Origin of the sequence: Microbacterium helvum (genome assembly GCF_014779795.1) — a bacterium.
In the GTDB taxonomy this organism is placed as follows: domain Bacteria; phylum Actinomycetota; class Actinomycetes; order Actinomycetales; family Microbacteriaceae; genus Microbacterium; species Microbacterium helvum.
Window position 1 is genome coordinate 56565 of sequence record NZ_JACXZS010000004.1, and the last position, 56678, is coordinate 113242.

A 56678-nucleotide genomic window follows, 5' to 3' on the forward strand; every position below is an offset into this window, starting at 1 on the left:
CACCCATGGGAGCCACAGCAGTGCCTGGAGAGAACCTCACCCGCATCGAGGCGCAGGAGCGCCGCGCGATCGTCGACACCCAGTCGTACGAGGTCGCACTCGACCTGATGAAGGGCGCCGAGGTCTTCGGATCCCGGACCGTCGTGCGTTTCACGGCGACGCCCGGCGCCTCGACGTTCATCGACCTGATCGCGCGCGAGGTGCGCGAGATCACGCTCAACGGCCGGTCCATCGACCCGACGACCGCGTTCGCCGACTCGCGCATCGCGCTGGACGACCTCGCCGCCGACAACGAGCTCGTCATCGACGCGGACTGCCTGTACACGAACACCGGCGAGGGTCTCCACCGTTTCGTCGATCCGGTCGACGGCGAGGTGTACCTCTACTCGCAGTTCGAGGTGCCCGACTCGCGCCGCGTGTTCGCGGTGTTCGAGCAGCCCGACCTCAAGGCGACGTTCCAGTTCACCGTCACGGCCCCCGAGCCGTGGAAGGTCGTGTCCAACTCCCCCACGCCCGATCCGAAGAAGCACGGTGATGGCAGCGCGACGTGGATCTTCGAGGCGACGCCGCGCATCTCGTCGTACATCACGGCGCTCATCGCCGGTCCCTACGAGGCCACCTTCTCGGAGCTCACCAGCGCCTCGGGCCGCGTGATCCCGCTCGGCGTGTACGGTCGCAAGAGCCTGTGGCAGTTCCTCGACGCCGACTACATCTTCGACAAGACGCGCCAGGGCTTCGCCTACTTCGAGGAGAAGTTCGACTTCCCCTACCCCTTCGCCAAGTACGACCAGCTCTTCGTGCCCGAGTTCAACGCGGGCGCCATGGAGAACGCGGGCGCGGTGACCTTCACCGAGACCTATGTGTTCCGTTCGAAGGTGACCGACGCGGTCAAGGAGCGCCGCGTCGTCACGATCCTGCACGAGCTCGCCCACATGTGGTTCGGCGATCTCGTGACCATGAAGTGGTGGAACGACCTGTGGCTCAACGAGTCGTTCGCCGAGTGGGCGTCGACGATCGCCACGGCCGAGGCCACCGAGTGGACCGAGGCCTGGACGACCTTCAACGCGATGGAGAAGAGCTGGGCCTACCGTCAGGACCAGCTCCCCTCGACCCACCCGGTCGTGGCGCAGATCAACGACCTGGAGGACGTGCAGGTCAACTTCGACGGCATCACCTACGCCAAGGGCGGGTCGGTGCTCAAGCAGCTCGCGGCCTGGGTCGGCATCGAGGCGTTCTTCGGCGGCGTGGCCGCGTACTTCAAGAAGCACCAGTGGTCGAACACCGAGCTCTCGGACCTGCTGTCCGAGCTCGAGGTCACCAGCGGCCGCGAGCTGTCGACCTGGTCGAAGAAGTGGCTCGAGACGGCGGGCGTGAACACCCTCGCCCCCGAGATCGTCACCGACGTCGACGGCAGGATCACGCGCTTCGCGATCGTGCAGACGGCCCCCGCCGACTACCCGACGATCCGCCCGCACCGCCTGGGCGTCGGCTTCTACGAGCTGCAGGGCGACGCGCTGGTGCGCGTCCACCACCTCGAGCTCGACGTCGACGGCGATCTCACCGAGGTGCCGCAGCTGAAGGGCCTCTCCCGCCCGGCCCTCGTCCTGCTCAACGACGAGGATCTCGCGTACGCCAAGATCCGCCTGGACGCGCAATCGCTGCAGACGGCGATCGACCACCTGGGCAAGATCAGCGACCCGCTCGCACGCTCCCTCGTGTGGGGTGCCGCCTGGGACCAGACGCGCGACGCCGAGGCATCCGCGTCGGACTACGTCGACCTCGTGCTGCGCAACATCGGCGCCGAGACCGAGTCGACCACGGTGCGCACGACGCTCGGCCAGCTGCAGCTCGCCGCGAGCTCGTACGTCGCCCCTGAGAAGCGGGATGCGACGCGCGCCAAGGTCGCCGACGCGCTGTGGGAGCTCGCCCAGGCCGCCGAGGCCGGCAGCGACAGCCAGCTGCAGTTCGTGACCGCGTTCGCGTCCGCGGCGGCGACCGCCGAGCAGTGGGAGCAGGTCCGCGCCGTCCGCGAGGGCGATGCGACGTTCGACGGTCTCGAGATCGACACCGACCTGTCGTGGCAGCTGCTCGTGTCGCTGGCCGCCGGCGGCGTCGTCACCGCCGCCGACATCGACGCGGCCCTCGAGGCCGACAACACCGCCAAGGGCGGCGAGTTCGCCGCGCAGGCCAAGGCGGCGCTGCCGTCGGCCGAGGCGAAGGACGCCGCCTGGGCGTCGCTCGTCGACCGCGACGACCAGCCGAACACCATCGTGCGCTCCGCGGCGCTCGGCTTCGTGCACCCGGCGAGCCGCGAGCTGCTGGACGGCTACGTCGCCCGGTACTTCGACGCGCTCGTGCCGATCTGGAACTCGCGCACCTACCAGATCGCGCAGTACCTCATCGTCGGGCTCTACCCGGCGCCGCTCGCCGACGTCGCTCTGCGCAACGCGACGCGCGCGTGGCTCGAGGCCAACGGCGATGCCGCTCCCGCGCTGCGCCGCCTCGTCGCCGAGAACCTCGCCGGCGTCGAGCGGGCCCTCGCCGTCCAGGACCGCGACGCCCAGTAACCCGCGCTCCTGATCGAGCGGATGCCTCGGTCCCGTGCTCGCACGGGGCCGAGGCATCCGGTGTCTCTTCCGACCGGAATCATCCCGCGGTACCGGTCGCAGGCCGCACGACGGCACCGCGGGCGGACGCGGGGCGGCCCTCGTTGTCCGTAGCGTCGGATGCATGATCGTTGCAGAACAGCTCACGAAGCGATTCGGAGACAAGACCGCCGTCTCGCAGGTGTCGTTCACCGTGCAGCCGGGGAAGGTCACCGGATTCCTCGGCCCGAACGGCGCCGGCAAATCCACCACCATGCGCATGATCGTCGGGCTCGACAGCCCGACCTCGGGCCGCGTCACCGTGAACGGCACGCCGTACCGTCAGATGCGGGCGCCGCTCGCGGAGGTGGGGGTGCTGCTGGACGCCAAGGCGGTGCACACCGGCCGATCCGCTCGCAACCACCTGCGCGCCATGGCCGCCACACACGGCATCGGACGCGCCCGGGTGGACGAGGTGATCGAACTCACCGGCATCGGGTCGGTCGCAGACAAGCGGGCAGGCAAGTTCTCGCTGGGCATGGGCCAGCGGCTCGGGATCGCCGCCGCGCTGCTCGGCGACCCGCACACCCTCATCCTCGATGAGCCGGTCAACGGCCTCGATCCCGAAGGTGTGCGCTGGGTGCGCCAGTTCGTGCGCTACCTCGCCGCCGAAGGTCGCACGGTGCTGCTGTCGAGCCACCTCATGAGCGAGATGGCGCAGACCGCCGACCACGTGATCGTGCTGGGGCGCGGTCAGGTGCTGGCGGACGCCGAGCTGTCGGCGCTCGTCCGCGCCTGGACCAGCAACACGGTCCTGGTCCGTTCGCCCCGGCTGACCGAGCTGGCGGCGGCCGTGTCCGGACCTGACGTCACCGTCGCCGCCACCGAGCCGGGCGCCGCCGAGATCACCGGCGTCACCGCGGCATCGCTCGGCGACCTCGCCGCGTCTCTCGGCATCCCGGTGCACGAGCTCACGTCCCGTACCGGCTCGCTGGAGGACGCCTACCTCGCCCTCACCGGCGAAGCCGTCGAGTACAAGTCCAAGGAGATCTGATGACCACCATCGCCACTGAGCAGGTCACGCGCTCGCGCACGACCTCGCCGTACCGCCTCAGCTTCGGCCACCTGCTGCGAAGCGAGTGGATCAAGGTCATGTCCGTCCGATCGACCTGGTGGTCGCTCGGCGTCGCCGCACCGCTCTCGATCGGCATCTCGATGATGATCGCAGCGGCCTCGTCGAGCTTCGGCCCCGGGTTCCCCGCCGTCAGCGCCATTCTCTCGCCGACGCAGTTCACGATGCTCGTGGCGGGGATCCTCGGCGCCATCGTGATCACCGGCGAGTACTCGACCGGCATGATCCGCTCGACCCTCACCGCCGAACCGCAACGCGGCGCCGTCGTGCTGGCCAAGGCCGTCGTCGTCGCAGCGCTGATGGCCGTCGTCACCGTCATCACCTACGCCGTGGCGATCCTCGCCACCGCTCCCCTTCTGACGGGCGGCATCGACTGGTCCGAGCCGTCCCAGTCGATCGTTCCGCTGGTCTACGGCGTCCTGTCGATGGTGGCGTTCACCCTGATCGGACTGGGCTTCGGCTTCATCGTGCGCAACGGCGCCGGTGCCATCGCGGCGACGGTCGGCGTGCTGTTCGTGCTGCCCATCGTCGTCCAGATGTTCGCCATGGCCGGCGAGGGATGGCGCTGGATCGTCGATCTCGGCCAGTACCTGCCGATGAACGCGGCGTCGGCACTCACGACGCCGGGAGGCGGAGACCTCCTGCCGTCGCTCCTCGCCCTGGCCGGCTGGACCATCGTTCCCCTGCTGATCGGCTGGGGCGTCCTGCGCACGCGTGACGCGTAGAGTCGAGCACATGGCTCGCAGCGGCAGCTCCGCATCCGCTCCGGCGGATGCGGAGCTGCTGCTCCCCCGTCCGCCCGGCGTGATCCGCCGGTTCTGGGCGCGGCATCCCCTCTTCACCGACATCGTCGTGGCCCTCATCGGCCTTGCGATCGCCCTGACCACGGCGGGGCCGGTCGGCACCGACAACGCCGATCCGGGGGCACCGTTCCACATCGTCTCGATGGTGATCGCCATCGCGGCCGCCGCATCGCTCATGCTGCGCCGCCGGTGGCCTCTGCTGCCCTACGCGCTGGCCATCCTGCTGCAGCTCGTCATGCTCGCCTATCCGTCGGCCGCGGGATCGCCGCTGCTGATCCTCTCCACCTACGCCGTCGCGGTGTACGCGTCGAGCCGCCTGTGCTGGATCGCGTACGGCGCCGGGATGGGAGCCATCGCACTCGTCGGCGGATTCGAGGTGCTGCTGGGGGCCGTGGACTTCCTCGGAGCGCTCAACGCGCTGCTGTCGGCGGCAGTGGTCGCCCTCGTGGGCGCGCTCGTCGGCATCAACATCGGCAACCGCAAGCGCTATCTCGAAGCGGTCATCGACCGGTCTCGGCAGCTCGTCGTCGAGCGCGACCAGCAGGCTCAGCTCGCGGCCGCAGCCGAGCGGGCGCGGATCGCCCGCGAGATGCACGACGTCGTGTCGCACTCGCTCACCGTCATCGTGGCGCTCTCCGAAGGCGCCGCAGCGACGGCCGACCCGGAGAGGGCGCGCGGGGCGATGGAGGCCGCCGCGACCACGGCGCGCGAGGCGCTCACCGAGATGCGCACGATGCTCGGCGTGCTGCGGGACGGCGACGCCGAGGCCCCGCTCGCGCCGCTCGCGCCGGTGTCGCCGTACGACGTGGTCGCGTCCGCGCAGCGTGCCGGATACCCCGCGACGCTGGTCGTGACGGGGTCTGCCGATCTGCCCGACACCGCGCAGTACGCGGTCGGGCGCATCGTGCAGGAGGGGGTGACCAACGCCATGCGGCATGCGCCGTCGGCGACCGTCATCCGGGTCCGGATCGACCACGGCGAGGATGCCTCGACGGTCACGATCCGCAACGACCGCGCGACGCCGTCGACCGCGCCGGGCGGCTTCGGTCTGCGCGGCATCGCCGAACGCGTCGCCCACATCGGCGGCACGCTGTCGGCCGGCCCGGACGGCGCAGGAGGCTGGGAGCTCACCGCGACGATCCCGAGCGGCACGACCGAGACCCGGCTGAACCCGGACAGCGAGGAGACCACATGAGCGGGACCGGACCGATCCGCGTCCTCATCGCCGACGACCAGGCGCTCATCCGCATCGGCTTCCGCATGGTGCTCGAGGCCGAGGACGACCTGGTCGTCGTGGGCGAGGCCGCAGACGGCGAGCAGGCCGCGGATCTCGCCGCGCGCCTGCGGCCCGACGTGGTGCTGATGGACGTGCGGATGCCGGTGCTCGATGGGATCGCGGCGACCGCACAGCTGGCGCGCGTCGCGCCCGATGCCCGCGTCCTCGTCCTGACCACGTTCGACCTCGACGAGTACGCCTTCGGGGCGCTCGAGGCCGGTGCCAGCGGCTTCCTGCTGAAGGACGCCCAGCGCGCGGAGCTGACGTCGGCGATCCGCGCGGTGCACCGCGGTGACACCCCGCTGTCTCCCCGGATCACGCGCGTCCTGCTCGATCGCCTCGGTGCCCAGCCGCCCGCGCAGCCTGCGATCCCCGATCCGACCGGCGAGCTCACCGAACGCGAGCGCGAGGTGTTCCTGGCGATGGGGCGCGGCTACACCAACGCCGAGATCTCGCAGCAGCTGTTCCTCAGCGAATCGACAGTCAAGACGCACGTGGGCCGGGTGCTCGCGAAGGTCGGTGCGCGTGACCGCGTGCACGCCGTGATCCTCGCGCACCGGCTGCGGCTGCTCGACGATGACGAGCCGATGCCGCCCGTGCGCTGAGGTCTTTCCAAGGCCGCGCTCGTTAGGCTGGTGCCGATGAGTTCCGTGTTCCTCGAAGATCCTCCCCCCGTCACCACGGCAGCGTTCTGGCAGAGCGTCGGTCAGTTCTTCGTGGATGCCGGGTGGAACGTCTTGACAGTGGTCTGCATCATCGTCGGCGCATTCCTTCTGGTGTGGATCCTGCGATTCGTCATCCGCCGCGTCGTGAACCGCATCGTGAACGGCGCGAAGAACAAGGCCAACGTCGACGACACGCAGGCGCTCGAACGCTCGCCGCTCGCCTCGGTGCGGCTCGTGCAGCGCACCCGCACGCTGGGCTCGATCCTCAGCAACATCGTGAACGTCACGGTCGTCGTGATCGCGCTGCTGCTCATCATCAACGTGCTCGCACCCACGGCCCTGGGTTCCCTCACGCTGCTCACGGCCGCTGTCGGCGCCGGCCTCGGCTTCGGCGCGCAGAACATCGTCAAGGACGTGCTCAACGGCATCTTCATCGTCGCCGAGGATCAGGTCGGCATCGGCGACGTGGTCGACCTCGGCCTCGCCACCGGCATCGTCGAGTACGTGAGCGTACGCGTCACCCACGTCCGCGACGTGAACGGCACCCTCTGGTATGTCCGCAACGGCGAGATCACGCGGATCGGCAACCTGTCACAGGGCTGGTCGCGGGTGATCCTCGATCTGTCGGTCGCCGTCGACTCCGACATCGACGAGGTCGAGAGGGTCATGCTCGACACCGCGAAGAGCCTCGCGAAAGACCCGAAGTGGCGCACCCGCATCATCGAGCAGCCCGAGGTGTGGGGTCTCGAGTCCATCTCGGGCGACGCGCTCGTCATCCGGCTGGTCATGAAGACACGTGCGAACGCGAAGGACGACGTCGCCCGCGAGCTGCGCATGCGGCTCAAGCACGCGATCGACGAGATGGGGATCTCGCTCCCCTCGCTCACCGCGGTGATGCCGTCGGGTCTGGAGGGCGCGCAGCGGGTGCGGGGCGCGAACCCGCCCAAGACGCGCCCCAACCCCGTCGCTCCGGCTGCGGAGGGCGCCGTCTGGAAGCCCAAGCGCACGAGCAAGAAGAAGCCGCCTTCGCCCGACGAGGACCCCAGCGCGACCCCCGGAGGACAGCCATGACGGATCAGACTCCCATCACGTTCTACGAAGAGGTGGGCGGCCATGACACGTTCGTGCGTCTCGTCGACACCTTCTACCGCGGGGTCGCGGACGACGAAGTGCTGCGCCCGATGTACCCCGAGGAGGATCTCGGGCCCGCCAAGCACCGTTTGACCACGTTCCTGGAGCAGTACTGGGGCGGCCCGACCACCTACGGGCAGGAGCGCGGCCACCCGCGTCTGCGCATGCGTCACGCCGCGTTCCACGTCGATCCGGACGCGCGCGACCGTTGGCTCGCCCACATGCGCGCCGCGGTCGACGAGCTCGAGCTGCCCCCGCTGCACGAGGCGACGCTGTGGGATTACCTGCATCGCGCCGCGTATGCCATGGTGAACACGTTCGAGCCCTCGGGCATCGGACCCACCGCAGGGCCGCGGGCGGCGGCATCCTTCCCGGTCACCTCCGCACCACCCTCACAACCTGACACCACCCGCTGAATCCCCCGGCCGACGAAGGAGTCGACATGCCCACAGCCACCCATCGCACCGACGTGCTCGTGATCGGATGGGGGTTGGCTGGTCTCGTCGCTGCCGCCGAGGCCGTCGCCGCCGGCAAGCGCGTCACGATCGTCGATCAGGAGCCGCGCACCAACCTGGGCGGACAGGCGTGGTGGTCGTTCGGCGGGCTGTTCTTCATCGACTCCCCCGAGCAGCGGCGCCTCGGCATCCATGACTCGATCGAGCTGGCGCGGCAGGACTGGTTAGGGAACGCCGCCTTCGACCGCGAAGAGGACCTGTGGCCGCGGCGCTGGGCAGAGGCCTACCTGCAGTTCGCGCAGCAGGAGAAGCGCGACTGGCTGCGCAGCAAGGGCGTGGGCTTCTTCCCGATCGTCGGATGGGCCGAGCGCGGCGGCTACACCGCCATCGGTCCGGGCAACTCGGTGCCGCGCTTCCACATCACGTGGGGCACAGGCCCCGGGCTCGTCGCACCGTTCCAGGCCGAGGTGGAAGCAGCGGAGGCGGACGGCCGGGTGACGATCCTGCCGCGGCACCGCGTCACCTCTCTGACCGTAGAGGGCGGCGTCGTCACGGGCGCGGCGGGCGACGTGCTCGAGCCCTCGGGCGCCGCACGCGGCGTCGCAAGCTCGCGGAACGTCGTCGACGGGTTCGCGGTCACCGCCGACGCGACCATCGTGGCCTCCGGCGGCATCGGCGGCAACCACGAGCTCGTGCGCCAGTGGTGGCCCGAGCGCCTCGGCACTCCACCCGAGACGATGATCACCGGAGTGCCCGCGTACGTCGACGGCTCGATGCAGCCGGTGAGCGCCGCCGCCGGGGCGCGTCTCATCAACGGCGACCGCATGTGGCACTACGTCGAGGGCATCCAGAACTGGGATCCGGTGTGGCCGGATCACGGCATCCGGATCCTGCCCGGCCCGTCCTCGGTGTGGCTCGACGCGACGGGCGCCCGCCTGCCCGTGCCGCTGTTCCCCGGTTTCGACACGCTCGGAACGCTCGCTCACCTGCGGGCGACCGGCTACGACCACTCGTGGTTCGTGCTGTCGCAGAAGATCATCGAGAAGGAGTTCACCCTCTCGGGCAGCGAGCAGAACCCCGACCTGACCGGCAAGGACGTCCGGCTGCTGGCGAAGTCGCGCCTGGGCAAGGGCGCGTCAGGGCCCGTGCAGGCGTTCATGGACAAGGGCGCGGACTTCGTCGTCCGCGAGAAGCTCGATGACCTCATCGCCGGGATGCAGGCGCTTCCGGGCGGCGAGGTCCTCGACCCGGAACGTGTCCGCCTGGAGGTCGAGGCCCGCGACCGCGAGGTCGACAACGACTTCACCAAGGACGCGCAGATCGCCATGCTGCGCTCGGCGCGCGCCTTCCGCGGTGACAGGCTGATCCGCACGGCGACGCCGCACCGCATCCTCGCGCGGGACTCCGGGCCGCTGATCGCCGTCAAGCTGCATGTGCTCACCCGAAAGTCGCTGGGCGGCATCGAGACCGATCTGTCGGGCCGGGCGCTGGGCGCCGACGGCGCGCCGATCCCCGGCCTGTACGCGGCGGGCGAGGCGAGCGGATTCGGCGGCGGCGGCGTGCACGGCTACCGCGCGCTGGAAGGCACCTTCGTCGGCGGGTGCCTGTTCTCGGGCCGCATCGCCGGCCGCGCGGCCGCAGCGGCGGTGTGAGCCGCCTGCCGCCCCGGCCCGTGCTCGTCAGGCGGGTGCGGAGCCTGTTCGGCGCACCGGAGTCAGACCCGACACCAGCGGACCGCGCACCACGACGTGCCCGCGTTCGAGGCTGACGCGGCGCCAGGGGCCGTTCGCGTAGACGCGGGCGGTCTCGGCGCCGTTGATGAACCCCATGCTGAGCGCCGCGAACGCGACGCCGAGCGGCAGGCCGCCGAGGTCGTCCTCCGGTGCGCCCCACACCGCTGCCCGCACGGCGCGCACGACGTCCTCTCCGGCGTCCGTGGGCACCGACTCCGAGACGCGGGCGATGCCGCCCTGCGCCCTGGCCGCGAGAGTGGATGCCTCGACCCCGGGCTGCGGCTCCCACCCCGCGCGTGGCGGCGAGATCCCCGCCCACGCGGCGGACACCGCCGTGTCGGGCAGGGTGAGCGCCAGCGGGTCGTCGGCGGCGGAGAGCGCGGATGCCTCGACCACGACGTCGCAGACCAGCTCGGGGTCGGCCGCCAGCGTCCGCATCGCGAGCACGGTCGGCGTGGAATCGCCGAGGCCCCGTGGCGCGAGGGGTGCGGCGGTCATCGCGAGGACCCCTCCGGATGCCTGCAGTCGCAAGCCTTCGATCGTGAACCGTGCCGCTCGACCGGCGAAGGTCAGGGCGTCGGCGGCGGAGGCGGGATCGGCGAACAGCAGGCGCGGAGACATCGCCCCTAAGCTACCAAGCGGAGCGAGCGGCGCCGGCCGCCGCTCTCCACGCATCGACGACGAGGAGACCCGTGAACACCGAGCACCACGCCGACCCATCCACCGACGCGGTCGCGTCGATGCTCGCGGTGCTCGACCTCAGCGGCTCCGACGCCCGCACGACCGAAGACATCTTCACCGGTCGTTCCCAGTCGATGCCCCTCGGCCGCGTTTACGGCGGCCAGGTGCTCGCGCAGTCGATCGTCGCGGCATCCCGGACCCTCCCCGATGACCGCAAGGTGCACTCGATGCACGGCTACTTCCTGCGACCGGGCGATTCGACCAAGGGGATCACCTTCTCGGTCGATCGGATCCACGACGGGCGATCGTTCTCGACCCGCCGGACACAGGCTTACCAGGACGGTGTGCCGATCTTCTCGATGATCGCCTCGTTCCAGGACGAGGATCCCGGGCTGGAACATCAGGCGCCCATGCCCGCAGGCGTGCCGCATCCCGATGACCTGCCGGACATCGAGGCCCGGCTAGACGGACTGCACCCGATGACGAAGAGGTTCTTCACCGACCGCCCCGTCGAACTGCGTCACATCCCGTCACCGATCTACACCTCGGTCGAGGGGCCGCGTCGCCCCGACCAGATGGTGTGGATGCGCGTGCGCCGCCCGATCCCCGACGACCCGGCCATCCACCGCGCCGCGCTCGCGTACCTCACCGACCTCACGATCCAGGAGTCGATCCTGCGCGCTCACGGCATCGCCTGGACGACGCCGGGGCTCAAGGTCGCGAGCCTCGATCACGCGATGTGGTGGCACCGCTTCGGACGCGTGGACGAATGGATGCTGTATGTCCAGGAGTCCCCGAGCGCCCGGGGTGGCCGGGGACTCGCGACCGGACGCATCTACAGTGCGGACGGCGCACTGCTGGCGAGCGTCGCGCAGGAGATCATGGTGCGCGTCCCCGAGGAGCACCGGCTCTACTGAAGACGCCCGGCTCTCGGGCCGCGACGTCAGCGACGGTAGCCGTACGAGATGGGCTCGCCGACATACGGCGCCCATGATGCGCGCTCATCACTCGTGAGGCGCAGCGGGCGTCCGGTGGCGGCATCCACCTTCACGATCACGGTGGTCGCGCGGGCGTACAGCTGTCGGCCGAGGTCGGCGGTCTCGACGGGACTGTAGACCTCGTAGCAGACCTCGATGCTCGACCCGCCGATCTTGCCGAACCACATCTGCACGTCCAGCGGATCCCGCTGATACGGCACCGGCGCGAGGTACTCGATCTCTTGCCGGGCGATGAGCGTCAGGACTCCGCTGAAGATGCTGGATTCCAGCACCGCGGTCGGCGGCGCTGTCTCGCCCGGTGCCGGCACCCAGAAAGCACGGACACGCGCCTCTTCGAGGAGCTTCAGCATCGACGTGTTGTTGACGTGGTTGAACGCGTCGAGGTCGCCCCATCTCAGGTGGATGGGGATGTGCAGGCGGCCGCTCCCGCTGGGAGCGACCGCCGCGCCATCGGTGTCAGTCACGCGTGAGCCTCACTCCGTTCGTCAACACGCCTCAGCGTCCGAGCAAGCTCGCTGCCTTCGACTCAATCGCGGGTCAGCTTGCGATACGTCGTGCGATGCGGGCGCGCGGCATCGGCACCCAGGCGCTCGACCTTGTTCGCCTCGTAGGCCTCGAAGTTGCCCTCGAACCAGTACCACTGGTCGGGATTCTCATCGGTGCCCTCGTAGGCGAGGATGTGGGTCGCGATCCGGTCCAGGAACCACCGGTCGTGCGTGATGACGACCGCGCAGCCGGGGAACTCGAGCAGCGCGTTCTCGAGCGACTGCAGCGTCTCGACGTCCAGGTCGTTGGTCGGCTCGTCGAGCAGCAGCAGGTTGCCGCCCTCCTTCAGCGTCAGCGCGAGGTTCAGGCGGTTCCGCTCACCGCCGGAGAGCACACCTGCCTTCTTCTGCTGGTCCGGGCCCTTGAAGCCGAACTTGGACACGTAGGCGCGCGAGGGGATCTCCGTCTTGCCGACCGTGATGATGTCGAGGCCGTCCGAGACCACCTCCCACAGCGTCTTGTTCGGGTCGATGGCAGCCCGGGACTGGTCGACGTAGCTGATCTTGACGGTCTCGCCGATCTTCAGCTCGCCGCCGTCGAGAGGCTCGAGGCCGACGATCGTCTTGAAGAGCGTGGTCTTGCCGACGCCGTTCGGGCCGATGACGCCCACGATGCCGTTCGGCGGGAGCGTGAAGCTCAGGCCGTCGATGAGCGAGCGCCCGTCGAAGCCCTTCTGCAGCTTCTTGGCCTCGATCACGACGTTCCCCAGTCGCGGCCCCGGCGGGATCGTGATCTCTTCGAAGTCCAGCTTGCGGGTGCGGTCCGCCTCGGCAGCCATCTCTTCGTAGCGGGCCAGACGCGCCTTCGACTTCGCCTGACGCCCCTTCTGGTTCGAGCGGACCCAGTCGAGCTCTTCGGCGAGGCGCTTGGCCAGCTTCGCGTCCTTCTTGCCCTGGATGGCGAGACGCTCGGCCTTCTTCTCCAGATAGGTCGAGTAGTTGCCCTCGTAGCCGATGAGCCGCCCGCGGTCGACCTCGGCGATCCATTCCGCGACGTTGTCGAGGAAGTACCGGTCGTGGGTGATGGCGATGACGGCGCCCGCATACTTCTGCAGGTGCTGCTCCAGCCACAGGACGCTCTCGGCGTCGAGGTGGTTGGTGGGCTCGTCGAGCAGCAGCAGGTCGGGCTTCTGCAGCAGGAGCTTCGCGAGGGCCACGCGACGGCGCTCACCACCGGACAGGTTCGCGACGGACGCGTCGGCCGGAGGCGTGCGGAGTGCGTCCATCGCCTGCTCCAGCTGCGAGTCGAGGTCCCACGCGTCGGCGGCGTCGATCTCTTCCTGCAGCGCACCCATCTCGGCCAGCAGCGCATCGAAGTCGGCGTCGGGATCGGCCATCAGGCCGGAGATCTCGTTGAAGCGGTCGAGCTTCGCCTTGATCGCGACGCCCTCCTGGATGTTCTCCAGAACGGTCTTGGACTCGTCCAGCTCGGGCTCCTGCATGAGGATGCCGACCGTGAACCCAGGCGACAGCTTGGCCTCGCCGTTGGACGGCGTGTCGAGTCCGGCCATGATCTTGAGGATCGTCGACTTGCCCGCGCCGTTCGGGCCGACCATGCCGATCTTGGCGCCGGGCAGGAACGCCATGGTCACGTCGTCGAGGATCAGCTTCTCGCCGACCGCCTTGCGGGCACGGACCATCGAGTAGATGTACTCAGCCATCGCGTTTCTGTTCTCCTTGGGATCGGACGTCAGCGTCCCAGCCTACCGGCCGTCGTCCGGCACGAGCGGGCGAGGCGTCACCAGTCGATGGGCCGCGTCTGCCCGATGAGGCACGTGCCCTCGGCCACGACTGGCAGGACGACCGTGACCGGGTCGCCCGTCGCGGGGCCCACCTGCCCGACGAGGCACTCGTCGCCCCAGCGCACCGAGAACTGGATGCTCTCCGCCGCGTTGCCCACCGTCGACCGGTCGTTCGTCAGCTGCATGGCCGACTTGTCGAAGCCTGCCGCCACGAGCGCATCGATGTAGGCGCGACCCGTGACACGGTCGTCCGTCGCCCACACGGCGGCCGTGACGGCGGTGAAGTAGGGAAGGTTGTCGGCGGCGGTGCCGTCGGGCACCAGGGCGGGCGCGGCAGCCGTGGGAGCGGTGGTCGCACCGGTGGTCGGCGATGGGGACGAGGACGAACCGGTCGTGGGCGCCGTGGAGGTCCCGCTCTGCGTGGGCGTGGGCGTGGGCGTGGCGGGCGCGCACGCGGTCAGCACGAGCACAACGGCTGCGGCCGTCAGCGCGAGCGCTCCGCCACGTCTGCGCGTCCGCGGTCGCTCGAGGTCGACAGCGGGTGCAGGGAGTCGGGCCACGCATGCAGTCTACGTGCGCACGCCCGACGCCCCGGTGGACGCCGTGGGACCGGCATCCCTTCAGAACGGAGTGTCGGCTGAGCCGGCGTCCGTCGCGCTCGCGGCGCCGGCGCCGACCAGTTCGGGGACCCCTTCGTCGTCGAGCGCGGCCGGCCGATCGCCGTCGATGCCCGGGGTCGCCCACGCATCTCCCCCGGTGGGAACCTGCCAGGCGTCGGCCGGCATCGGGTCGACAGCCTTCCGACGGTCGTCCTTGACGAAGGTCGTCGTACCCCACAGCAGGTCGTGGCCGAGCGCGTCGGCCTCGATGTCGAACGCGATGCCGCTCTTCTCGCCGTTGTCCCACTGGCGCTGCCGGAGCCGCCCCGTCAGGATCACGCGCTCGCCGCGGTGCAGCGATGCGAAGGCATGGTCGGCGAGTCCCCGGAACACCGAGACCGTGTACCAGTTGGTGCCCGCATCCACCCAGCGCTCGGTCTGCCGGTCGAACCGGCGCTGCGCGCTGGCCACGCGGAACGAAGTGATGGTCAGTCCGTTCTGGGTGCGCTTGAACTGCGGTTCGCTCGCCACGTTGCCCGTCACGGTGATGGTGTCGTAAAGGTCGCTCATGTCGATTCCTCTCTCTGCGTAGGGGTCGATCCCCGATGGTCCCGCCGGCGCCCCGTGCCCGAGGACGCCGGCGGTGGGATCAGCCTGGCCCGCACGCCGCGTCGATGGGAGCGAGGTGCCCCGATCTGGGGAAAGTCCGCGAGAGGCGCCCGGTGGGGAGGAGAGGATGCCGGCCCCTCCCGATGTCGGAGGTCGAACATATCTTCTAGGTGAAGGGAGACGACATGACCCACATCCTCGAAATGGCGCCGCCGGAGCCGCCGCGCGTGTCGATGACCGCCCGGGTGCGGCTCGATCGCGCAGCCTCCGACCTCTGGCGCGTGATCGACGGCACCGGCCTCGTGATCGGGCATCTTCAGGCCGTCCCCGAGATCGGCGGCACTCGGTACCGCGCACGGCGGTACCACGCGGCTGCACATGCGTTCCGGGATCTCGGCGACTTCTGGAATGCGGACGACGCCGTCGAGGCGTTGCGTCTGGGGCGCTGAGCGGCGTCAGACCACCGCGCCGACGTGTGCGTCGATGACCGACGGCGCGCCGGCGCGCACGGCCGCCCACGAATCGGCGAGCACCCGCGCGGCGCGCACCATGTCGTCGGGCGGAGACGTGAACGGCACCCGCAGATGACGGTCATGACCGCCCTCGATCGAGAAGCGCGAGCCCGCAGTCAGGAGGACGCCGCGAGCGCGCGCCTCCATCACCAGCGCCGAACTGAGCGGCGCATCCAGTTCGATCCACAGCGCGACACCGCCGTGCACGTCGGGAATGCGCCAGGACGGCAGATGCTGCCGCAGTGCGCCGACGACGGCATCCCTTCCTGCGCGCAGCAGATCCGAGCGCTGCGCCACGATCGCATCGAAGTCGCCGAGCAGCCGGGCCGCGATCGCCTGCTCGAACTCCGGCGTGCCGAGATCGTGCGCGGGTCTCGCCGCGACCAGCCGCCGGATGAGCTCTCCGTCGGCCCGCACCCAGCCGACGCGCAGGCCGCCCCACACGGTCTTGCCGAGCGACCCGATCCGCACGACCGTCCCCGGCTCCGCCCCCTGGAATCCCGCCGCGACCGGGCCGCGATCGATGTCGAGGTCGGCCGTCGTCTCGTCGAGCACGAGCACCGTGCCGGCCCGCTCGCCCGCGGTGAGGACCGCCGCACGCTCGGCCGTGCTCATGCTGCGGCCGGTGGGGTTCTGGAAGTCCGGCATCAGGTATGCCATGACCGGGAGAGTCCGGGCGAAGACCTGCTCGGCGCGGTCGATGTCCCAGCCGTCGTCGGTGGTCACGGGCACCCCGACGAGGCGACCCCCGGCGCGCCGCAGGGCGTCGACGGCGTGCGGGTACGTCGGCGTCTCGACCACGACGCGATCGCCGCGCCCGAGCAGCACCGACGACACCAGGTGGATGGCGCTCTGGGCACCGGTCGTGACGAGCACCTCGTCGGGCGACGTCGGTATGCCGCGTTCGGCGTAGCGGCGGGCGATCTCCTCGCGCAGCTCGATCCCTCCGAGCACGTCGTACCCGACCCGCGAGATGAGTGCCGCAGCACCCGTGGCCGCGTCCGCCATGACACCGGCGAGCCCGGGCCATGCCGGCGGACTGGCCTGCTGAAGGTCGATCATGCCGGGCGCGGCGGTGGCGCGCCCGGTGTCACGGTGGCCGACGGGCAGGGTCACGCTGCCCGAACCGCGCAGGCTCGCGATGTGCCCGGTCTCGCGCAGGCTGCGGTACGCGGCGGCGACGGTGCTGCGACTCACGTGGAGGGCGGCGGCCAGCTCGCGCTCGGCAGGCAGCGTCGTCCGCGGAGCCAGTCGATTGTCGAGGCACAGCAGACGGATGCCGTCGGCCAGCGCCTCGTAGGCGGGCTCGCGCGTGCGCCACCCGCCGAGCGAGAGGGCAAGGGCACGAGCCGAGACACGGGAGTCCATGGAGCCAGCCTAGTGACATTGGACTGCTTGCGACGAGCCAATTGTGCGATTGGATGGGTGCATGCCTCGCCGTGTCCCCCAGCTCGTGATCGGCCTGTTCCTGTACGGGGCCGGCTGCGCGCTCACCGTGGAAGCCGGCCTCGGCGTCGACCCGTGGACGGTGTTCGCACAGGGGCTGTCGCTGCGGACCGGCGTCGGGATCGGCTGGATCACGAACATCGTCGGCTTCTTCGTGCTGCTGCTGTGGATCCCCCTTCGGCAGCGGCCGGGCATCGGCACGGTGGCGAACATCCTGCTGGTGGGCACCAGCATGCAGCTGGTCCTCGGCGTCGTGCCGCCGATCAGCGGAATCCTCGGCCAGGCGGTGACGCTGCTCGCCGGCATCGTGCTGGTGGCGCTGGCATCGGGCCTCTACATCGGCGCGCGTTTCGGCCCCGGCCCGCGGGACGGCCTGATGACGGGGCTCAACGCGCGCCTCGGCTGGCCCATCTGGTTGTGCCGCGCTCTCGTCGAATTGACGGTGCTGGCGATCGGCTGGGTGCTCGGCGGGACCGTCGGCATCGGCACCGTGCTCTTCGCCGTGCTGATCGGTCCTCTCGTGCATGTCGCGCTTCCGCTGCTCGACACGCGCCCGAGGCGTCGCACGGCGACGGACGGTGAATACGCCGGCGCCGCGGATGCGATCACCGCCACCGACCCGGCGCCCGAGCCGGCCCCCTGACGCGATTCGTCGCGTCCGGCGAGTGCCGGCCACAACCACCGCGACGGCGGGCTCAGTGCTCCTGGAATTGCGGCCAGTCGCTCCCCGGCGTCATGCGAGCGTGAAGCGCGCTCTTGGCGATCTCCATCGTGGGATACGTGCCAGCCGCCTGGTCGGCGCCGGCCATGGTGACGGTGTACCCGTCGTCGTCCTTGCGGATGCTTCCGACGACGCCGCCGGCGCCGAAGGCGACCCACAGCGGGTGGTGCGTCCGCGTGGTGCTCATCGTGAACTCCTTTCGAGGCCTCCGATGCCGACGCTACGCCCACCCCTGACAACATGCCAGTGGCCCTGAGAAGCCAGAGTCCGCGGCGGTGTCGCGCAACCGGGTAATCTGGGAACTCACCCTTCCCTCCGTAGCTCAGGGGACAGAGCGAGCGGTTTCTACCCGCCAGGTCGGGGGTTCGAATCCTCCCGGGGGGGCACCGGGGCTCGGCGGAGACGCCGAGCCCCTTATCCGGGCACCGCGATGTCGGAGCCCGCCACGAGGATGGAGCACATGGTGGGGGCATCCGACAACGATCGCCTGGTGTGGATCGACTGCGAGATGACGGGACTCGACCTCGCAGTCGACGAGCTCGTCGAGATCGCCGTCATCGTGACCGACTTCGAACTGCGCCTGCTCGATCCCGGGTTCCACGTGGTGATCAAGCCCGACGCGTCGGCGCTCGAGCACATGAACGAGTTCGTGACGAACATGCACCGCTCCTCCGGGCTGCTCGATGAGATCCCGCACGGCGTCACCGTGGCCGACGCCGAGTTCCAGGTGCTCGAGTACATCCAGCGCTTCGTCCCTCTCGAGGGCAAGGCGCCGCTGGCCGGCAACACGATCGGCACGGACCGGATGTTCCTCGCGAAGTACATGCCGCGTGTGGACCACTGGCTGCACTACCGCAATGTCGACGTCTCCAGCATCAAAGAGCTCGCTCGCCGCTGGTATCCGCGCGCGTACATCCATGCACCCGCGAAGGACGGCGGCCACCGCGCCCTCGCAGACATCATCGAGTCGGTCAGAGAGCTCGCGTACTACCGTCAGGCGGTCTTCGTGCCGGAGCCCGGACCGACCAGCGATGGGGCACGGGCGGCCGCCGCCGCCGCCGTGTCATCGTTTGCCCCTGAGGTGTGAGAGAATCGTCTGGTTGCCCGCGCGAGCGGGAAGCATGGTGGCTGTAGCTCAGTTGGTAGAGCACCGCGTTGTGGTCGCGGGGGTCGCGGGTTCAAGCCCCGTCAGCCACCCCACAGTGAGAAGAGGTCCGGCCCTCGGCGAGTGAGAATCTCGCCGAGGGCCGGACCTCTTCTGCTTCTCCCGACGCCACGCCCGTCAGCGCAGCCCTGCGCAGGCGCTGGCGCCCGAAACGTGGTTGTCCTCGCCTGCCACCCGTGCGCCGTCGCAGTTCAGATCGCCCGCCACGGTGTTGGCGACCAGCGTGGCGTGCTCACCGCCCGACGCGGTCACGCTGCCGGTCACGGTGCTGTTCTTGAGCACGAGCCCCGCGTTCTGCGTGAGCATCAGGTCGCCCGCGATGGTCACTCTCTGCACGACGACCTGTTCGGCACCTGAGATCGTCACCACGCCGCGCAACGACGAGTCGATGACTTTGACCACTCGATACGCGTCGAGCGTGACGTCGGTGTCGGCCTCGCGGGACTCGATCACGCAGACATCCGCTTCCGGACCCGCCTGGCACAGCGCAGCGCCCGCCTCCGCGGCGGTCGACGCATCGTCCGATCCGGCGGTCGTCTCCACCGGCTCAGCGGTGGGTTGCGGCTGCGCGTCGCCGCCGTCGCGCCCGACATCTGCGCCCGCGCAGGCGGTGAGGCCGAGGGCGAGCGTTCCGGCGACGAACAGGGCGCACAGCGCGCGAGACATGGATTCCTCGTGGTGCTGCAGTCGGCAAAGCGCCCACCCTACCGGCCCTCACCTGAAAGCCCCGTGCTCGAGCCCCCTCCAGCGGCCCGTCTCGCGACCCGCGCCCACGTCAGCGGGTATCGTGGCAGACGGTATGGAGATGGATGCCGCGACCTTCGAGTCGCTCGTGATCGACGAGCTCGACGCCCTTCCTGACGACATGGTCGCCGGGCTCGACAACGTCGTCTTCGTGGTGGAGGACCGGCCGGAGGACGGCAGCCTCGACCTTCTGGGACTGTACGACGGCTGGGCGCTCACGGAGCGCGACCGGTACGGCATCGGCGAGCTCCCCGATCGCATCCTGGTGTACCGCGAACCTCATCTCGCGGTGTGCGACGACGAGGCAGCACTCCGCGACGAGATCCATACGACGCTCGTCCACGAGATCGCGCACTTCTACGGGATCGATGACGACCGCCTGCACGAGCTGGGATGGGCCTGATGACTCCGCTCGCGACGCCGTCGGTAGACGAAGAGCTCGGCCTGGCGAGGCGGACCGATCCCGATCGCCCGTGGCAGACCGTCGTGTGGGATGACCCGGTCAACCTGATGAGCTACGTGACGCACGTCTTCCGCGAGTACTTCGGGTTGCCGCGCGCGGAGGCCGAGCGCCTCATGCTCGCCGTCCATCATGAAGGTCACGCGGTCGTCTCGCAGGGCGCGCGCGAGCAGATGGAGCTTCACGCACAGGCGATGCACGACTACGGACTCTGGGCCACCGTCAGGCAGGAGCCCGCGTGAGCGACCGCGTCGTCGTCCTCGTGCTGGCGCGGATCGAGGCGGCGCACCTGTCCGGTCTGGTGGGTCAGTTCGCCGAGCTGCTCGACGAGTCCTCGCCGCTCGACGGCGACCCCGCGATCGCCCGGCTGGTGCCCACACCGTATCCCGACGACGACGACGCCGCGCGAGAGTTCCGTTCGGTGACCGAGGCCGACCTGCTCACGCGCCGTCGCGCGGACGCCGAGGTCGTCCTGTTCTCGCTCGCGGACGCGGCTCCCGTCTCCGACGATCCGGACGACCCGACGCTCCTGGAAGAGGTCGAGATCCGGCTCGAGCCCGGATCCGTCCAGGCATGGCTGCGCACGCTCGCGGCCGTGCGACTCGTCCTGGCCTTGCGCCTGGGCGTCACCGACGCCGAGGACCACGACGCGCAGAACCCGCGCTTCGGGATCTACGAGTGGCTCGGATATCGGCTCGACGGCCTCGTCGCGGCGGTGGACCGCGACTAGCGGCCCCCGGCGCAGAGGTTCAGGGCATCCTCACGGAACCGGGAACAGGTGCGTCGCAAGACGCATCGGGTCGTCCCTCTCGACGTGTCGCTGCTCCTGCCGGGCCCAGCGGTCCCAATGCGGCCGGAAAGCGTCCCCGTCGCGGTCCAGGGCCCGCTGCTTGCGCGAGGCGGCCGGCGACTCCAGCCACACGCGCACATCCCCGAGGCGAGCGGTGGCGGGCGTCAGCATCCCGGCTCCCTCGACGATCAACGGAAGCGACGGGTCGACCGCGTGAGCCTCTGCCGGCTCCCCCATCGTCCAGTCCCAGCGCTGCCACACGCCGACGACTCCCCGCGCGTGCGGGGTCAGGATCAGTTCCCGAGCCAGCTCCACGCCGTCGTCGAGTCCGTCCCAGCCCGGATAGATCGAGTCCAGCGCGACGAGCTGCACGCGCCCGCGAAGGGGCCATCGCGACACGAGCGCTCGCGCGAGCGAGCTCTTGCCGGCTCCGCTGCGCCCGTCGATAAGAACGACCGGATTGGATGCCGCGACCTGCTCGATCGCCGTCGTCAGATGCCCGACTGCGAGAGCGAGAGACGTCGCGACCGGGTCGGCGTCACTTCTTGAGGGTGCGGATGACACGACTGAGCGCACGCCCGGCGAAGAAGACGAACGGGATCGCGACGGCCAGCAGGGCGATGATGTTCGGCTCGAAACGCAGATCGTCGCCCCGGCGGATGTACGCGCCGATCGGGATCGCGTACCCGCCGCCACCGCCTCCGCCGTTGCCGGCCTCGTCAGATCCGCCGCCGAAGCCGGACCAGGTCACGGCGACGGGGATGAGCGTGACGCCGTCGACGTCCTGCTGCTCGCCGTATGCGCTCTTCACGCCGAAGGACGCCGACTGCTTGCCGAGTTCGAGTGCGATGTTGGGCATGGGTCCAACGTACCGGTCGTTCCCGCTCTCGCACAGATCGCGGTCGCGGTCAGACACGTCAGGACTGATCGGAGCGCGGCGCCGGCGGATTCGACGGCAGCGTGCCACCGCCCCGGGATCCGAGCAGGGTCGCCCGCGTGACCGCGCCGCGGCCGAAGCGCGCGGTCGCGTCGTCGAGGGCATCCTCCACGCGACGCCAGCCCTCGTCGTCGTCCCACAGCGCGGGCGCGGCCGATCCTGACGGCCGGAGCTTCTCGGCGCGCACGCCGATCAGCCTGATCGGCAGCGAACGATCGATCGACGCGAACAGCTCGTGCGCAGCATCCCCGATCCGTTGTCCGACCGCCGTCGGCTCGGGCAGCGTCTGCGACCGCGAGATCGTCGTGAAGTCGGCGAATCGCACCTTGATGGCGACGGTGGAAGCCTCCCAGCCGTTGCCGCGCAGCCTGGCGCCGACGCGGTCCGCGAGCCGCCGCAGTTCGGATCGCAGGATCGTGGCGTCGCCGATGTCTTCGTGGAAGGTCTCTTCGTGGCCGATGCTCTTCTCGACCCGCGTCGTGTCGACCTCGCGCGCATCGATGCCGCGGGCGAGATGCCACACGCGCTCCCCCATCGCCGGTCCGAGCGCGCGGTCCAGCACCTCGCGCGGAGTATCGAGCACGTCGGCGATGGTGTGGATGCCGCGTCCCTCGAGTGCCTCGGAGGTCTTCGGCCCGACACCCCACAGCGCGCGCACGGAGCGCGGGGCGAGGAACGCCGCGGTGTCTGCCTCGGCGATGATCAGCAGTCCGTCCGGCTTGCTGATGGTCGAGGCCATCTTGGCGACGTGCTTTGTCGCCGCGACGCCGATGCTGCAGGTGAGCCCGGTCTCGTCGAGCACGCGTGCGCGGAGCATCCTGGCGATCTCGCCCGGACTCCCCCACAGGCGCCGCGCGCCGCGAACATCGAGGAACGCCTCGTCGATCGACAGGGGCTCGACGAGCGGCGTGACCTCCCGGAAGACGCGCATCACCTGCGCCGACATCTCGAGGTAGCGCTCGAAGTGCGGCTGCACCACGATCGCGTGCGGGCACAGCCGGAGCGCCTGCCCCACCGGCATCGCCGACCGCACGCCGAACCGTCGCGCCTCGTACGACGCGCTCGACACCACGGAACGGCTCTCGGGTGCTCCGATGATGATCGCCTTGCCGCGAAGAGACGGGTCGTCGAGCTGCTCCACCGACGCGTAGAACGCATCCATGTCGACATGCAGGATCCCGGCTCCGGTGTCGTCGGCGCCTTCGGGCGAGACCAGCCGCCCGGTTCCGTCGCCACGCCCCATGGCTCGATCCTTTCAGGTGGTTCCGACATCGGACAGCGGGGCGGTTCCCGAAGGAGCCGCCCCGCTGTCCGATGTCTCTGACGGGATGTCGCCGATCAGGCCGTGCCCGCACGCTCCAGGACGAGCTCGCGCACGCGCGCGGCGTCGGCCTGGCCCTTCATGGCCTTCATCACCGCGCCGATGACCGCGCCGGCGGCCTGCACCTTGCCGTCGCGGATCTTCGCCAGCACGTCGGGCTGGGCGGCGAGCGCGTCGTCGATCGCGGCGATCAGCGCGCCGTCGTCCGACACGACGGCGAGACCGCGGGCGTCGACGACCTCCTGCGGGGTGCCCTCGCCGGCGATGACCCCTTCGAGCACTTGGCGGGCGAGCTTGTCGGTGAGGGTACCTGCGTCGACCAGAGCCTGAAGCGCGGCGACATTGGCCGGCGTGACCAGCTCGGCGGCCTCGGCCTGCTGGGCGTTCGCGATGCGGGTGATCTCACCCGTCCACCACTTGCGCGCCGCGGCCGCACCAGCGCCCGCGGCGATGGTCGCCTCGACCGCGTCGATCAGGCCGCCGTTCACGACGTCTTGGAACTCCAGATCGGTGAAGCCCCAATCTGCCTTCAGCCGTCGACGGCGAGCAGCCGGCTGCTCAGGCAGCGCAGCTCGCAGCTCCTCGATCAGCTCGGGCGCCGGAGCCACCGGAAGCAGGTCCGGCTCCGGGAAGTAGCGGTAGTCGTCGGCGTCCGACTTCGGGCGCCCCGGAGACGTGGTCCCGGTGTCTTCGTGCCAGTGGCGCGTCTCCTGCGTGATCGCGCCGCCGGCGGCGAGGATCGCCGCCTGACGCTGGATCTCGTAGCGGACCGCCCGCTCGACGGAGCGCATCGAGTTGACGTTCTTCGTCTCGGTACGGGTGCCGAGCTTCTCCTGGCCGCGCGGACGCAGCGACACGTTGGCGTCGCAGCGCAGGTTGCCGCGCTCCATGCGTGCCTCTGAGATGCCCAGCCCGATCACGATGTCGCGGATCGCGCGGACATAGGCCGCCGCGAGCTTCGGGGCGTTCGCCTCGGCCCCGAAGATCGGCTTGGTGACGATCTCGACGAGCGGCACGCCGGCGCGGTTGTAGTCGACGAGCGAGTACTCGGCGCCCTGGATGCGACCGGTCGCACCGCCGACGTGCGTCAGCTTGCCGGCATCCTCTTCCATGTGGGCCCGCTCGATGGGGATCTGCACCAGCGTGCCGTCGTCGAGTTCGACCTCGACCTGGCCCTCGAACGCGATGGGCTCGTCGTACTGCGAGATCTGGTAGTTCTTGCCGAGGTCCGGGTAGAAGTAGTTCTTGCGCGCGAAGCGGCTCGAGGGGGCGATCGAACAGCCGAGCGCCAGGCCCAGGCTGATCGAGTACCGCACCGCCTGCTCGTTGACGACGGGCAGCGCACCGGGAAGACCCATGTCGACGGGGGCGACGAGCGTGTTCGGCTCGGCGTCGTGCTGCGACGGGTGCGCCGGGTTCGGCGCCGACGAGAACATCTTGCTCTCGGTGTTCAGCTCGACGTGCACCTCGAAGCCGAGCACCGGCTCATACAGCTCGAGCGCCTTGTCGAAGTCCATCAGCTTGTCCTTGCCCATCAGCGGACACCTCCGTTCGCGCCCAGGACCGGAGCCCTGTCGAGGAGCGGTCCGCCCCACGAGTCCACCAGCAATGCCTCCAGCGCGGCGCCGACGCGGTACAGCCGCGCGTCCTCGTACGCCGGGGCGAGGAACTGGATGCCGACCGGCAGGCCGTCCTCGGCGGCCAGGCCCGACGGGATCGAGATCCCGGGGACGCCCGCGAGGTTCGCGGGGATGGTCGTGACGTCGTTGAGGTACATCTGCAGCGGGTCGTCGATCTTCTCGCCGAGCTTGAAGGCCGTCGTGGGCGCCGACGGCGTCGCGATGACGTCGACCTGCGCGAACGCGTCGGCGAAGTCGCGCTGGATGAGCGTGCGCACCTTCTGGGCCGAGCCGTAGTACGCGTCGTAATACCCGGCCGACAGCGCGTACGTGCCGAGGATGATGCGGCGCTTGACTTCTTCGCCGAACCCGGCATCGCGCGTCCGCGCCATGACGTCCTCGACCGTGCCGCCGGGCACGTCGAGGCGCATGCCGAACCGCACCGAGTCGAACTTGGCGAGGTTGCTGGATGCCTCGGCCGGAAGGATCAGGTAGTACGCGGCGACGCCGTACTCGAAGTGCGGCGCGCTGATCTCGACGATCTCGGCGCCCTGCGCCTCCATCGCGGCCAGCGCACCGCGGAACGACTCGGAGACGCCCGGCTGGAAGCCGCTGTCGGGAAGCTCGCGGATCACGCCCACCTTGAGGCCCTTGAGCACCTCTCCGGTCGCACCCTCGCGCGCCGCGGCGGCGAACGACGGCCACGCGTGAGACAGCGAGGTCGAGTCGTGCGGGTCGTGGCCGCCGATGACGTCGTGCAGGAGGCCCGAGTCCAGCACGGTGCGGGTGACGGGGCCGACCTGGTCGAGGCTCGAGGCGAGGGCGATGGCGCCGTACCGGCTCACGGCCCCGTAGGTGGGCTTGAGCCCGACGGTGCCGGTGACGTGCGCCGGCTGGCGGATCGATCCGCCCGTGTCGGAGCCGAGCGCGAGCGGCGCCTCGAACGCGGCGACCGCGGCCGCGGAGCCACCGCCCGAGCCACCGGGGATGCGGTCCAGGTCCCACGGGTTGCGGGTCGGACCGTACGCGGAGTGCTCGGTGGACGAGCCCATGGCGAACTCGTCCATGTTGGTCTTGCCGAGCGGGACGAGTCCCGCCGCGCGGGCGCGCGCGACGACCGTCGCGTCGTACGGCGACAGGTAGCCCTCGAGGATCTTCGAGCCGCTCGTCGACGGCATGTCGGTCGTGACGAGCACGTCCTTGATCGCGAGCGGCACGCCGGCGACGGGACTGAGCTCTTCGCCTGCGGCACGGCGGCGGTCGATGTCGGCGGCCACCTCGAGTGCGTGGTCGCTGACGTGAAGGAACGCGTGGATGTCGGCATCCACCGCCGCGATCCGGTCGAGGTGGGCCTGCGTGGCCTCGACGCTCGACACCTCGCGTGCGGCGAGCTTGTCTGCGAGCGCAGCGGCGCTCAGCTGGGTGAGATCGGTCACGGAAGCCCCTCTACTGTTCTTCGCCGAGGATCGCGGTCACGCGGAAGCGGCCGTCCGCGGCATCCGGTGCGTTCTGCAGCACCTGAGCCGGAGTCAGCTGGCCACCCGCGACATCCGGACGGAACACGTTCTGGAGGGCGATCGGGTGGCTCGTCGCGGGAACGTCGGGCGTGGCGACCTCGGACACCTTGGCGATGTTGTCGACGATGACGTCGAGCTGGCCGGTGAGGCGCTCGACCTCCTCGTCGCTCAGCTGGATCCGGGCGAGCACACCGAGATGGCGCACGAGATCGGGGGTGATTTCAGACACCCGACAAGACTACCGGGGCGCGCGTGAGAGCCATCGCCCGCACGGACCCCAGGTCCGGCGATGGAAGCGCGCCCCGGCGTAGGCTGATCGCCGTGACGACATACGACCCGCCGCGCCCGTGGACCGCCAGCTATGCAGACGGCGTCCCCGAGGACCTCGCTCCCGTGACCGGCTCCCTCGTCGACATCGTCGATGCGTCGGCGAGGGACTACCCGGATGCCGCCGCCCTGCAGTTCTTCGGTCGTGAGACGTCGTACCGCTCGCTGCACGAGCAGATCGAGCGCGCCGCAGCGGGTCTGCGCGACCTCGGCGTCAAGGCCGGCGACCCGGTGGCGATCGTGCTGCCGAACTGCCCGCAGCACATCGTGGCGTTCTACGCGATCCTGCGCCTCGGCGCCGTCGTCATCGAGCACAACCCGCTGTACACGCCGCGCGAGCTGCGCAAGCAGTTCGAGGACCACGGCGCGAAGCACGCGATCGTGTGGACCAAGGTCGTGCGGACCGTCCAGGAGTTCCCCGCCGATCTCGCCCTCACGAGCCTCGTGTCGGTGGACGTCACCAAGGCCATGCCGTTCGGCACCCGCCTGGCCCTCACGCTGCCGATCGCGAAAGCGCGCGAGGCCCGCGAGGCGCTGACCGAGCGCGTGTCGGGCACCGTGCCCTGGGAGCAGGTGGTCGGCACCGCGGCGCTGCCGGCATCCCACCCGCGTCCGGCCACCGACGACCTCGCGCTGATCCAGTACACGAGCGGGACCACCGGAACGCCCAAGGGTGCCGCGCTCACCCACCGCAACCTGCTCTCGAACGCGGCGCAGGCACGGGCCTGGGTGCCGTCGATCGTGCGCGGCGACGGATGCGTCGTGTACGCGGTGCTGCCGATGTTCCATGCGTACGGGCTGACGCTGTGCCTGACGTTCGCGATGTCGATGGGCGCGCGCCTGGTGCTGTTCCCGAAGTTCGATCCCGACATGGTGCTCGAGGTGACGAAGAAGCACCCCGCCACGTTCCTGCCGCTCGTGCCGCCGATCGCGGAGCGACTGCTGCGCGCTGCTCGGGAGAAGGGCGTCTCGCTCGCCGGCACCGAGGTGGCCATCTCGGGCGCCATGGCGCTGCCCCATGAGCTGGTCATCCCGTTCGAGGCCGCCACCGGCGGCTACCTCGTCGAGGGCTACGGCCTCAGCGAATGCTCGCCTGTGCTGATGGCGAACCCCGTCGCCGACAACCGCGTGCCGGGCACGGTCGGCCTTCCGCTGCCGGGCACCGAATGCCGCGTCGTCGATCCCGACGACCCCACCAAGGACGTGCCGCGGGGTGAACGCGGCGAACTGGTCGTCCGCGGGCCGCAGGTCTTCTCGGGCTACTACGGCAAGCCCGAAGAGACCGAGTCCGTGTTCGTCGACGGCTGGTACCGCACCGGCGACATCGTCACGATCGACGAGGCCGGTTTCGTGCGCATCGTGGACCGCATCAAAGAGCTCATCATCACCGGCGGCTTCAACGTCGCGCCCACCGAGGTCGAGAACGCGCTGCGTCAGCACCCGCAGGTCGAGGATGCGGCGGTCGTCGGACTGCCGAGCGAGCACTCGGGCGAGGAGGTCGTCGCGGCCATCGTCGTGTCGTCGGGCGAAGAGATCGACGTGGAGGCCATCCGGGACTTCGCGCGCGGCATCCTCACCCCCTACAAGGTGCCCCGCCGCATCTTCGTCGTCGACGAACTGCCGAAGTCCCTCATCGGCAAGGTCTTGCGCCGGCAGGTGCGCGACCGGCTGCTCACCCTGACCACGGGTTCCTGAGCCGGGCCGCGCGACCCGCCGCCTCAGGCGTGGAACGTGCCAGGACGCGGCTGCAGCCACGCCGCCGTGTCGTAGTGGTCGTCCCACGGGAATCGGCCGTCGCGGTCGTCGTAGGTGAGCTGGAACACCGGCACGGAGTGGTCGTCCGCCCGGTCGTAGTACCGGTTGGCGGCGAACACGATCTCGCCCGGGTTGGGCACCGCTTCGACTGCGACCCGATGACGCCACCCCGCGAACGAGAGCACCTGACCCGCCCGCAGATCGTCGCCGCCGCGCACCCGCGCGGCCACGTCGTCGAGCAGCAGCGACGATGTGCGGGGGTCGAGCCCGAACACGAGCAGCTCTGGATGCCCGAGACCGAACAGGCCGATCGTGTAGGCGAACGGTGCTTCGCGCTTCGGCAGGTCGCCGAACACGTACTCGTTGCGGGTGCCGTGCGCGCGGATCGCCTGAGCTGTGCGTCGGTCCTCCTCGTCCTGCCAGAGCGACGACGGCGTGAGAGCGGTGGTCATGGGGGTCCTTTCGTCGATGGGATCGACGTTAGAACATACCTACGACACTGAGTCCGGGGCTCGACGAGACCCGCCCCCAATACCCGGCGTCGGTCAGCCGGCGTCGGGCTCCAGCGCGTCCAGCGCCGCCGGCCCCTCGGTGACGAGGATCCGGAACTGGTCGGCGTCCAGGATGCGGATGCCGAGCTCCTCGGCCTTGGCCAGCTTCGAGCCCGCACCCGGGCCCGCAGCGACGAAGTCGGTCTTCTTCGAGACGCTGGACGCCGTCTTGCCGCCCGCGCTCAGGATGGCCTCTTGCGCGCCCTCACGCGTGAAGCCCTCGAGCGATCCGGTCGCGACGACCGTGAGCCCCGCCAGCACGCCTCCGACGACGGCGGCCGCACCCGGGCCGGGGTGGCCGGGCGTCGCCCACTGCACGCCCGCACGCGTCCACTCGTCGACGATGTCGCGGTGCCAGTCCACCTCGAACCACTCGATCAGCGAATCCGCGATGATGCCGCCCACGCCTTCGACCTGGGCGAGCTGCTCGCGGTCCGCGGCCCGGATCGCGTCCAGCGATCCGAACCACTGCGCGAGCGCCCGAGCGGCCACCGGGCCGACGTGCCGGATGTTGAGCGCGACGAGCAGGCGCCAGAGCTCCTTCGTCTTCGCCTTCTCGAGCTCCGCGAGCAGCTTCACCGCCGCCTCGGACGGCAGCACCTCGCGGTAGTCCTTGCGGATGCCGGCCTTGCGCCGCTCGGCCGGGGTCAGGTGCTCCGTCCCCGGCGGGTACTGGGCCGGGCTGAGCTTCTGGAACGGTGCCCGACGCACCGGCTCCCCGGTCTCGTCGTCGACCTTCAGCTCGCCGGTCTCGGCATCGCGCACGATCACCGATATCGGCACCAGGTCGTCGAGCGAGAGCGAGAACAGCCCCGCCTCGGTCTCCAGCGGCGGGCGCGCGGGAGCCGCGGCCTGCGTCAGGGCCGCCGCCGTGACCTCGCCCAGCACCTCGATGTCGAGCGCGCCCCGTGACCCGATGTGCTCGACGCGTCCACGCACCTGGGCAGGGCACGACCGCGCGTTCGGGCAGCGCAGGTCGATGTCGCCCTCTTTGGCCGGCCGCAGCGGGAAGCCGCACTCGGGGCACTCCGCCGGCATGACGAATTCACGCTCGGTGCCGTCGCGCAGCTCCACGACGGGCCCGAGCACCTCGGGGATGACGTCGCCGGCCTTGCGCAGCACCACGGTGTCGCCGATGAGCACGCCCTTCGCCCGCACGACGTCCTGGTTGTGAAGGGTCGCCTGACGCACGACGGAACCGGCCACGCGCGCGGGCGCCATGACGGCGTACGGTGTGGCACGCCCGGTGCGGCCCACCGACACGACGATGTCGAGCAGCTTCGTGTTCACCTGCTCGGGCGGGTACTTGTACGCGATCGCCCAGCGGGGCGCACGGCTCGTCGCGCCCAGTTCGTCGTGCAGAGCGAGCTCGTCGACCTTCACGACGATGCCGTCGATCTCGTGCTCGACATCGTGCCGGTGCTCGCCGTAGTACGCGACGAAGTCGAGCACGCCGTCGATGTCGTCGGTGGTGCGGAAGTACGGGCTCGTCGGCAGCCCCCATTCGGCCAGCAGCGCGTAGGTCTCGCTCTGCGAGTCCACCGGCGGCCGGTTCCACGCGCCGATGCCGTGGACGAAGAGGCGGAGCGAGTCGAGCCGGGCCCGGCCCGCCTCGAGCTCCAGCCCCTCCTTCTTGTCGAGCTGCTGCCGAAGACCGCCCGATGCGGCGTTGCGAGGATTGGCGAACGACGGGAACCGCCGCTCGGCGCTCAGCCGCGCCTTCTCTTCGTCGAACGCGCGGCTGCGCGCCCTGGTCTCTTCGACGGCGCGGTCGCGCATGTCGGCCTGGAGGGCGTTGAGCCTCTCGAACGAGGCGACAGGGATGAACACCTCGCCGCGCACCTCGACGAGCTCGGGATGCCCCGTCCCGGCGAGTCGCTGAGGGATGCCGGCGACCCGCACGGCGTTCACCGTGACGTCTTCGCCCACACGGCCGTCGCCGCGCGTGGCGGCGGAGGTCAGCACGCCGTTCTCGTACCGGAGGCTGATCGCGAGACCGTCGATCTTGAGCTCGGTGAGCCACCGCACGCTGCGGCCGGCGCCTGCCTGGGCCTTGACGCACCACTCCCGCAGCTCTTCGGGGCTGAAGACGTTGTCGAGGCTCAGCATTCGCTCGGCGTGCTCGACGGGCGCGAACATCGAGCTCTCGGCGGCGCCGACCGTCTGGGTCGGCGAATCCTGGCCCTGCAGCTCGGGATGCAGGCGCTCCAGCTCTTCGAGCCGGTGCATCCAGCCGTCGTACGTGGCGTCGTCGACGATCTCGGCGTTGCGGCCGTAGTAGGCGTCGCGTGCGCCGATGATGCGGTCGGTCAGGTCCTGGGCTTCGGCCCGCGCGGCGTCGAGTCCGGCGTCGGCGGGGAGTGCGGCATCCGTCACCCCGCCAGTCTAGGAGGGGGCGCCGACACGCGCCGGGGGTCAGGCGCCCGGGTCTCACGCCGAGACGGGCACCGCCGAGACCGTCGTCGCGATGGTGAACTGGCCGATGACACGCGTGCCGTCGTAGAGCACGGCCGTCTGGCCCGGCGCCACGCCGTCGAAGGGGGTCTCGGGGACGACCGTCAGCCGGCCGTCGGCGAGCGTCGCCGTCGCCGGCACGGGGTCGGCGTGCGCGCGGATCTGCACGTGGCACGCGAAGTCGCCCTCGGCCTGCGGACGCCCGGCCCACGAGTACCGCTCCCCCGCGATCTCGGCCGTCGCGAGCGCCTCCTTGGGGCCAACGACGACGGTGTTCGACACCGGACGCACCTCGAGCACGAACCGGGGCTTGCCGTCGGGCGCGGGCACGCCGAGCTGCAGGCCGCGCCGCTGCCCCACGGTGAACGCGTGCGCGCCCTCGTGGGTGCCGATGACGGCCCCTGTCCGATCGACGATGTCGCCCTGCTCGGCGCCGACCTTCTCAGCCAGCCAGCCGCGCGTGTCGCCGTCGGGGATGAAGCAGATGTCGTGGCTGTCGGGCTTCTGCGCCACCGAGAGCCCGCGCTCCTTCGCCTCTGCGCGCACGAGCGCCTTCGACGGGGTCGAACCCAACGGGAAGTACGTGTGCGCGAGCTGCTCCGCATTGAGCACGCCGAGCACGTAGGACTGGTCCTTGGCGGCATCCGACGCGCGGTGGAGCTCCAGCCCCTCAGGACCGTCGACGAGCGTCGCATAGTGCCCGGTGCAGACGGCGTCGAAGCCGAGCTCGATCGCCCGTTCGAGCAGCGCTGCGAACTTGATCTTCTCGTTGCACCGCATGCACGGGTTCGGCGTGCGGCCGGCGCGGTACTCCGACACGAAGTCCTCGATGACGTCGTCGCGGAACCGCTCCGAGAAGTCCCACACGTAGAACGGGATGCCCAGGCGATCGGCCGCCCGGCGCGCGTCCATGGCGTCCTCGATCGTGCAGCAGCCGCGGCTGCCGGTGCGCAGCGTGCCGCCCGCGCGCGAGAGCGCCAGATGCACGCCGACGACCTCGTGGCCCGCCTCGACGGCCCGTGCGGCCGCGACGGCGGAATCCACTCCACCGCTCATGGCTGCCAGGATCCGCATGGTCCCAGTCTACGAAGCCCGGCCTGTGCGAGGGCCGGATGCCGCACGCGCGCGCTCCACGGCCTCGGGAAGCGCCGCCAGCGCGGCATCCACGTCCTCCGCGGTCGTGGTGCGGCCGAGGGTGAATCGCAGCACCTGACGAGCCTCGGCGTCGCTGCGTCCGAGCGCCAGCACGACGTGCGACGGCTCGGGCACACCGGCCTGGCACGCCGAGCCCGTCGACACAGCGATACCTGCCCGATCGAGCAGGAACAGCAGTGTCTCGCCCGAAGCGCCGGGGAACAGCACGTGGGCGTTGCCCGGCACGCGGTCGACGGGATCGCCGAGCAGCTGCGCCCCGGGGATGGTCGCACGGATGCCGCCCACCAGGCGCTCCCGCAGTCCGATGAGCCGGGCGGCCTCGGCCTCGCGCTCGGCCTCGGCCAGCTCGGCGGCCACCGCGAAGGCCGCGGCGCCGGCGACGTCCTGGGTGCCGGCGCGAAGACGACGCTGCTGCGCTCCACCGTGGACGAGTGCGGACAACTCGGCCGTGCGCGACACTACGAGGGCGCCGACGCCGGCCGGCCCGCCGATCTTGTGGGCCGACACGCTCAGCGCCACGAGTCCGGTGCGTCCCTGCGCGCCCCCGCGCCAGGAGCGGAACGTGACGGGCAGATGGCCGAAGGCCGCGACGGCGTCGAGGTGCAGCGGCACAGCGGCGGCCGCCGCGGCCTGCGCCAGTCCCGCCGCGTCGTTGACCGTGCCGACCTCGTTGTTGGCGACCAGCGCCGTGGCCAGCGCCGAGCCGGGCAGTGCACGCGAGAAGGTCTCCACAGGGATCCGGCCGACGGCGTCGAGAGCCACATGACGCACCCCGGCACCCTGCGCCTGCAGCCATTCGACCGCGTCGAGCGTCGCGTGGTGCTCGCCGTCGGGCAGCGCGACCGCATCGGTCGAGGCCGCGCGCGCCCACCACAGTCCCTTGATCGCCAGGTTCACTGCCTCGGTGCCGCCGGAGGTGAAGACGACCTCGATGGGGTCGGCGTCGAGTACCGCCGCCAGACGCTCCCGCGCCTCTTCGAGGGTGCGCCGAGCGTCCTGTCCGGCGCCGTGGATCGAGGACGCGTTGCCGACCTCGGACGCCGCCGCCACCCAGGCGTCACGCGCCTCGGGGCGCAGCGGCGCGGTCGCCGCGTGGTCGAGGTAGACGGGCACCCGGCATCCCTCCGCTCACGTCCGTTCGATCGCACCGAGTGCCGTGGCCTGCGGGACGCGGTCCCGTAACGCCACCGACTCGGACCATGGTTATCGTAGTCCGCATGGTGAGCCCGGAGACCGTCGTCACTCATCCCGCCGCGGGTCTGCTCAGTGCCGGACTGGACGGGCTGGGCATCGAGCTCGTGCCGGGCGGTGCCCGCCTGCGCGTGTGGTCGGGGGCCGCCGACGCGGTCGAGCTCGTGGTGTTCGACGACACGGATCTGGACTGGATCACCGCCACCGAGCCGCTCTCGCCGGCAGGCGACGGCGTGTGGGAGATCACCTCGTCGCTGCTGCGTCCCGGGACGCCGTACGCGATACGGGTGGACGGGCCGCAGGGCGCCGGCAACACCTTCAACCGCGGGACGCTGCTGCTCGAGCCGTATACGAAAGGGCTCGTGCGCACCGGTTACGACGGCTGGCGCTCGGTCGTCGTCGAGGGGTCGTTCGACTGGGGCGCGTCGCGCAAGCCGGCCATCCCGCTCGATCGCACCGTGCTGTACGAAGGCCACGTGAAGGGCATGTCGAAGCGTCATCCCGAGCTGCCCGGGGCGCTGCGCGGCACGTACGCGGGGCTCGCGCATCCGGCGATGGTCCAGCACTTCCTCGACCTCGGGGTGACGAGCATCGAGCTGCTGCCCGTGCACGCGTTCGCCACAGAGCCCCGACTGCTGCAGCACGGCCTGGCCAACTACTGGGGCTACAACACCCTCAACTTCTTCACGCCGCACACCGCGTATGCGACGGAAGAGGCGCGCAGGCAGGGGCCGGAGGCCGTGCTGCGCGAGTTCAAGGGAATGGTGAAGCTGCTGCACGAGGCGGGGCTGGAGGTCATCCTCGACGTCGTCTACAACCACACGGCGGAAGAAGGGCTGGGCGGACCGCGGTCGAGTCTTCGCGGCATCGACAACCGGGCCTACTACCGCCAGCAGGACGACGGCGCCTACATCGACGTCACCGGGTGCGGCAACTCGCTCGACACGTCCACCGATGCCGCCGCCCGCCTCGTACTCGACTCGCTGCGCTACTGGTCCGACGAGGTGCAGATCGACGGCTTCCGCTTCGATCTCGCCGTGACGCTCGGCCGCGACGCGACGCATGAGTTCACGGCGCAGCATCCCCTCCTCCGTGCGATCATCGACGACCCCGCGCTGGCCGACGTCAAGAAGATCGCCGAGCCCTGGGACGTCGGCATGGGCGGCTGGCAGACGGGCGGCTTCGGCGACGGCTGGAGCGAGTGGAACGACCGCTACCGCGACCGCGTCCGCAACTTCTGGCTGAGCGACGTCGACTACGCCCGCCGTGCGAACGTGTCGCCGGTCGGGATCGGCGGACTCGCGCACCGGCTGGCCGGCTCGGCGAACACCTTCGACGAGGCGCGCGGACCGCTCGCGGGCATCAACTTCGTCACCGCGCACGACGGGTTCACGCTGCGCGACCTGGTCTCGTACGACGTCAAGCACAACCACGCCAACGGTGAGCACGGCCGCGACGGGGCCGACACCAACCGGTCCTTCAACCACGGCCTCGAGGGCCGCACCGGCGACCCGGCGATCCTCGCGACGCGGCGCAAGGCCATGCGCAATCTGATCGGCACGCTGCTGCTGTCGGCCGGGGTGCCCATGATCACGGCGGGCGACGAGTACGCGCGCACCCAGAACGGCAACAACAACGCCTACTGCCACGACTCCGACCTGACCTGGCTGCGCTGGGAGCACACGCCCTGGCAGCAGGACCTCTACGCCCACGTGCGGCATCTGCTGCGGCTGCGGCGAGAGAACCCCGCGCTGCGCCCGAGCCGGTTCGCGCGGCTCGGCGAGCACACGCCGTCCGCGTCGCTGATGGAGTGGTACGACGAGCACGGCGAGACCATGTCGATCGAGCGCTGGACCGACCCCTCGCACCGCACGCTGCAGTATGTCGCGGCCTCCACCCCCGAATTCGAGGACTTCAACCGGATCCTGCTCATGATCCACGGCACCGAGCGCCCCATCGACGTCACCCTTCCCGACGCCGACGGCGTGACCCGATACGTCTCGCTGTGGTCGAGCGCCGACGAGACACCCTCGGCAGACGGTGCCGTGTACGCCCCGGGAGACGTCGTGTCGCTCACGGGCACCTCGATGCACCTGTTCCGCGCCGAGTGACAGCACGCTTCGGTCACGTCGGTGACGCCAGCGCGCTGTCTTCCTGGCGACGGGGACGGTAGGTTCGAGACGTGGTCACGACGACGCGCTCCGCGCGCTCCCGCCCGTGGCGGAGCGCCTCGGCCCTCCCTGTCCGCGATGCCCGCGCCTGGCAGCCCGACCCCGACACGGTCGCCCGCCGGATACCGCTGGCCCAGCCGTTCCCGGCGGTGCCCTGGGGCGACTACCGGCCCACCGGGTACGAGGGCGAGGTGGTGCCGTTCCGCGTCACCGCGTTCCGCGAGGGGCACGACCGCATCGGGGTGCAGCTGCGGCTCTTCTCCCCCTCGGGCGACGAATCGCTGCACCGGCTCGCGCCGCTCGAGGACGGCTTCGACCGCTGGCAGACGCAGGTCGCCTTGCTCGAGCAAGGGGTCTGGCGCTTCCGGTTCGAATCCTTCGGCGACGACTTCGCGACCTGGCACCACGCGGCATCCGTCAAGATCGCGGCGGGGGTGGATGCTGCCCTCATGCGTGAGCTCGGCGCGCTGCTGTTCGAGCGCGCCGGTGCCGAGAAGGGCCGGCCTGCGGCCGAGAGGAAGGCGCTCGCGGTGGCGGCGGCATCCCTCCGCGACGCGGACCTCGACGACGACGGCGCGCTCACGGTCGTCGATGACCCCTCGCTGGCGGCGTACTTCCGCCAGCGGCCCGTGATGTCGCTCGTGACGCTCGGCGCCGACCTCGAGCTGCTCGTCGAGCGGGAGCGCGCCGGTGTGGGCGCCTGGTACGAGTTCTTCCCGCGCTCGGAGGGTGCGAGGCGGCTCAAGGACGGGACGATCAAGAGCGGCACGTTCCGCACCGCTGCCAGACGGCTGCCCGCGGTGGCGCAGATGGGCTTCGACGTCGTCTACCTGCCGCCCATCCACCCCATCGGCACGCTCAATCGCAAGGGACCGAACAACACGCTCGACGCGGGTCCCGGCGACCCCGGCTCGCCGTGGGCGATCGGGTCCGCGGCCGGCGGCCATGACGCGGTGCATCCGGACCTCGGCACGCTCGCGGACTTCCGTGCGTTCGTGCGCGCCGCGCGCGGCGAAGGGCTGGAGATCGCGCTCGACCTCGCGCTTCAGGCGGCGCCCGATCATCCGTGGGTCGCCGAGCACCCGGAGTGGTTCACGACGCTGCCGGACGGATCGATCGCCTACGCCGAGAACCCCCCGAAGAAGTACCAGGACATCTACCCGGTCAACTTCGACAACGACCCTGTCGGCATCCGCGCGGAGGTGCTTAGGGTCGTGCGCCACTGGATCTCACAGGGCGTGCGCATCTTCCGCGTGGACAACCCGCACACCAAGCCCCTGCAGTTCTGGGAATGGCTGATCCGCACGGTCACCGACGAGACGCCCGACGTCGTCTTCCTCGCCGAGGCCTTCACACGCCCCGCGCCGATGCAGAGCCTCGCGGCGGCGGGCTTCCAGCAGAGCTACACCTACTTCACGTGGCGCAACACCAAGGCCGAGCTCGAAGAGTTCCTCACGGGGCTCTCGCACTCCACCGACGCGTTCCTGCGGCCGAACCTGTTCGTCAACACGCCCGACATCCTCACCGAGTACCTGCAGTTCGGCGGTCGGCCCGCCTATCGCATCCGGGCCGCGATCGCGGCGACGGCGGCGCCCACCTACGGCGTCTACGCGGGCTACGAGCTGTACGAGAACGTCGCTCGACCGGGGTCGGAAGAGAACATCGACAACGAGAAGTACGAGTACAAGCTGCGCGACTGGGCGGGCGCGATCGAGCGCGGCGACTCGCTCGCCCCGTACCTGGCGAAGCTCAACGCCATCCGCAGCGCGCACCCCGCGCTGCGTCAGCTGCGCAACCTCAGCGTGCACTGGAGCGACGACGACGCGATCCTCGTCTACGTCAAGCACCTCGACGCCGCGCTCTCCCCCGACGGCCGCAACGACACCGTGATCGTCGTCGTCAACACCGATCCGCATTCGGTGCGCCAGACGATGGTCCACCTCGACACCCGCGTATGGGGTGTCGAACCCGGCACGCCCTACGAGGTCGAGGATCTCGTGACGGGCGCCCGCTGGACGTGGGCCGAGCACAACTACGTCATGCTCGACGCGTTCACCGAGCCGGTCCACATCCTGCACGTGAAGGAGTCCCGATGACGACACCCTCCGACCAGCTCCTCGACGCCGTCGCCGCCGGCACTCACCACGACCCGCACGCCGTGCTCGGCATCCACCCCGATACCGATGCGGAGGGCACCGCCACCTGGACGATCCGGGCCCGGCGTCCGCTGGCACGCAGCGTCACGGCGGTCTTCGACGACGGCACCCGCGTCCCGCTCGAGCACGTGCGCTCGGGCATCTGGGAGGGCACCCGAGCCGGTGCCCGCATCGCATACGAACTCACGGCGACCTATCCCCAGGGCCCCGACTACGTGGCGGACGACCCCTACCGGCATGAGCCGACGATCGGCGAGCTCGACCTGCACCTCATCGGCGAGGGCCGCCACGAAGAGCTGTGGCGCGTGCTCGGCTCGCACGTGCGCGAGGATGACGGCAGCTCCGGGGTCTCGTTCGCGGTGTGGGCTCCCAACGCCCGCGCCGTGCGGGTCGTCGGCGACTTCAACGGATGGGACGGCCAGGGCCACGCGATGCGGTCGATGGGCGCCAGCGGCGTGTGGGAGCTGTTCATCCCGGGCCTCGGCCCCGGGACCGCGTACAAGTTCGAGATCCGCGGACGCGCCGGCGACTGGATGCTCAAGGCGGACCCGATGGCGCGCCTGGCCGAGGTTCCGCCCGCGACGGCGTCCGTGGTGGTCCACGCCTCGCACGCATGGGGCGACGGCGCGTGGCTCGCGGCTCGTGCGCAGAGCGCTCCGGTGTCGAAGCCGATGTCGGTCTACGAGCTGCACTTCGGCTCCTGGCGGCAGGGACTGACGTACCGGGATGCCGCCGACCAGATCATCGAGTACGTCGCGGCGCACGGGTTCACGCATGTGGAGTTCCTGCCGCTGGCCGAGCACCCGTTCGGCGGCTCGTGGGGCTACCAGGTCACCGGCTACTACGCGCCGACGAGCCGCTACGGCCACCCCGACGATCTGCGATACCTCATCGACCGGCTGCACCAGGCGGGCGTCGGCGTGATCATGGACTGGGTCCCGGGGCACTTCCCGAAGGACGCGTTCGCTCTGGCCCGCTTCGACGGCGAGCCGCTCTACGAACACCCCGATCCCCGGCGCGGCGAGCACAGGGACTGGGGCACGTACATCTTCGACTACGGCCGCAACGAGGTGCGCAACTTCCTCGTCGCGAACGCGCTGTACTGGTTCGAGGAGTTCCACGTCGACGGTCTGAGAGTGGATGCCGTCGCCTCGATGCTCTACCTGGACTACTCCCGCAGCGACGGCGAGTGGGAGCCGAACATCCACGGCGGGCGCGAGAACCTGGAGGCGATCCGCTTCCTGCAGGAGGTCAACGCCACCGCCTACAAGCGCTACCCCGGCATCGCGATGATCGCGGAGGAGTCGACCAGCTTCCCCGGTGTGACCGCCCCCACGAGCCAGGCCGGACTCGGCTTCGGCTTCAAGTGGAACATGGGGTGGATGAACGACTCGCTCGAGTACATCAAACGGGATCCGATCCACCGGTCGCACCATGAAGGCGAACTGTCGTTCTCGTTCGTCTACGCGTTCAGCGAGAACTACGTGCTGCCCATCAGCCACGACGAGGTCGTGCACGGCAAGGGCAGCCTGTTCGGGCGCATGCCGGGCGATCATTGGCAGAAGCTCGCGAACATGCGTGCGTTCCTGGCTTACATGTGGGGGCACCCGGGCAAGCAACTGCTGTTCATGGGCCAGGAGTTCGGCCAGCTGTCGGAGTGGTCCGAGGCCCGCTCGCTCGACTGGTGGCTGCTCGACCAGCCCAGCCATGCCGAGCTGCTGGGCTTCGTGGGCGCGCTGAACCGCGTCTATCGCGAGAACTCGCCGATGTGGTCACGCGACAGCGACGGTGCGGCGTTCACGCGTCTGGGAGCGCCCACGTGGAACCCGAACGTCATCGCCTTCGCGCGACGCGACTGGCACGGCAACACCGTGGTGGTCGCCGCGAACTTCTCGGGGACTCCGCTGCCGGCGTACGAGCTCGATCTTCCCGAGAGCGGCGTCTGGCACGAGATCCTGAACACCGATTCGCACGCGTACGGCGGGTCCGGTGTCGGCAACCTCGGCGTGGTGCACGCCGGCGAGGGTGGCCGGGCCACGCTCGTGCTGCCGCCACTGGGGGTGCTCTGGCTGCGCCACGAGACACCTGCGCACGTGCCTTCGCCCACCAAGGGCTGAGCTCGGCGCTGCCGGACAGTCCGCGATGCTCAGAAGAGCAGGGACGCGAGCCGCGCGCGGGCGGACGCGACGCGCGGGTCGGCGTCGCCGACCAGCGCGAACAGCTCCAGCAGACGCTCGCGCACCGGTCCGCAGTCGTCCGCGGGAAGCTGAGCGAAGAGATCGAGCAGGCGACCGAACGCGTCGTCGACATGTCCGCCCGCGAGGTCGAGGTCGGCGACCGCCAGCTGCGCGGGCACATCGGTCGGCGCGGCCGCCGCGGCGGCCCGGGCCTCCTGCAGATCGAGGCCCTGCACACGATCGAGCAGACGCACCTGCCCGAGGCCGGCGCGCGCTTCCTCGTCTCGCGGATTCTCCGCCAGCGCCTTCTCGTACGCGATGACGGCGCGGGCGTAATCGCCGGCCTCGATGGCGTCGTAGGCTTCGGCGTGGAGCGGTGGCAGCGGCGCCTCTTCGGGCTCGGACGGTGCTGCAGGTGCCTGTCCGTCAACGACGGCCGTGCCCGTGACGCCGTTCTGCGCCGCGACCTGAAGCAGCTGGGCGAACACGTCGCGCACCTGCTGCTCAGGCACGGCGCCGGTGAACAGCGGCACCGGCTGGCCCGCCACGAGCGCCACGACCATCGGGATCGACTGGGCGCGGAACGCCTGCGACAGCTGCGGGTTCGCGTCGACGTCGACCTTGGCGAGAACGAGGCGACCGCCCAGCTCGGCGACGACCCGCTCGAGGACGGGGCTCAGCTGCTTGCACGGGCCGCACCACTCCGCCCAGAGGTCCACGACGATGGGCACGCTGCGCGAGAGCTCGAGCACCTGCGGGAATGTGTCGTCGGTGACGTCCAGAACAAGCGAGGGCACGGCGACAGCCGCACCCTCCGGGGCGGGAGCCGCTGAGTCGCCGGATGCACCGGGTGCGGGGCGATTGCGCAGCGACGACAGGTCGACCGCGCCGCGGACCGCGGCGCCGAGGGAGGGATCGCTCAAGGGATGACCTTCGCTTCGAGGATGGCGGACGAATACCCGAGGAGTCGGATCTTCTCATTCGATTCTGGCCCGGGGACGTAGAAGAACACCTGGTCGCTGTAGGTGGTCGTGGTTCCGGTCGCGGACTGCGTCGCACCCGCCAGCGCTGCCACGGTGGCGTTGTTCGTGATCACCGCGTCGGCGTTGGTCGGGGTCGCGGTATCGGTCTCGTCGATGTTCACGGCCACGATGGCACCGCTCTCGACCGTCTGCAGCGCGAACGGGGGCTGCACACCGGCGGTGGCCTTGAACGCGAGGGTTCCGGTCTGGGCGGTGGTCATCGCCGTCTGGTTGAACTCTGCCAGGCGTCGCTCGCGGTCAGCCGCGATGCTCGTGCGGAGCTGGTCGCCGTCCGCCTCGAACAGCGAGTAGTACTCGCTCGCTTCGCCGTTGTCGATGATGTCTGCGTAGGCGGCCGCGACGTCCTGGGGAGCGAGCGTCAGGAACGGCGAGTCGGGCTCGACCTGCGCGGCGCCGATGTAGGTGGGCGCCAGTTTCGGCAGCGTCGTGGACGCCTCGAGGTTGGCGATGTACGACAGCCGGTAGTCCGACCACGGGTCCGCCTGGGACATCACCATGATGCTCGAGGTCTTCGACTCCTCGTCGGCGCCGACCACGATCACCGAGCGGGGCCAGTCGTCGTACGCCTGAGGCAGGATGACGCTGAGCGGCTTGGCGTGGATCGGCTCCGGCACCTTGTAGTCGGCGATCTGCGAGCGGAGCTTGTAGTTGGTGTCGCGAGCCGCGAGCGCCGCGCCCGACATCCGCGTCTCGGCGAGGTCGCCGTCCATCGCCGCGTCGGCGTCGGCCACGGTGGCGGCGATGCGGGTGAGGATGCGCTCTGCCTGAGCCTTCGTGACAGCCGGCGCCTGCTGCCCCTTGGGAGCGATCACGCTCGCCGACGGACTCGGCGTCGGCGATGAGCCGAACTGGGGCCACGCGTCAGCCGAGCATCCGCTGAACAGCAGCGCGGAGACCGCCACAACAGGAACGACGGCGAACGCGCGTCGGCCGCTCGCGACGGCACGCCTCGTCGGCGGCTGGCTGCTGATCACGCCCTTGTCGGCATCGTCGATCGTCGAGATGTCGATCGGCTCGGTCACCGGGAGCGGGAGGCCCTTGCGACGGGGACCGCGACGCCGGCGCACGTGACGGATCCCCAGGATGTACAGGAAGACGCCGATGGCCATCAGGATGCCGCCGACGACGATGAGGGGGCCGGCCCAGGGGGTCGACGTCTGCAGCGGCCACGTGACCGTGACCTTGCTGGGGGCCGGAGCGGTGCCGTCGGCGGCGACCAGGACGCTCATGCCCTCGGGGAGCTGCAGCGGGGCGATCAGCAGATCCGTCTGCGCGTACTCGTCGAGCCACAGGTCTGAGCCGGCGGGGTTGCGCCCCGCCACGGCGGCGTCAGCGCCCTCGGCGGGAGCAACGGCATCGCCGGCCGCGGCCGGGTCGGTGGTCGCAGCAGGGTCGGTGGTCGCAGCAGGGTCGGCCGGTTCGGGCTCGGTGGGCTCGGGCTCTACGAACGTCGTCTTGATCTTGCCGTTCTTGCCTACCGTCACCCGGTTGTAGGTCGCGTCGGCGAGCCAGTCCTGCATGTCGGAGGTCCGGCCGTACGACGCGAAGAGCTCGCCGTCGCCTTGTGCGCGGAGCGTCTGCGTGCCCGGCATCTGGTTCAGCACGGCGCCGTCGATCAGCATGTAGGGAGCCTCGTCTGCAGCCGAGATCGCCGCCGTCTCGGACTTGGGTCCCTCGAAGATCGTCCGTTGGGCGATGCCCGCACCGATCATCACGGTGGCGAGCACGAACGCAGCCACGGCCCACACGAAACGCACGAAGAAACCCTTTCCCGGGCGCACGGAGGCGTGCGGCCCTTCGATTCGACAGTTCAGACTAGCGAAAACGACCTGGGAGGCGCGTGGGAGGGTGCCGTTCCCGAGCCGGACGTCGCCGATGCGTATCCTGGGCGGACACCTATCGGCGACGCTGATCCAGAGGGGACCTCGATGAAGATCCACAACCCGTTCCGCACGGCGTTGCTCGCGACCCTCGGCGTCGGCCTGGGCCTGCTGCTCATCGGGAGCATCCAGAATCTGCAGACGATCCTGCTCTACGTCGGCACGGCGCTGTTCCTGTCGCTGGGCCTCGATCCGATCGTCGCATGGCTGGAACGTCGCAAGCTTCCGCGCTGGGCGGCCGTGCTGATCACGATCCTCGGCGTGCTCGCCGCATTCGCGGGGATCGTCGTCATGGTGATCCCGATCATCGTCCAGCAGATCGGGCAGCTGGTCAGCGCGATCCAGGACCTCGCCGAGCAGGGCATGTTCGACGACCCCGTCGGAGCCATCCAGGACTGGCTGCACACGGTGTTCCCGGCGCTGAACGTCGACGAGGTGTGGGGCTACATCGAGGACTGGTACGCGTCGCTGGATGTCGGCGCGATCGGCTCCGAGGTCGGCAGCAGCATCATCGCCATCGTGGGGTCCATCATCGGCGGCTTCGCCGGCGCCTTCATCGTGCTGATCCTCACCATCTACTTCACCGCCTCGACGCCCACCCTGAAGCGCTCGATGTATCAGCTCGTGCCGGCATCGAAGCGCGCCCGGTTCATGGACCTCGGCGAGCAGATCACCGACTCGGTCGGCTACTACGTCATCGGGCAGGTGACGCTCGGCGTCATCAACGGCGTCCTGAGCGCCATCTTCCTGTCGATCATCAAGGCGCCCTTCCCCGCCGTGCTCGCCGTCATCGCCTTCTTCTTCTCATTGATCCCGCTCGTCGGCACCCTGACGGGGTCGACCATCATCGTCCTGCTCTGCCTCGTCATCGGCTCGCCGACGACGGCGCTCGTCGCGGCGATCTACTACCTCGTCTACATGCAGATCGAGGCTTACGTGATCTCGCCGCGCATCATGGGTCGCGCCGTATCGGTGCCGGGGGCCGTCGTCGTGATCGCCGCGCTCGCCGGCGGATCGCTCCTCGGGCTCCTCGGTGCGCTGGTCGCGATCCCCGTGGCCGCCAGCATCCTGATCATCTTCCGTCAGGTCGTCATCCCGCGACAGAACGAGCGCTGAGAAGGGGCTATTCGTCGACGACCGGGCCGTGCCACTCTGTCGGCAGCGGGAGCGCGTCCGGATTGACCGCAGCGACGATCTCGGTGAGCACGCGACGCGTCTGGTTCTCGCCGACCCACAGGTGCTTGCCGCCCTCGACGGGGATCAGCACGGCATCCGGCACACTGGCGAAGCGCTGGGCGGCCGCCTCCGGGCGCAGATAGTCGTCGAACTCGGGCACGAGCACGATGAGACGACGCGGATCGTCCGCCCACGCGGCGACCTCGTCGTCGGACGCCCGGTGCAGCGGCGGCGAGAGCAGGACAGCACCCTCGACATCGTGGTCACGTCCGTACTTCAGCGCGAGCTCGGTGCCGAAGGACCAGCCGACGAACCACGGCCGCGGCAGAGCGCGCGCATGCACGAAGTCCATCGCGGCGGCGACGTCGAACGCCTCGGCGCGGCCGCCGTCGAAAGCCCCGTCGCTCGTCCCCCTCGGCGACGACGTGCCGCGGGTGTTGAACCGCAGCACCGCGAGATCCGCGAGCGCAGGCAGCCGGCCGGCGGCCTTGCGGAGGATATGCGAGTCCATGAAGCCGCCGGCGGTGGGCAGCGGATGCAGCGTCACCAGGGTCGCCACCGGGTCGCGGTGCTCGGGCAGGGCGAGCTCGCCGACGAGGGTCAGGCCGTCGAGCGTCTCGAGCTCGATCTCTTCGCGCCGCGCGGGTAGCTGCATCGGGCCGCGGATCTCCATGTCAGGCAACCTTCCAGCAGTGCTGATGCCAGTGCCGGCGGGCAGCGAGATCGGCGGCATCCCCGAGGACGCCGTCCGCCCGCCAGGCGACAAGATGCGCGACGCCGATGTCGATCGAACCGCCGCATCCCGGACAGGTGTAGACCTTCTGAGCCTGCGCGGCCGACACCGGCTGCACCGTCCACTCCACGCCGCGGCGATACTCGGTGCGCTTCCAGCCCGCGAGCAGACGCTCGAACGAGTCGTCGCCGCCCGAGTCGTTGCGGCGGCGGTTTGACCGTGGCATGACTCAGTACCAGCCGGTGCTCTGCGAATGGCCCCACGCGCCGCACGGCGTGCCGTAGCGGCCGCTGATGTAACCGAGGCCCCACGTGATCTGCGTGGCGGGATTCGTCTCCCAGTCGGAGCCCGCACTGGCCATCTTCTTGCCGGGCAGCGCCTGCGGGATGCCGTACGCGCCGCTGCCGGCGTTGTACGCGTTCACGCGCCAGCCGGACTCCTTCTTCCAGAGGGCGACGAGACAGGCGAACTCGTTGTCGCTCCAGCCGCGAGCCTTGACCATGTCGTAAGCGATGGCCTGAGCGCTTCCCGGGTTGGGCGTGACGAACGGCGGGCGCCAGCCGCCGGATGACGCGGCCTTCGCTTCGACCGTCGGCTTCGGCTTCATGTACACCGAGTAGGTGCCGCGGTCGAGCTCTGCCGCCGGCGCCGGCTCGGCCGACGCATCGCCGGTGATGGTCTGCACGTCGCCCAGCGAGCTCGCGTAGAGCGACACCGGCTCGTCACCCGCGTCGACGTCGGCCAGAGCCACGCCGATCGGTCCGACGTAGGCGGCGACGAAACCCAGCGCGGCGAACGCGGCGAAGGCACCCACGACGCCGCGGCGACGCGACCAGCGCGGCGTCGGCGAGGCGGCACGCCTCGGCGTGACAGCACGACGGCGGGTCCGGGTCGACACGTCCTGACGTCGGGATCGCCTTGACGGGGTCAGCTCGTTTCCGGAAGTCACAGTGCCCCGATTCTCGCACAGCCGCGTCGGTTCTTTCCATCCGACGCGGCGGGACTCACTTGACGGCGAGCATGACCTCGACGACCGCGTCCAGCACGGCATCGACCTGCGCCTCGTGGTATCCGCCGCGCTGCATGCGGAAGGCCACCGAGCGCACCTGCTCGACAGTCACGGACTCGCCGGTCGCGAGGTACTTCGCGAGCTTGTCGGCGACGAGGTCGACCTCATCGACCCGATAGCCGTAGCGCAGGGCCGACACTCTGTCGAAGCGCTCCTTGCGGGCGCGCGACAGTCGGTCCAGCACCTCCTGAGCCAGGTCGCGGGTGTGGCCGACCCACGCGTTCGCGCCCGACGCTGCGACGGCCGTCGTCCGTTCACGCGCGGCGAAGGCGTCCTCGATGCGGCCGAGTGCGGCATCCACCGAACCGATGACGTAGCCGTGCCGCACCAGCGGGAAGGCGACCTGGCGGATCTCCGCAGAGGTCATGTCATCGCTGCCGCGCTCGAAACTGCCGCGGGCCCTGGCCAGGAACTCGTCGACCGCTTCGGGGTCGTAGCCCTTCTCTCGGCCACGGGTCTCGGGGAAGGACGCTCGCGCGGGAGCTTCGGATGCCGTCATGCTGCCACCAGGGGGGTGAGGAGGTAGTACAGGGTCAATGCGCCGGCCGCCGACAGCAGGATCGAGTCGAGCCTGTCGAGGACGCCGCCATGGCCGGGGAGCCACGAGCTCATGTCCTTGATGCCGAGGTCGCGCTTGATCATCGATTCTCCCAGATCGCCGACGGTGGCGGTGGCGAGGATCACGATCCCGAACACGACTCCCATCCACCAGTCGAGTCCGAGCATGAACAGCCCGACCAGCACACCGGCGACGATCGCCGCCGCAGCCGCCCCGGCGAAGCCTTCCCAGGTCTTCTTCGGACTGATGCGCGGCGCCATCGGGTGCTTGCCGAACGAGATCCCGGCGATGTACGCACCGGTGTCGACGGCAACGGCGACGACGATGAAGCCGAGCACCCACCACTCGCCGCCGTCCTTGCTCAGCAGCACGATGCACAGGCTGCCGAGGAACGCCACGTAGAGCTGGATGAGCGTCGCGATGAGCACATCGCCGAGGACGGTGCCGTAGGTGCGCCCGTCGTGCGACGCCATCTGGGCGACGAGTCGCCAGACCACCACGAAGGCGAGCGCGACGAACAGCATGACCCACTGCAGCCACGACGTCACGAAGTACGCCGTGCCCACCAGGAGCGTGCCGGCGATGAGCTGCGGGACGAGGTCCACGCGCCGGCCGCTCGCGGTGAGCGCACGGGAGAACTCGAAGATCGAGAGCAGCACCGCCGCCAGGGCGAAGATCACGAAGACCCATTTGACGAACAGCAGGGAGGCCAGCAGCGCAGCGCCGATCGCGAGCCCGATCAGGATCGCCAGCAGCAGATCCCGCCCGGTGCGTTCCTTGATCCGCTCGTTCGCCTCTTCGAAGTCCGCCTTCGCCTGCGCGACCTGGCTCTCGAACTCGCTCCGCGCGGCACGCAGGTGCGCCTGCAGCACCGCAGCGGGATCACCGTCGTCGACGGTGTCCGCCGCGCCCGCGGCGCGCGGTGCGTCGTCGGTGCCGCGGCGGCTGTCGTCGGCATCACGACGAGAGCGCGGGAGGCCGCTCTCGTCGTCCTCCCGCGGCTCCGATGCGTCGGTCATGGGCAGTCCTCAGACCTCGAGGAGTTCTGCCTCTTTGCGCTTGAGCGCCTCGTCGATCGCGTCGACGTGAGCGCGGGTCAGCGCATCGAGCTCCTTCTCCGCGCGGGCGAGCTCATCGTCGCCGACCTCGCCCTTGAGGGCGTCGATGTCGTCCTTCGCCTTCCGGCGGATGCCGCGCACGTGGACCTTCGCGTCCTCGCCCTTGCTGCGCGTGAGCTTGACGTACTCCTTGCGGCGCTCCTCGGTGAGCTCGGGCATCGTGACGCGCACGATGTTGCCGTCGTTCGTCGGGTTCACCCCGAGGTTCGGGATGTCGCGGATCGCCTGCTCGATCGACTTGAGCGCCGACTTGTCGTACGGCGTGACGATGAGGGTGCGTGCCTCGGGGTTGTTGATCGAGGCGAGCTGCGCGAGCGGAGTCGGCGTGCCGTAGTAGTCGATCAGGACCTTCTGGAACAGCTGCGGGTTCGCACGGCCCGTGCGCACCGTCGCGAAGTCCTCCTTCGCAGCCTCCACGGCGCGGTCCATGCGCGCTCCGGCATCGGCCAAGACGTCCGCGATCACAGTGTCTCCTTCATGTGGATGGGGCGGGTCAAGTCTATCGACGCGCGGCGCGTCACGCCGTGACGAGCGTGCCGATGGATTCGCCCAGCAGCGCGCGTGTGACGTTGCCGGCCGGCTCCATGCCGAACACGCGCATGTCCATGCGGTTGTCCATGCACAGGCTGAACGCGGTCGAGTCGACGACCTTGAGCCCACGCTGCAGCGCATCGAGGTAGGTGATGCGGTCGATCTTGGTGGCCGAGGCATCCTTCTTCGGATCGGCGGTGTAGACGCCGTCGACGCCGTTCTTGGCGACCAGCACCTCCTGCGCATCGATCTCGAGCGCGCGCTGAGCAGCCACCGTGTCGGTCGAGAAGTAGGGCAGACCGGCCCCGGCGCCGAAGATCACGACGCGGCCCTTCTCCATGTGCCGCTCGGCGCGACGCGGGATGTACGGCTCGGCGACCTGCGTCATCGCGATTGCCGACTGCACGCGAGTGGCCGCGCCGGCCTGCTCGAGGAAGTCCTGCAGCGCGAGTGCGTTCATCACGGTGCCGAGCATGCCCATGTAGTCCGCGCGCCCGCGGTCCATGCCGCGCTGGCTGAGCTCGGCGCCGCGGAAGAAGTTGCCGCCGCCGACGACGACCGCGATCTCGACCCGATCGACCGCTTCGGCGATCTCGCGGGCGATCTGACCGACGACATCGGGGTTCACGCCGAGCTGGCCACCCCCGAACGCCTCGCCCGACAGCTTCAGCAGGACGCGGCGGCGCCCGGTGTTCTCGTTGATCACGGTGATCCTCTCGATGACGACAAACTACTCAGCCCAGGCCAAAACTACCCAGGAAGACCCTCGAAGGGCATGAGAAAGGCCCGCACCGGAATCCGGGTGCGGGCCTTCTCAGAAGGTCAGGCGCCGACCTTGAAGCGGGCGAAGCCCGTCAGGGTCAGGCCGGCGTCCTTCGCGACCTGGGCGACGGACTGCTTGTTGTCCTTCGCGTAGTCCTGGTCGAGCAGGGCGACCTGCTTGAAGAACGCGTTGACGCGGCCCTCGACGATCTTCGGCAGGGCGGCCTCGGGCTTGCCCTCGTTGCGCGAGATCTCGGTGACGATCTCGCGCTCCTTCTCGACCTCGGCCTCGGGGACCTCGTCGCGCGACAGGTAGGACGGGTTGGCGAACGAGATGTGCTGCGCAAGGCTGCGCGCCGTCTCGGCGTCGTCGCCCGTGTACGCGAGCACCACGCCGACCTGCGGAGGCAGGTCCTTGCTGGTGCGGTGCAGGTAGATCTCGAACTTGTCGCCCGAGAGCGTGACGACGCGACGCAGCTCGACCTTCTCGCCGATGATCGCGGCCTCGTCCGAGATGAGCTCGGCGACGGTCTGCGAGCCGGCGGGGGCGGCGAGAGCGGCCTCGGCGGACTCGGCGCCCGCGGCGGTGGCCGCCTCGAGGACCTTGTCGGCCAGGGCGATGAAGCGCTCGTTCTTCGCCACGAAGTCGGTCTCGGTGTTCAGCTCGATGAGCGTGACCTTGCCGTCGAGCTCCTTGGCAGCGACGAGGCCCTCGCTCGTGGAGCGGTCGGCGCGCTTGGCGTTGCCCTTCGCGCCCTTGAGGCGCAGGATCTCGACAGCCTTCTCGAGGTCGCCGTCGGCCTCCTCGAGGGCCTTCTTGGTGTCGACCATGCCGGTGCCGAGCTGCTCGCGCAGCGCCTTGATGTCGGCGATCGTGAAGTTTGCCATGGGTGGTGGCTCCTAGTGTTGGTGAGTTCTCGTGGATGCCGCGGCGGAGTCGTCCAGAGACGACTCCGCCGGGCGGGAAGATGCGATTACGCCTGGTCGCCGGCCTCGGCGGCCAGCTCCTCCGCGACGGCCTCGGCCACGACCGCCTCGGCGGCGAGCTCTTCGGCGGCAGCCTCGGCCACGACGGCGTCGGCGAGGTCGCCCTCGGCGGCGAGCTCCTCGGCGATCGCCTCGGCGGCGACGGCTTCGGTGGCGAGCTCGACGGCGTCAGCCTCGGCGGTGGCGGCGCCCTGCTCGAGCAGCTCGCGCTCCCAGTCGGCCAGCGGCTCGGCGTCCGCGGCCTCGTCGGTGGGCTGGTGACGCTGGATCAGGCCCTCGGCGGCGGCGTCGGCGATGATGCGCGTGAGCAGGCCCACCGAGCGGATCGCGTCGTCGTTGCCGGGGATCGGGTACTGGAACTCGTCCGGGTCGGCGTTGGTGTCGAGGATGCCGATCACCGGGATGCCGAGCTTCGAGGCCTCGTCGATGGCGAGGTGCTCGCGCTTGGCGTCGACGACCCAGATGGCCGACGGGGTCTTCTGCAGGTTGCGGATGCCGCCCAGCGACTTGTGCAGCTTGTCGAGCTCGCGCTTCTTGAGGAGGAGCTCCTTCTTGGTGAAGCCGCTCGCGGCCGGGTCCTCGAAGTCGAGCTCCTCGAGCTCCTTCATGCGGGCGAGACGCTTCGACACCGTCGAGAAGTTGGTGAGCAGGCCGCCGAGCCAGCGCTGGTTCACGTAGGGCTGACCGACACGGGTCGCCTGCTCCGCGATGACTTCCTGCGCCTGCTTCTTGGTGCCGACGAAGAGGACGGTGCCGCCGTGGGCGACGGTCTCCTTGACGAATTCGTACGCCTTGTCGATGTACGTCAGCGACTGCTGCAGGTCGATGATGTGGATGCCGCTGCGCTCCGTGAGGATGAAGCGCTTGACCTTCGGGTTCCACCGGCGGGTCTGGTGTCCGAAGTGGACGCCGCTGTCGAGCAGCTGGCGAATGGTGACGACGGCCATGGCCGGTCTCCTGTTCTGGCGCGCTGAGCGCCTGTTGCGGTTGTGTCGCGCCGACCGTCGGCCGGCGAGCCTGGTGCCCGGCGCACACCCGCCCGGCGCTCGCTGTGTCGCGCTCGCAGGGACCGTTGGGAGTGGATGCCGCGTCATGGACTCGTCCCGTTCGAGGCGAGGTCCGTCACGCTCAGGGCACGCGGAGTCACTCCGACATGCGGAGTGCGACCCCCAGTGTATCAGGAGCGCCGGCTCGGGTCCTTCCTCCCCCACCACCCCCGAGGCCGGCTTCTCCACAGATTCCCCGGTACCGCGACGCGCGCGCCCGCGCCGGCGCGACGCTCATGGGATGAGCTCTCGTACTGATGCTCCTCTGTCGCGCACCCGCTTGCGCAAGATCGCCGTAGCCGGAGTGCTCGTCGCCTGCGTCTCGCTCGGCGTCGACGCCGCGCGGGCCGCACCGGCGACCACCGCGGCGTCGGCAGAGGTCGTGCCCCGAGGCGGCGACTGGGTGTGGCCGGTCCACCCGTTCCGGTTGGAACGACCGTTCGTCGCGCCGCCGCACGAGTACGGTCCGGGGCATCGCGGCGTCGACCTGCGCCCGCTCGAGGGATCCATCGTGGTGGCTCCGGCTGCCGGCGTCGTCGCGTTCTCGGGGCAGGTGGCGGGGCGTGGCATCCTGACCATCGATCACGGCAACGGGCTGGTCACGACCCTCGAGCCTGTCGAGTCGCCGCTCGCCGCCGGGGCGATCGTCGCGCGCGGCGAGGCGGCGGGCACGGTGTCGACGGGCGGGCACTCCGCCCCTGGAACCGTGCACTTCGGTGTGCGTCTGGACGGCGAGTACATCAATCCGATGCTGCTGCTCGGCGGGGTGCCGCGGGCGATCCTGCTCCCCTGCTGCTGAGCCTCACGCCCGAGGGTGCGCCAGTCGATATGAGGCGGTGAGGCGCTCGCTGGAGACGTGCGTGTAGATCTGGGTGGTGCCGAGACTCGCATGCCCGAGGATCTCCTGCACGGCGCGCAGATCGGCCCCGCCGTCGAGAAGGTGTGTCGCCGCAGAGTGGCGCAGCGCGTGCGGTCCCACCTGGGCGCCGAGCTCGGGGCCCAGCTCCTTCGATACGAGGTCGTACACAGCGCGCGGTCCGAGGCGGCCGCCGCGGGCGCCGAGGAAGAGCGCGGATGCCGCACCGCCGGTGGCCGGATCCGTCCTGGCCGCGAGGGTCGGACGTCCGCGCACCAGGTACGCCTCCACCGCGCGAAGCGCGGGAAGACCGAACGGCACGACGCGCTCTTTGGATCCCTTGCCGAGGACGCGAGCGGTCCGGCGCTCGCGATCGAGGTCGTCGATGTCGAGGCCGCACAGTTCCGACACGCGCACGGCTGCCCCGTAGAGCAGTTCCAGCACAGCATGATCTCGCAGCGCGACGGGGTCTCCGTCGGCAGCGGACTGCTCGAGTCGCGCGAGCACGCCGTCGAGGGAGTGCGCTGTTGCGACCTTCGGCAGAGTCTTGCCGCGCTTGGGCGTCACCAGCCGCAGACTCGGATCCGACTCGATCCGGTCCGTCTCAGCGGCCCACGCGAAGAAGCCGCGCACTGCCGCCGTCCGCCGCGCGATGGTCGCGCGGCTGTCGCCGCGCTGAACCGCCTGCCAGAGCCAATCGCGCAGCGCCTCGAGGTCCACCGCCGCCAGCTCACCGTCGTCGCACGCGGCGATCAGCCCGGCGAGATCCGACCGATACGCACGAACGGTCGCGGGCGACAGCCGGCGCACCTGTTCGAGGTGACGCAGGTACGCCTCGACGGCCTCGGCGATCCTCATGCCCCCAGCATGCCGCGCCGATGCTCTGAGGCTCCTGCGACGCCCCGAGCGGCCGCAGGGTCAGCTCCGGCTCGCGACGAGGCGCCAGCCGTCCGGCTCCGCCTCGACGCTCCCCTCGAGGCGGAGCATGCCCAGGATCGCCCGCACGTCGTCCACCGACATGCCGGCTCGACGCGCCACATCCACGACGTCTCGCCGAAGTCGCACGCTGAGCGCATCCCTCACTCGCGTGGCGTCGTCCGTTCGCGCGCTGCCGGCGACAGACGGCACGTCCTCCGATCCCGGTGCCGCAGGCCACGCGCCCAACAGTTCCCTGACGTCGTCCGGGCTCGTGATGCATGCCGCGCCGCTGCGGATCAGCCGATGCGTCCCGACGGACGTCGGTGTCGAGATGGGACCGGGCACGGCCCCCAGCGCCCGTCCGAGCTGCGCGGCGTGGTTCGCGGTGTTCAGCGATCCGCTGCGCCCGCCGGCCTCGACGACGATGGTGGCGGTGGTCAGGGCGGCGATCAGTCGATTGCGCTGGAGGAAGCGCCACTTCGTGGGTGCGGACCCGCAGGGCACTTCGCTCACGACGGCGCCGGTCTTCGCGATGTCGTCGATGAGCTGGGTGTGCCCGGCCGGATACGCGCGTTCCGCGCCGCCCGCCAGCAGGGCGACGGTCAGCCCCTGGGCGCCGAGTACCGCACGGTGCGCGGCGCCGTCGATCCCATAGGCGCCTCCTGACACCACGGGGATCCCGCTGCCTGCCAGCTCCGCAGCCAGTTCGCGCGCCACGAGGTCGCCGTACCCCGATGCCGCCCGAGCGCCGACGATCGCAACCGACGGCTGCAGCCCTGCGAGCACGGCGGCGTCCCCCCGCACCCATAGGCACAGCGGCGCATGCACGTCGAGGTCGTCGAGCTGCTGCGGCCAGCACGCGTCACGGCGGGTGACGACGGTGATGCCTCGCGCACCGGCGACCCGCAGAGTGTCGGCGACCGTCCGTGCCGACAATCGGGGCAGCCAGCGCTTGCGGGCCTCGGTCAGCTCGCGCCCGCTGACCTCGTCGACCGGCGTGCCGCGCAGCATGGCGTCGAGGGCCTCGACAGGGCCACGGCATGCCAGCATCCGGCCGGCGACGGAGTCCCCCGGCTCGATGAGATGGCACCAGACGATGAGCGCGTACAGCTCCAGCGCGTCCTCATCGGGCAGCTCGTGCCCCAGCGGCGCCAGGGCGGCTTGCGCGACGGCGGGTGAGAGGTCGAACGTGATCACAGCGCGATTCCCTTCTTCAGGTAGAGCGCGCGACCGATGTGGTCCGCGCCGAGCCGGCCGGCGCCGTCGATGTCAGCGAGCGACCAGGCGACTCTCAGCACGCGATCGAATCCGCGAAGCGTCAGCGCGCCACGGTTGAGCGCGGCGTCCAGGGGGCGGCGGACGATGGGTTCCGGGGCGACCGGCCCCTCTCGCAGCCACATGCCCGGGACGTCGGCATTGACCCGCCACGCGGTGCCGCGCAGCCGATGGGCCGCTCTGGCCCGAGCCTCTGCCACCCGCTCGCGCGCGTCGGCGGTCGAGGTCGCGGGTGCCGTGCCGCGCTGCGCGACCGACACGCGCGCCAGCGTCAGCTCGATGTCCATCCGGTCCAGCAGCGGCCCGGACAGGCGCCCGAGGTAGCGCCGGATCGCGGCAGGCGGGCAGGCGCAGTCGCCGCCGCGGATGCCGTAGTTGCCGCACGGGCACGGGTTCGTGGCGAGGACGAGCTGGAACCGCGCCGGGTACTCCGCCTGCGCACCGGCGCGATGGATCGCGATCGTTCCGGTCTCCAGCGGCTGTCGCAGCGCATCGAGCACCGACGCCGGAAACTCGCCGGCCTCGTCCAGGAACAGTACGCCTTCACTGGCGCGCGCGATCGCACCGGGCCGGACCACACGCGAGCCGCCGCCCACGAGCGCGGCCACGGATGCGCTGTGATGCGGCGCTTCGAACGGCGGAGTCCGTGACAGCTCCACGACGCGCGCGCCGGAGAGACTGCGGATCGACGCGCTCGCGAGCGCGGCGCGGTCGTCCAGTTCGGGGAGGATGCCCGGCAGCCGACGCGCGAGCATGGTCTTGCCGGCGCCGGGCGGGCCGCACATCAGCAGATGATGCCCGCCGGCGGCCGCCACGATGAGAGCGTCGACGGCATCCCGCTGTCCGATGACATCCGCCAGATCGAGCGCATCCTCGCGGGCCGGGGCCTCGTCGCTCAGCTCGACGGGGTCGTCGTCGGGTACCTCCACCTCGCCGCCGTGCCACGAGACGACCTGCGCCAGGTTGACCGCCGCCAGCACCTCCATGCCCTCGACCAGTGCCGCCTCAGCCCCGTTCGCGTGCGGGACGACCACGCGGCGCAGCCCTGCCCGGCGCGCGGCCACGACTGCCGGCAGCACTCCCGGTACCGGGCGCAGCCGCCCGTCGAGCCCCAGCTCGCCCAGGTGCACGGTCGCCGCGAGGGATGCGGCATCCATCCCGTTCTCGGTGGCCAGCGACGCGAGCGCGATCGCGACGTCGAAACCGGAGCCCTGCTTGGGCAGGCTCGCCGGCGACAGGTTCACGGTCAGCCTGCGGCGCGGCAGCGCGGTGCCGCTGTTCACGCACGCGTTGTGCACGCGCTGCACCGCCTCGCCGAGGGCCTTGTCGGCCAGCCCGATGATGCGGAAGTCCGGCTGCTGGTTGGACAGATCGGCCTCGACCTCGACGACCTCGCCCTCGGCGCCGACGAGCGACACCGCCCACGTGCGAGCGACGCTCACGGCACCTCCACGTCGACGAGATGCTCCAGCGCTGCCGTTCCGGGCTCGGGACCGATGATCCCGACCGCGTCGATGCGCAGTCGCCGTCCCTGCATCAGCTCGCGGTGCTCCCCCGCCCACGCCATCGCGAGCCGCCAGAGCCGAGCCCGCTTGCGTGCGTCGATCGCCTCGAACGGATGCCCGTACGCCTCGCCGCGGCGCGTCTTGACCTCGACCACGACGACATGCCGCGCGTCGGCCACGACGAGGTCGATCTCACCGCCCCGGCATCGCCAATTGCGTGCGAGGACCGTGTACCCGAGTTCGGTGAGGTAGCGCGCGGCGCGGTCCTCGCCCGCGCGCCCGAGTTCGTCCTTCTCTGCCATTCCGGCATCGTCGCGCGAGGAGCGTTCCCCGCGGACGCCGGGCGGCGGCATCCGTTCACAACTCCCGAAAGCTCCGCAGACGACGGGGCTGGGGAGGAAGGGTCAGGTGTCGAGCGAGAGCTCTTCGGGAAGGTGGAAGTCCCGGCGCGAGAGCTCTTCGACGTTGACGTCCTTGAACGTCAGCACCCGGACCGCCTTGACGAATCGGTCGGCGCGGTAGATGTCCCACACCCAGACGTCCGACATCGAGATCTCGAAGTAGAAGTCGTGCTCGGTGTCGCGACGCACCACGTTGACCTCGTTCGCGAGGTAGAACCGGCGCTCGGTCTCGATCACATACTGGAACTGGGATACGACGTCGCGGTACTCGCGGTACAGAGCGAGCTCGAGCTCACGGTCGTAGTCTTCGAACACCTCGTCGTCCATGGTGTCTCCATCCTAGGACCGAGAAGGGATGCCGCACCCCGCGTTGCGCGGGCGGCGAACGCTCCTCAGAACAGCGTCGGCGCGTCGGAGATCGACCAGGAGGCGCGATGATGACGACTGATCCCGTGCTCGCGGATCGCAGCCCGGTGGTCCGGGCTCGCGTACCCCTTGTTGCGGGACCAGCCGTAGGCCGGCAGCTCGCCGTGCAGCTCGGTCATGAGATCGTCGCGCGCGACCTTCGCGATGACCGAGGCGGCGGCAGCCGACGCGCAGTCACGGTCGGCCTTGATCACGGGCCGGATCGTCAGAGCCCACTCCCCCGCCGGGGAGATGTAGTCGTAGTTGCCGTCCAGGATCACGATCGCGTCC

Annotated in this window: 56 protein-coding genes and 2 tRNA genes (1 of these 58 only partly in view); 23 read left to right on the top strand and 35 right to left on the bottom strand. The window is 70.3% G+C overall.

Annotated features, from left to right (window positions below):
- Nucleotides 1–20: 20 nt before the first annotated feature.
- From pepN to IF188_RS07260, 8 genes are all read left to right on the top strand, one after another.
- Entirely contained in the window at nt 21–2567 is a 2547-nt protein-coding gene (gene pepN, locus IF188_RS07225; protein ID WP_191171371.1) for an aminopeptidase N, read from the top strand.
- 163 nt (nt 2568–2730) lie between these two features.
- Complete coding sequence (locus IF188_RS07230; RefSeq protein ID WP_191171120.1) at nt 2731–3639, top strand: ABC transporter ATP-binding protein; 909 nt, start codon at nt 2731–2733, stop codon at nt 3637–3639.
- Nucleotides 3639–4442 (top strand): ABC transporter permease subunit, encoded by an 804-nt coding sequence (locus tag IF188_RS07235; protein ID WP_191171121.1) that lies wholly within the window; start codon nt 3639–3641, stop codon nt 4440–4442. The genes IF188_RS07230 and IF188_RS07235 overlap by 1 nt, the downstream gene beginning before the upstream one ends.
- A gap of 10 nt (nt 4443–4452) precedes the next feature.
- A complete protein-coding gene (locus tag IF188_RS07240) occupies nt 4453–5715 on the top strand; it encodes a sensor histidine kinase (RefSeq protein WP_224751598.1) in 1263 nt (420 codons plus the stop codon).
- Nucleotides 5712–6401, top strand: coding sequence for a response regulator transcription factor (locus tag IF188_RS07245; protein WP_191171122.1), 690 nt, complete (start codon nt 5712–5714; stop codon nt 6399–6401). Before IF188_RS07240 ends, IF188_RS07245 begins: the two co-directional genes overlap by 4 nt.
- Before the next feature lie 36 nt (nt 6402–6437).
- On the top strand, nt 6438–7532 hold the full coding sequence (locus IF188_RS07250) for a mechanosensitive ion channel family protein (protein ID WP_191171123.1): 1095 nt from the start codon (nt 6438–6440) through the stop codon (nt 7530–7532).
- Nucleotides 7529–8008, top strand: coding sequence for a globin (locus IF188_RS07255; protein ID WP_191171124.1), 480 nt, complete (start codon nt 7529–7531; stop codon nt 8006–8008). Before IF188_RS07250 ends, IF188_RS07255 begins: the two co-directional genes overlap by 4 nt.
- A gap of 26 nt (nt 8009–8034) precedes the next feature.
- Nucleotides 8035–9699, top strand: a complete 1665-nt coding sequence (locus IF188_RS07260; RefSeq protein ID WP_191171125.1) for an FAD-binding dehydrogenase — start codon at nt 8035–8037, stop codon at nt 9697–9699.
- Between the two features lie 27 nt (nt 9700–9726).
- On the opposite strand, the gene IF188_RS07265 is transcribed toward IF188_RS07260, so the two are convergent.
- Nucleotides 9727–10401: a hypothetical protein gene (locus IF188_RS07265; RefSeq protein WP_191171126.1), complete on the bottom strand. Its 675-nt coding sequence runs from the start codon at nt 10399–10401 to the stop codon at nt 9727–9729.
- A 119-nt stretch (nt 10402–10520) separates the two neighbouring features.
- Here IF188_RS07265 and IF188_RS07270 point away from each other — a divergent pair, with 119 nt between their 5' ends.
- Entirely contained in the window at nt 10521–11378 is an 858-nt protein-coding gene (locus IF188_RS07270) for an acyl-CoA thioesterase (RefSeq protein WP_191171373.1), read from the top strand.
- A 26-nt stretch (nt 11379–11404) separates the two neighbouring features.
- Here IF188_RS07270 and IF188_RS07275 read toward each other — a convergent pair whose 3' ends face one another.
- The 4 genes from IF188_RS07275 to ssb all read right to left on the bottom strand — a co-directional run bounded on the left by IF188_RS07275 (nt 11405) and on the right by ssb (nt 14915).
- Nucleotides 11405–11923 carry an acyl-CoA thioesterase gene (locus tag IF188_RS07275; protein ID WP_191171127.1) on the bottom strand — a complete coding sequence of 173 codons (519 nt, stop codon included), beginning with the start codon at nt 11921–11923 and terminating at the stop codon, nt 11405–11407.
- A 62-nt stretch (nt 11924–11985) separates the two neighbouring features.
- The gene (ettA, locus tag IF188_RS07280) at nt 11986–13665 is read right to left on the bottom strand and encodes an energy-dependent translational throttle protein EttA (RefSeq protein WP_191171128.1); all 1680 of its coding nucleotides are present in this window, start codon (nt 13663–13665) and stop codon (nt 11986–11988) included.
- A 77-nt stretch (nt 13666–13742) separates the two neighbouring features.
- Nucleotides 13743–14306: a DUF6993 domain-containing protein gene (locus tag IF188_RS07285; protein ID WP_318152828.1), complete on the bottom strand. Its 564-nt coding sequence runs from the start codon at nt 14304–14306 to the stop codon at nt 13743–13745.
- A 60-nt stretch (nt 14307–14366) separates the two neighbouring features.
- Nucleotides 14367–14915, bottom strand: coding sequence for a single-stranded DNA-binding protein (ssb, locus tag IF188_RS07290; RefSeq protein WP_191171129.1), 549 nt, complete (start codon nt 14913–14915; stop codon nt 14367–14369).
- Between the two features lie 224 nt (nt 14916–15139).
- Here ssb and IF188_RS07295 point away from each other — a divergent pair, with 224 nt between their 5' ends.
- Entirely contained in the window at nt 15140–15403 is a 264-nt protein-coding gene (locus tag IF188_RS07295; protein ID WP_191171130.1) for a hypothetical protein, read from the top strand.
- Between the two features lie 6 nt (nt 15404–15409).
- Here the strand turns inward: IF188_RS07295 and yczR are convergent, their stop codons facing one another.
- Nucleotides 15410–16834 carry a MocR-like transcription factor YczR gene (gene yczR / locus IF188_RS07300; RefSeq protein ID WP_191171131.1) on the bottom strand — a complete coding sequence of 475 codons (1425 nt, stop codon included), beginning with the start codon at nt 16832–16834 and terminating at the stop codon, nt 15410–15412.
- 61 nt (nt 16835–16895) lie between these two features.
- On the opposite strand from yczR, the gene yczE reads away from it, so the two are divergent.
- A complete protein-coding gene (yczE, locus tag IF188_RS07305) occupies nt 16896–17555 on the top strand; it encodes a membrane protein YczE (protein WP_224751599.1) in 660 nt (219 codons plus the stop codon).
- 52 nt (nt 17556–17607) lie between these two features.
- Here the strand turns inward: yczE and IF188_RS07310 are convergent, their stop codons facing one another.
- Nucleotides 17608–17820: a methyltransferase gene (locus IF188_RS07310; RefSeq protein WP_191171132.1), complete on the bottom strand. Its 213-nt coding sequence runs from the start codon at nt 17818–17820 to the stop codon at nt 17608–17610.
- Between the two features lie 124 nt (nt 17821–17944).
- Between IF188_RS07310 and IF188_RS07315 the strand changes: the two genes are divergently transcribed.
- From IF188_RS07315 to IF188_RS07325, 3 genes are all read left to right on the top strand, one after another.
- Nucleotides 17945–18017 (top strand) — tRNA-Arg (locus tag IF188_RS07315).
- A gap of 76 nt (nt 18018–18093) precedes the next feature.
- Nucleotides 18094–18720 (top strand): oligoribonuclease, encoded by a 627-nt coding sequence (orn, locus tag IF188_RS07320; protein ID WP_191171133.1) that lies wholly within the window; start codon nt 18094–18096, stop codon nt 18718–18720.
- Nucleotides 18721–18757: 37 nt separating this feature from the next.
- Nucleotides 18758–18833: transfer RNA gene (locus IF188_RS07325), tRNA-His, on the top strand.
- Nucleotides 18834–18915: 82 nt separating this feature from the next.
- Here IF188_RS07325 and IF188_RS07330 read toward each other — a convergent pair.
- Nucleotides 18916–19464, bottom strand: coding sequence for a hypothetical protein (locus tag IF188_RS07330; RefSeq protein ID WP_191171134.1), 549 nt, complete (start codon nt 19462–19464; stop codon nt 18916–18918).
- Between the two features lie 133 nt (nt 19465–19597).
- Between IF188_RS07330 and IF188_RS07335 the strand changes: the two genes are divergently transcribed.
- From IF188_RS07335 to IF188_RS07345, 3 genes are read left to right on the top strand one after another with little or no spacing between them, the layout of a single operon-like run.
- Complete coding sequence (locus IF188_RS07335) at nt 19598–19945, top strand: metallopeptidase family protein (RefSeq protein ID WP_191171375.1); 348 nt, start codon at nt 19598–19600, stop codon at nt 19943–19945.
- The gene (clpS, locus tag IF188_RS07340; protein WP_191171135.1) at nt 19936–20244 is read left to right on the top strand and encodes an ATP-dependent Clp protease adapter ClpS; all 309 of its coding nucleotides are present in this window, start codon (nt 19936–19938) and stop codon (nt 20242–20244) included. Before IF188_RS07335 ends, clpS begins: the two co-directional genes overlap by 10 nt.
- The gene (locus tag IF188_RS07345; RefSeq protein WP_318152829.1) at nt 20241–20732 is read left to right on the top strand and encodes a DUF2017 family protein; all 492 of its coding nucleotides are present in this window, start codon (nt 20241–20243) and stop codon (nt 20730–20732) included. Before clpS ends, IF188_RS07345 begins: the two co-directional genes overlap by 4 nt.
- Nucleotides 20733–20762: 30 nt before the next feature.
- Here IF188_RS07345 and IF188_RS07350 read toward each other — a convergent pair whose 3' ends face one another.
- The 6 genes from IF188_RS07350 to gatC all read right to left on the bottom strand — a co-directional run bounded on the left by IF188_RS07350 (nt 20763) and on the right by gatC (nt 26415).
- Nucleotides 20763–21356 carry a nucleoside/nucleotide kinase family protein gene (locus tag IF188_RS07350; RefSeq protein ID WP_318152830.1) on the bottom strand — a complete coding sequence of 198 codons (594 nt, stop codon included), beginning with the start codon at nt 21354–21356 and terminating at the stop codon, nt 20763–20765.
- Nucleotides 21331–21651 (bottom strand): hypothetical protein, encoded by a 321-nt coding sequence (locus IF188_RS07355; RefSeq protein ID WP_191171136.1) that lies wholly within the window; start codon nt 21649–21651, stop codon nt 21331–21333. The genes IF188_RS07350 and IF188_RS07355 overlap by 26 nt, the downstream gene beginning before the upstream one ends.
- A 58-nt stretch (nt 21652–21709) precedes the next feature.
- A complete protein-coding gene (locus IF188_RS07360; protein ID WP_191171137.1) occupies nt 21710–22972 on the bottom strand; it encodes a DNA polymerase IV in 1263 nt (420 codons plus the stop codon).
- 95 nt (nt 22973–23067) lie between these two features.
- Nucleotides 23068–24585: an Asp-tRNA(Asn)/Glu-tRNA(Gln) amidotransferase subunit GatB gene (gatB, locus tag IF188_RS07365; protein WP_191171138.1), complete on the bottom strand. Its 1518-nt coding sequence runs from the start codon at nt 24583–24585 to the stop codon at nt 23068–23070.
- Complete coding sequence (gene gatA / locus IF188_RS07370) at nt 24585–26105, bottom strand: Asp-tRNA(Asn)/Glu-tRNA(Gln) amidotransferase subunit GatA (RefSeq protein WP_191171139.1); 1521 nt, start codon at nt 26103–26105, stop codon at nt 24585–24587. Before gatA ends, gatB begins: the two co-directional genes overlap by 1 nt.
- Nucleotides 26106–26115: 10 nt before the next feature.
- On the bottom strand, nt 26116–26415 hold the full coding sequence (gene gatC, locus IF188_RS07375; protein ID WP_191171140.1) for an Asp-tRNA(Asn)/Glu-tRNA(Gln) amidotransferase subunit GatC: 300 nt from the start codon (nt 26413–26415) through the stop codon (nt 26116–26118).
- A 92-nt stretch (nt 26416–26507) separates the two neighbouring features.
- Here gatC and IF188_RS07380 point away from each other — a divergent pair, with 92 nt between their 5' ends.
- The gene (locus tag IF188_RS07380) at nt 26508–28208 is read left to right on the top strand and encodes a long-chain-fatty-acid--CoA ligase (protein ID WP_191171141.1); all 1701 of its coding nucleotides are present in this window, start codon (nt 26508–26510) and stop codon (nt 28206–28208) included.
- Nucleotides 28209–28231: 23 nt separating this feature from the next.
- Here the strand turns inward: IF188_RS07380 and IF188_RS07385 are convergent, their stop codons facing one another.
- The 4 genes from IF188_RS07385 to IF188_RS07400 all read right to left on the bottom strand — a co-directional run bounded on the left by IF188_RS07385 (nt 28232) and on the right by IF188_RS07400 (nt 33541).
- Nucleotides 28232–28720 carry a DUF4262 domain-containing protein gene (locus IF188_RS07385; protein WP_191171142.1) on the bottom strand — a complete coding sequence of 163 codons (489 nt, stop codon included), beginning with the start codon at nt 28718–28720 and terminating at the stop codon, nt 28232–28234.
- A 93-nt stretch (nt 28721–28813) separates the two neighbouring features.
- Nucleotides 28814–31195 (bottom strand): NAD-dependent DNA ligase LigA, encoded by a 2382-nt coding sequence (ligA, locus tag IF188_RS07390; RefSeq protein ID WP_191171143.1) that lies wholly within the window; start codon nt 31193–31195, stop codon nt 28814–28816.
- A 54-nt stretch (nt 31196–31249) separates the two neighbouring features.
- Nucleotides 31250–32347: a tRNA 2-thiouridine(34) synthase MnmA gene (gene mnmA / locus IF188_RS07395; RefSeq protein ID WP_191171144.1), complete on the bottom strand. Its 1098-nt coding sequence runs from the start codon at nt 32345–32347 to the stop codon at nt 31250–31252.
- Between the two features lie 9 nt (nt 32348–32356).
- The gene (locus IF188_RS07400) at nt 32357–33541 is read right to left on the bottom strand and encodes a cysteine desulfurase family protein (protein ID WP_191171145.1); all 1185 of its coding nucleotides are present in this window, start codon (nt 33539–33541) and stop codon (nt 32357–32359) included.
- A gap of 104 nt (nt 33542–33645) precedes the next feature.
- Between IF188_RS07400 and glgX the strand changes: the two genes are divergently transcribed.
- From glgX to glgB, 3 genes are all read left to right on the top strand, one after another.
- A complete protein-coding gene (gene glgX / locus IF188_RS07405) occupies nt 33646–35730 on the top strand; it encodes a glycogen debranching protein GlgX (protein ID WP_191171146.1) in 2085 nt (694 codons plus the stop codon).
- Nucleotides 35731–35801: 71 nt separating this feature from the next.
- Nucleotides 35802–37886 carry a maltotransferase domain-containing protein gene (locus tag IF188_RS07410; protein ID WP_396652745.1) on the top strand — a complete coding sequence of 695 codons (2085 nt, stop codon included), beginning with the start codon at nt 35802–35804 and terminating at the stop codon, nt 37884–37886.
- On the top strand, nt 37883–40063 hold the full coding sequence (glgB, locus tag IF188_RS07415; protein WP_191171147.1) for a 1,4-alpha-glucan branching protein GlgB: 2181 nt from the start codon (nt 37883–37885) through the stop codon (nt 40061–40063). Before IF188_RS07410 ends, glgB begins: the two co-directional genes overlap by 4 nt.
- A gap of 29 nt (nt 40064–40092) precedes the next feature.
- On the opposite strand, the gene IF188_RS07420 is transcribed toward glgB, so the two are convergent.
- Nucleotides 40093–41046, bottom strand: a complete 954-nt coding sequence (locus IF188_RS07420) for a tetratricopeptide repeat protein (RefSeq protein ID WP_191171148.1) — start codon at nt 41044–41046, stop codon at nt 40093–40095.
- Entirely contained in the window at nt 41043–42923 is a 1881-nt protein-coding gene (locus tag IF188_RS07425; RefSeq protein WP_191171149.1) for a glycosyl transferase, read from the bottom strand. Before IF188_RS07425 ends, IF188_RS07420 begins: the two co-directional genes overlap by 4 nt.
- A gap of 171 nt (nt 42924–43094) precedes the next feature.
- Between IF188_RS07425 and IF188_RS07430 the strand changes: the two genes are divergently transcribed.
- Nucleotides 43095–44162, top strand: coding sequence for an AI-2E family transporter (locus IF188_RS07430; protein WP_191171150.1), 1068 nt, complete (start codon nt 43095–43097; stop codon nt 44160–44162).
- 7 nt (nt 44163–44169) lie between these two features.
- Here the strand turns inward: IF188_RS07430 and IF188_RS07435 are convergent, their stop codons facing one another.
- The 9 genes from IF188_RS07435 to rpsB form a co-directional block, all read right to left on the bottom strand.
- Complete coding sequence (locus IF188_RS07435; RefSeq protein WP_191171151.1) at nt 44170–44895, bottom strand: alpha/beta hydrolase; 726 nt, start codon at nt 44893–44895, stop codon at nt 44170–44172.
- A gap of 1 nt (nt 44896) precedes the next feature.
- Nucleotides 44897–45181, bottom strand: a complete 285-nt coding sequence (locus tag IF188_RS07440; RefSeq protein WP_191171152.1) for a hypothetical protein — start codon at nt 45179–45181, stop codon at nt 44897–44899.
- A 3-nt stretch (nt 45182–45184) separates the two neighbouring features.
- Nucleotides 45185–45853 carry an aggregation-promoting factor C-terminal-like domain-containing protein gene (locus IF188_RS07445; RefSeq protein ID WP_318152831.1) on the bottom strand — a complete coding sequence of 223 codons (669 nt, stop codon included), beginning with the start codon at nt 45851–45853 and terminating at the stop codon, nt 45185–45187.
- A 106-nt stretch (nt 45854–45959) separates the two neighbouring features.
- Complete coding sequence (locus tag IF188_RS07450; RefSeq protein ID WP_191171153.1) at nt 45960–46523, bottom strand: DivIVA domain-containing protein; 564 nt, start codon at nt 46521–46523, stop codon at nt 45960–45962.
- Entirely contained in the window at nt 46520–47602 is a 1083-nt protein-coding gene (locus IF188_RS07455) for a phosphatidate cytidylyltransferase (protein ID WP_191171154.1), read from the bottom strand. The genes IF188_RS07450 and IF188_RS07455 overlap by 4 nt, the downstream gene beginning before the upstream one ends.
- Nucleotides 47603–47611: 9 nt before the next feature.
- Complete coding sequence (gene frr, locus IF188_RS07460; RefSeq protein WP_191171155.1) at nt 47612–48166, bottom strand: ribosome recycling factor; 555 nt, start codon at nt 48164–48166, stop codon at nt 47612–47614.
- Nucleotides 48167–48218: 52 nt separating this feature from the next.
- Nucleotides 48219–48938 carry a UMP kinase gene (gene pyrH, locus IF188_RS07465; protein WP_191171156.1) on the bottom strand — a complete coding sequence of 240 codons (720 nt, stop codon included), beginning with the start codon at nt 48936–48938 and terminating at the stop codon, nt 48219–48221.
- A 116-nt stretch (nt 48939–49054) separates the two neighbouring features.
- Nucleotides 49055–49882: a translation elongation factor Ts gene (gene tsf, locus IF188_RS07470; protein WP_191171157.1), complete on the bottom strand. Its 828-nt coding sequence runs from the start codon at nt 49880–49882 to the stop codon at nt 49055–49057.
- A gap of 86 nt (nt 49883–49968) precedes the next feature.
- The gene (gene rpsB / locus IF188_RS07475; protein WP_191171158.1) at nt 49969–50928 is read right to left on the bottom strand and encodes a 30S ribosomal protein S2; all 960 of its coding nucleotides are present in this window, start codon (nt 50926–50928) and stop codon (nt 49969–49971) included.
- A gap of 340 nt (nt 50929–51268) precedes the next feature.
- Here rpsB and IF188_RS07480 point away from each other — a divergent pair, with 340 nt between their 5' ends.
- Nucleotides 51269–51826: a M23 family metallopeptidase gene (locus tag IF188_RS07480; protein WP_191171159.1), complete on the top strand. Its 558-nt coding sequence runs from the start codon at nt 51269–51271 to the stop codon at nt 51824–51826.
- A 3-nt stretch (nt 51827–51829) separates the two neighbouring features.
- Here the strand turns inward: IF188_RS07480 and IF188_RS07485 are convergent, their stop codons facing one another.
- The 6 genes from IF188_RS07485 to IF188_RS07510 form a co-directional block, all read right to left on the bottom strand.
- Nucleotides 51830–52741 (bottom strand): tyrosine recombinase XerC, encoded by a 912-nt coding sequence (locus tag IF188_RS07485; RefSeq protein WP_191171160.1) that lies wholly within the window; start codon nt 52739–52741, stop codon nt 51830–51832.
- Between the two features lie 60 nt (nt 52742–52801).
- Entirely contained in the window at nt 52802–53998 is a 1197-nt protein-coding gene (gene dprA, locus IF188_RS07490; RefSeq protein ID WP_191171161.1) for a DNA-processing protein DprA, read from the bottom strand.
- A complete protein-coding gene (locus tag IF188_RS07495) occupies nt 53995–55518 on the bottom strand; it encodes a YifB family Mg chelatase-like AAA ATPase (protein ID WP_191171162.1) in 1524 nt (507 codons plus the stop codon). The genes dprA and IF188_RS07495 overlap by 4 nt, the downstream gene beginning before the upstream one ends.
- A complete protein-coding gene (locus tag IF188_RS07500) occupies nt 55515–55883 on the bottom strand; it encodes a YraN family protein (protein ID WP_191171163.1) in 369 nt (122 codons plus the stop codon). The genes IF188_RS07495 and IF188_RS07500 overlap by 4 nt, the downstream gene beginning before the upstream one ends.
- 102 nt (nt 55884–55985) lie before the next feature.
- Complete coding sequence (locus tag IF188_RS07505) at nt 55986–56309, bottom strand: DUF2469 family protein (protein ID WP_045297888.1); 324 nt, start codon at nt 56307–56309, stop codon at nt 55986–55988.
- Nucleotides 56310–56374: 65 nt separating this feature from the next.
- Nucleotides 56375–56678, bottom strand: the final stretch of a protein-coding gene (locus IF188_RS07510) for a ribonuclease HII (protein ID WP_191171164.1). The gene runs 356 nt beyond the window's last position; only the last 304 of its 660 coding nucleotides appear in the window; its start codon lies beyond the right edge, outside the window; it ends in the stop codon at nt 56375–56377.

Coding starts and splice junctions, on each gene's coding strand:
- IF188_RS07230 (WP_191171120.1), top strand. CDS start 2,731: ATGATCGTTGCAGAACAGCTCACGAAGCGATTCGGAGACAAGACCGCC.
- IF188_RS07235 (WP_191171121.1), top strand. CDS start 3,639: ATGACCACCATCGCCACTGAGCAGGTCACGCGCTCGCGCACGACCTCG.
- IF188_RS07240 (WP_224751598.1), top strand. CDS start 4,453: ATGGCTCGCAGCGGCAGCTCCGCATCCGCTCCGGCGGATGCGGAGCTG.
- IF188_RS07245 (WP_191171122.1), top strand. CDS start 5,712: ATGAGCGGGACCGGACCGATCCGCGTCCTCATCGCCGACGACCAGGCG.
- IF188_RS07250 (WP_191171123.1), top strand. CDS start 6,438: ATGAGTTCCGTGTTCCTCGAAGATCCTCCCCCCGTCACCACGGCAGCG.
- IF188_RS07255 (WP_191171124.1), top strand. CDS start 7,529: ATGACGGATCAGACTCCCATCACGTTCTACGAAGAGGTGGGCGGCCAT.
- IF188_RS07260 (WP_191171125.1), top strand. CDS start 8,035: ATGCCCACAGCCACCCATCGCACCGACGTGCTCGTGATCGGATGGGGG.
- IF188_RS07265 (WP_191171126.1), bottom strand. CDS start 10,401: ATGTCTCCGCGCCTGCTGTTCGCCGATCCCGCCTCCGCCGCCGACGCC.
- IF188_RS07270 (WP_191171373.1), top strand. CDS start 10,521: ATGCTCGCGGTGCTCGACCTCAGCGGCTCCGACGCCCGCACGACCGAA.
- ettA (WP_191171128.1), bottom strand. CDS start 13,665: ATGGCTGAGTACATCTACTCGATGGTCCGTGCCCGCAAGGCGGTCGGC.
- ssb (WP_191171129.1), bottom strand. CDS start 14,915: ATGAGCGACCTTTACGACACCATCACCGTGACGGGCAACGTGGCGAGC.
- IF188_RS07295 (WP_191171130.1), top strand. CDS start 15,140: ATGACCCACATCCTCGAAATGGCGCCGCCGGAGCCGCCGCGCGTGTCG.
- yczR (WP_191171131.1), bottom strand. CDS start 16,834: ATGGACTCCCGTGTCTCGGCTCGTGCCCTTGCCCTCTCGCTCGGCGGG.
- yczE (WP_224751599.1), top strand. CDS start 16,896: ATGCCTCGCCGTGTCCCCCAGCTCGTGATCGGCCTGTTCCTGTACGGG.
- IF188_RS07310 (WP_191171132.1), bottom strand. CDS start 17,820: ATGAGCACCACGCGGACGCACCACCCGCTGTGGGTCGCCTTCGGCGCC.
- orn (WP_191171133.1), top strand. CDS start 18,094: ATGGTGGGGGCATCCGACAACGATCGCCTGGTGTGGATCGACTGCGAG.
- IF188_RS07330 (WP_191171134.1), bottom strand. CDS start 19,464: ATGTCTCGCGCGCTGTGCGCCCTGTTCGTCGCCGGAACGCTCGCCCTC.
- IF188_RS07335 (WP_191171375.1), top strand. CDS start 19,598: ATGGAGATGGATGCCGCGACCTTCGAGTCGCTCGTGATCGACGAGCTC.
- clpS (WP_191171135.1), top strand. CDS start 19,936: ATGGGCCTGATGACTCCGCTCGCGACGCCGTCGGTAGACGAAGAGCTC.
- IF188_RS07355 (WP_191171136.1), bottom strand. CDS start 21,651: ATGCCCAACATCGCACTCGAACTCGGCAAGCAGTCGGCGTCCTTCGGC.
- IF188_RS07360 (WP_191171137.1), bottom strand. CDS start 22,972: ATGGGGCGTGGCGACGGAACCGGGCGGCTGGTCTCGCCCGAAGGCGCC.
- gatB (WP_191171138.1), bottom strand. CDS start 24,585: ATGGGCAAGGACAAGCTGATGGACTTCGACAAGGCGCTCGAGCTGTAT.
- IF188_RS07385 (WP_191171142.1), bottom strand. CDS start 28,720: ATGACCACCGCTCTCACGCCGTCGTCGCTCTGGCAGGACGAGGAGGAC.
- mnmA (WP_191171144.1), bottom strand. CDS start 32,347: ATGCGGATCCTGGCAGCCATGAGCGGTGGAGTGGATTCCGCCGTCGCG.
- glgX (WP_191171146.1), top strand. CDS start 33,646: ATGGTGAGCCCGGAGACCGTCGTCACTCATCCCGCCGCGGGTCTGCTC.
- glgB (WP_191171147.1), top strand. CDS start 37,883: ATGACGACACCCTCCGACCAGCTCCTCGACGCCGTCGCCGCCGGCACT.
- IF188_RS07430 (WP_191171150.1), top strand. CDS start 43,095: ATGAAGATCCACAACCCGTTCCGCACGGCGTTGCTCGCGACCCTCGGC.
- IF188_RS07435 (WP_191171151.1), bottom strand. CDS start 44,895: ATGGAGATCCGCGGCCCGATGCAGCTACCCGCGCGGCGCGAAGAGATC.
- IF188_RS07440 (WP_191171152.1), bottom strand. CDS start 45,181: ATGCCACGGTCAAACCGCCGCCGCAACGACTCGGGCGGCGACGACTCG.
- IF188_RS07450 (WP_191171153.1), bottom strand. CDS start 46,523: ATGACGGCATCCGAAGCTCCCGCGCGAGCGTCCTTCCCCGAGACCCGT.
- IF188_RS07455 (WP_191171154.1), bottom strand. CDS start 47,602: ATGACCGACGCATCGGAGCCGCGGGAGGACGACGAGAGCGGCCTCCCG.
- tsf (WP_191171157.1), bottom strand. CDS start 49,882: ATGGCAAACTTCACGATCGCCGACATCAAGGCGCTGCGCGAGCAGCTC.
- rpsB (WP_191171158.1), bottom strand. CDS start 50,928: ATGGCCGTCGTCACCATTCGCCAGCTGCTCGACAGCGGCGTCCACTTC.
- IF188_RS07480 (WP_191171159.1), top strand. CDS start 51,269: ATGAGCTCTCGTACTGATGCTCCTCTGTCGCGCACCCGCTTGCGCAAG.
- IF188_RS07485 (WP_191171160.1), bottom strand. CDS start 52,741: ATGAGGATCGCCGAGGCCGTCGAGGCGTACCTGCGTCACCTCGAACAG.
- IF188_RS07500 (WP_191171163.1), bottom strand. CDS start 55,883: ATGGCAGAGAAGGACGAACTCGGGCGCGCGGGCGAGGACCGCGCCGCG.
- IF188_RS07505 (WP_045297888.1), bottom strand. CDS start 56,309: ATGGACGACGAGGTGTTCGAAGACTACGACCGTGAGCTCGAGCTCGCT.